Below are 56,080 nucleotides of genomic sequence, written 5' to 3'. Positions count from 1 at the left end.
CGACCCAGTTCGGCCGGGATGTCCGCGTCGAGCACCAGCCGCCCGGGTGTCATCACCCGGTCCGGGTGAAAGCCACGGAACATCCACGCCCAACGATATGGACAGACACCACCATCGATGGGGAGGATGCCGGAATGGGATCTGACGACACCGGCGACCGGCCCACGAGGTCCACTCGCCGCACCTTCCTGTCCGCCTCGGCCGCCGCCACCGCGGCGACCGCCGCCACCGTGGCGGTGCCCGCGCTCGCCACGCCGGCCAACGCCGACGCCCCGCCGTCCGGCCCGGGCCGCCCGCTGCGCACGCAGCGGCCCGACCGTGAGCTGCGCGAACTGCTCCGCCAGGTTGATCAGAGGCGGATCGAGGCGATCGTCCGCCGGCTGGCGGCGTTCGGCACCCGGCACACCCTCTCCAGCCAGGACGACCCACAGCGGGGCATCGGCGCCGCCCGCGACTGGATCTTCGCCCGCCTCCAGGAGTACGCGGCGACCTCCGGCGGCCGGATGACCGTGGAACTCCAGTCGTACATCCAGCAGCCGGCGTCGCGGATCCCCACCGCGACCCGGATCACCAACGTGGTCGCCACCCTGCGCGGGACGACCTCGCCGAACCGCACCTACGTGGTGACCGGCCACTACGACTCCCGGGTCTCCGACGTGATGGACGCGGTCAGCGACTCGCCCGGCGCCGACGACGACGCCTCCGGAGTGGCCGTGGTCATGGAGCTGGCCCGGTTGATGGCCACCCGGCCCACCGCGGCCACCATCGTCTTCGCCGCGGTCGCCGCCGAGGAGCAGGGGCTGTACGGCTCGGCGTACCTGGCCCAGCAGCTCAAGGCGGCCGGCGCGGACGTCCAGGGCATGTTCAGCGACGACATCGTGGGCAGCAGCACGGCCGACGACGGCACCCGAGACCCGTACGCGGTGCGGCTCTTCGCCGAGGGCGTACCGACCGCCGAGACCCCGGCGGAGGCGAGCACGCGGCAGTCCGTCGGCGGCGAAAACGACTCGCCGTCCCGGCAGCTCGCCCGGTTCGTCGGGGACGTGGCGGAGAACGACTCCACCGGGATGCGGGTACGGGTCATCTACCGGCGGGACCGCTACCTGCGCGGCAGCGACCACATCTCGTTCCTGCGGGAGGGCTGGCCGGCGGCGCGGTTCACCGAGCCGAACGAGGACTTCGCCCACCAGCACCAGGACGTCCGGGTGCAGGACGGACAGCAGTACGGTGACCTGCCGGAGTTCTGCGACTTCGGGTACATCGCCCGGGTGGCCCGGGTCAACGGCGCCGCGCTGTGGTCGCTGGCCCAGGCGCCCGGCACGCCCAAGGGCGCCATCATCGTGACCACCGACCTGACCAACAACACCACGCTGCGCTGGCAGCGCGGAACCGAGCCGGACCTGGCCGGCTACGAGGTGCTGTGGCGGGAAACCACGGCCGCCGAGTGGCAGCGGGTCATCCCGGTCGGTGATGTCACCGAGGTCAGCATCGACCTGTCCAAGGACAACGTCTTCTTCGGCATCCGCGCCGTGGGCCGTGACGGCCTGCGCAGCCCGGTCGCATTCCCCCGGCCGGGCAGCTGAGCGGCGGGCGGCCGGGGCGGTCCCGTTCGACCGCCCCGGCCGCGGGCACGGCGTCCGTTCAGGTCGCCGCCGGTGCGGTGATCGCCCAGCGCTCGTGGTCGCGCCACGCGCCGTCGATGAACAGGTAGTCCGGGGAAAAGCCCTCCAACCGGAAACCCAGCTTACGGGCCACCCGGCGGGACGGTTCGTTGCCGGGTTGGATGTTCGCCTCCAGCCGGTGCAGCCCGAGCACGCTGAACGCATGACCGATGACCAGGGCGAGGCCCGCCGAGGCGTGCCCGGTGCCGCTGTACGGCTGGAACGCCGCGTACCCGAGGTAGCCGCCGCGCAGCGCGCCCAGCACGATCCCGCTGATGTTCACGTAGCCGGCGATCTCGCCGCTGGCCCGGTCACAGATCAGGTAGCCGGAGCTGGCCCGGCGGCGGATCCGGCGCAGGTACTGGTCGTACTCCTCCGGGCTGTCCGGCGCGGCCAACCACGGATGGTGCAGCTCACGGCTGCGGCGCGTGGCGGCGAGAAACTCGTCCCGGTCGGCAGGCCGGGGTCGGCGGATCGCGGCGGGACCGCCGGTACGCAGGTATCTCACGGCGGACCACTCTGACCGACCCACCCGGGCGCTGTCCAACCGCCGGTCAGCGCAGCGTGGTTTCGGTGCTCTCCCGGGGGAGCACCGTGTGCGGCGCGGTGACCATGGCGACGGCCGCGTCCGGCTGGTCGATCCGGGCGGTGACCCGGGCCACGGCCTCCCGGGCGAGAAAGCCGGTGTCGACGGAGACGGTGCTCAGCGTGGGCCGGGAGTAGCGGCCCTCCTCGATGTCGCCGATGCCGATCACCGCGACGTCGCCGGGGACACGCAGCCCGGCGTCGAAGGCGGCGCGCATCGCGCCGATCGCGAGGGGGTCGGAATAGCAGAAGATGGCGTCCGGTCGGCCGGGCTGGGCCAGCAGCGCGCGGGCTGCGCGGTAGCCGTCGGCACGGCGGTGGCGCCCTGCGGGCAGCAGGTGACCGGGCACGGGGGCCAGGCCGGCCGCCCGCAACGCCCGGTGGTAGCCGGCCGTGCGCGGCCGTGGCACGGCGGCGGACTCCGTCGGGTACGCGCCGATCGCGGCGATCCGCCGGCGGCCGGCGCGCAGCAGGTGCGCGGTCGCGTCCTCCGCGGCCTGGGCGACGTCGACGCTCACCTGGTCGCAGCGCCCGTCCCGGGCCTCGCCGCCGACCAGCACGAAGGGACGCCCGGTGGCCGGCAACACCTCGACCAGCCCGGCCGGCGCGACGGGTGCGCTGACCAGCACGCCGTCCACCGGCATCGTGCGGGCAGCGCCCAGCGACGGCGCCAGGCGCTCGTCGTCGGGCCCCACCTGCTCGATGACCACCCGGTAGCCCCGGCTCCCGGCCGCGCGGACGACCTCGCGCGCCAGATCATCCGCGTAGGGCACGTCGCTGTCCGGCAGGACCAGGGCGAGCACGCCGGTGCGCCCGGTGCGCAGGGTCCGGGCGAACACGTTCGGTCGGTAGCCCAGCTGGGCGACGGCGGCCTCGACCCGGCGGCGCACGTCGGGGCTCACATGGGGATAGCCGTTGACCACGTTGGAGACGGTCTTGACCGACACATGGGCGAGCCGGGCCACGTCCTTGAGCGTGGAAGCCACGACCCACCCTCCCCCGATGAATGTCACACCACCAAAGCCGTTTCACTGGTGTACTTCCGACCCTCGCAGGCGATTTCACACCTGTCAAGGCGCTACGGTGGTGTAAAGGGAAGGGGGGTGGCCGGTGGACGACGACGCCGGGGTGCCGGCCGCCGTGCGGCTCGTTCGGGACTTCGTGAACACCTTCGAGCCGCAGATCGACGACGAGACGTTGACCAGCCCCGACCGGCTCCGCGACTGGTTCGCCGGACGGGACCTGGTGGCGCGGGACGCGCACCTCGGGCCTGCGGACCTCGACGTGGCCGTGACGGTCCGGGAGGGCCTGCGCGCCGTACTGCTCGGCCACGCCGGTCACCACGCCGACCCCACGGCGCTCGACCGGCTCAACCAGGCCCTGGCCGGGGCGCCCGTCGCGCTGCTCTTCACCGACGACGGCCAGCGCCTGGTCGCCGCCGGCGGCGCTCCGCTGCACCAGGCGCTGGCCGGGCTGGTCGACGCGATCCGGGTGTGCGGCGAGGACGGCACCTGGCCGAGGCTCAAGGTCTGCGCCCGCGACACCTGCCGCTGGGCCTATTACGACGCCTCCCGCAACCAGGCCCGCCGCTGGTGCTCGATGGCCGGTTGCGGCAACTACGTCAAGATGAAGCGGGCGTACGCCGTCCGCACCGGCCGCACGCCCCACGGTGGACCGACGGCCTAGGGACCGCCCGGCGGACCCTGGACGCGCTACCGGGGCGCCAACTCCTGCTCGATCGTCACCCACTCCAGCCACGGGCTGTATCCGAACCGGCGAGGCTCACTCTCTCCGCCGCCTTTGCTCTGCTTCAACCCGCGCAACGGTTTCTGGCCGTGATGTTGCGTCCGTTGAACCAGAGCAAAGGAGGGTGCGAGCTGACCAACTGGCTCCTCCGGTGATGAGGAGGATCACAGATCAGCCCCGGCCGGTGTCTCATCACGCCGACCGATCCGTCACAGCGGGCCGGGATGTGTCTGCTCCAGCGGCAGCGGGACCTGGAGGAAGGTGGTGCCGCGCAGGTCCAGCCAGGCCCGGTCCGGCCCCCGGACCAGCCGTAGCATCACCGACTCACAGGACGGGCAGCGCGCGACCAGGCCCGGGGCGTGCGAGAAGACGTGCAGGCTGGCGATCGAGCCGGTCATCCCGCAGTTTTCGCAGCGGCCAATCGCGGTGCTCAGGTCGACGGCGAACAGCTCGCGCAGTGGACCGTCGAGCATGTTGCCGTCCAGATACGACATCTCAGTCATCGGGTCTCCTCGACGTTGCGTGGGCGGGCGGGGGCGGGCGGGGGCGGTCAGCCGGTGGGGCCGAAGCGTTCGGTCTTCACCCGCCGCGACGGGTGGCCGAGCCCCACCAGCAGGTCGGCCACGGTCTCCACGAACCCGGTCGGGCCGCAGACGTAGGTGAGCGGTTCCAGGTCCGGCGGCCAGCCGTGGGTGTTGACGTCGGCCAGCCCGATCCGGTGCGGCTCACCACGCCACCCCTCCGGCGCCTCGCGGGTGTACACGTACGCCACGTCCAGCCCGAAGTCGTCGCGGACCCGGCGGCGCAGCTCGTCACCGTAGATCACGTCGCTGGGCGTACGCACCGAGTAGAGCAGCCGGAACGGCACCTTGCTGCCGGCCTCCCGGCGAGCCCGGATCATCGCCATCAGCGGCACGATGCCGGAGCCACCGCCGAGCAGCTGCACCGGCGCCGTCTCCTCGGCCCGCCAGATGAACCAGCCGCCGAGCGGCCCACGGACCTCCACCGGGTCGCCCGGGCCGTAGACGTCGATCAGGTACGGCGACACCTCGCCGTCCGGCACCCGCTGCACCGTCACCTCGATGCGCGGGCCGCCCGGACCGTTCACCACGGGCCCGGCCACCGAGTACGACCGGGCCGCCTGGTAACCGTCCGGCGCGGTCAACCGCAGGTCGACATGCTGCCCGGGCAGGTGCCCCGGCCAGTCCGGCACCTCCAGCACCAGGGTGTGCGCGCTAGGCGTCTCCACCCGGCGCTCCACCAGCCGGCCGACCTGCCACCGGATGGGGGCCCGCGCCGGGGTGCCCGTCGCGACCGCGCGCTCAGTCACCCTGGTACCGCTGCTCGCGCCACGGGTCGCCGTAGTCGTGGTACCCGGCGGTTTCCCAGAACCCCGGCTCGTCCATCGTCTTGAGCCGGATGCCGCGCACCCACTTGGCGGACTTCCAGAAGTACAGGTGCGGCACCAGCAGCCGTGCCGGCCCGCCGTGCTCGGGGGGCAGCGGCGCGCCGTCGAAGGTGTGCGCCACCCAGGCCCGGCCGCCGCGCAGGTCGTCCAGCGGAAGGTTGGTGGTGTACCCGCCGTACGAGTGCGCGAGCGCGAAGTGCGCCCCGGTGTCCACACCGTCGAGCAGGGTGTCCAACGAGACGCCCTTCCAGGTCGTGCCGAGCTTGGACCAGTGGGTGACGCAGTGGATGTCCACCATCGGCGTCTCCTGCGGCAGCGCCATCAGCTCCTGCCACGACCATCGGTACTCGGTGCCGTTCTCGGCGGCGATGACGAACTCCCAGGTGTCCAGCGACACCCGGGGCGTCGGGCCGGCCGAAAGCACCGGGAAGTCCTCTGTCAGGTACTGCCCGGGTGGCAGGGCCGGTTCCTGTGTTCGGGGTCGACCCTGAAAGCCCGGTGACACGATTCCCATTGCACAGTCGTACCACCTGCGCCGGCCGGGGCGGGAGCTTTCCCGCGTACCTCCTCGTCGCCCCGGCGTGGCGCGGTCACCGCCGTTCCGCGACCACCTCGCGCTCCTCGGGCTGACCGCCCCGGGTGGCGCGCAGGCTGGTCAGCGTGACCACCACCAGCACCCCGATGATCACCCCCAGCGAGGCCAGGGTGGGGATCTGCGGCACGCTGTCCCAGATCCCGTGCGCCCAGTGCAGGCCCAGCTTGAGACCGATGAACGCCAGGATGATGGCCAGGCCGTAGCTGAGGTGCACCAGCCGGCTCAGCGCCGCATGCAGGACGAAGTAGAGCGCACGCAGACCGAGCAGGGCGAACGCGTTGGTGGCGAAGACCAGGTACGGATCCTCGGTGATGCCGTAGACCGCCGGCACCGAGTCGACCGCGAAGACCACGTCGGTGGCCAGCACCGCGACCACCACCAGGGCGAACGGGGTGAGCGCCCGCTTCGCGCCCTGCCGGACGGTCATCCGGGTGCCGTGGTATTCGTGGACCACCGGCATGAACCTGCGCAGCAGCTTCACCGAGCGCATCTTGTTGATGTCGACTTCCTGCTGGTGCCCGGAGAGGGCGTCACGGAGCAGCTTCACCGCCGTGGCGATGAGGATGATCGCGAAGAGCAGGAAGGCGAAGTCGAGAGTCTGCAACGCCGCCGCGCCGAGGGCGATGAAGACCGCCCGCAGCACCAGCGCGCCGGCGATGCCGTAGAGCAGCACCCGCTGGGCGAGCACCGCCGGCACCGCGAACGCGGCCAGCAGCAGCATGAAGACGAAGAGGTTGTCGACCGAGAGGGACTTCTCCACCAGGTAGCCGGTGAGGTACTGCACGCCCAACTCGGAGCCGTAACGGGCCCAGACCCAGCCGCCGAACGCCAGCGGCAGGGCGATGTAGAACGCCGACCAGCCGATCGCCTCCCGCATCGACACCTCGTGCGGGCGGCGGGTGACCAGGAAGTCCAGCACCAGCAGCAGCAGCACGCCGGCGATGGTGGCCGCCCACAGCGTGGGCGTGCCCACCGACGACAACTCACCGGCAGCGGACAGGTACGACACTTCGGTCATGAGGTCTCCTCGAACACCGTGTCATGTTCGAGGTCTCCTTCACCCACCAAAGATGGGCAACCACCCGAGGCGCGCCGGGCGCGCCGTACTGACCGGAATGGTTCGTGGGAAGTACTCCCCTCGCACGACAAGGTTAGGTCAGGCTCAATCTCGACGCCAAGCGGGACGTGGATGGTTGCCCTGACCAACCACTGGATGCGGCGCCAGCCGGACTGGGGGACTCCCCGCCGAGTTGCGTGCGGTCAGCTCCGACGCAACGTCGCCCCCGGGGCCATCGCCGGCTCGACGAGCCCCCGGTAGTCGCGCGGCAACTGCGTGACCACGTCGTCGAACTCCCCGCCCGTGATCGCCTCGCGCAGGGTGGTGAAAACCGCCCGGACGGCGTCGCGGGCGGCGGGCTCCTCCACATCGGCGCGCAGCGCTACACGGGCGACGAACTCGGCCGCCCCGAACCGGTCCGCCTGCTCGGTGCGCGGGCTCGGCTTGAGCACCAGTTGCAGCGGTCTGGGCAGCTGGGCGGCCAGATCCAGCACCTCGCCGCCGGTCAGCCGCTCGGCGAACGTCTCCAGCACGGCCCGGGTCAGCTCGACCGACCGCTCGGACGGCGCCCGGGTTCGCTGGGAAACCTGGTCGATGAAGGTGTCGTAGTTCATCGCGTACCCCCTCGGCTGGCGTCGGCGCCTGCGGGTACCCGCGGCGGCCGGGCGGAAACGGCAAGCCGATTCGGCCGCCCACCCGGGCGTGACCCAACGGCGAGCGGGTAACCGCCGCCCGTCGTGACCACATCGATGTCCCGAGGGAGCCCCTGCCATGGCGAGCTACGCCGACGTCCTGCAGTACCTGTCGAGCCTGGACTACCCGGCCGAGAAGGACGACGTGGTCCGCGAGGCCGAGCGGGAGGGTGCCCCGCCGGACGTGCTGAAGGCGTTGCGCGCCCTGCCCCCGGTGGACTACGCCAACGGCACCGAGGTGGCCCGGTCGGCCGACATCGAGGCGGCCCCCGAGGTGAGCCCTTCGCAGCGGGCCGCGCAGGCCCGCGACAAGCACAACCGTGTCTCGCAGCACCTGCGCGGCATCTGACCCGACAGTGGTGGCGGCCCGAGTCCTGACGCGGCGCGGATGACCCGCGCGCGTCCGCTGTCCCGGGCCCCGGACGGGCACATCCCGGCCGCGGTGCAGCTCGCCCTGGTCGGGGCGGTGGGCATCGTCGCCGGCGGCGTCATCGCCGCGACATGGTCGCCGCCGCTCGCCCCGCTGGTCGGCTGGGACGCGGCCGCGCTGAGCTGGCTGGGGCTGGTCTGGCGCAAGCTCTGGCCGCTGGACGCCGCGCAGACGTCGCGGCTCGCCTCGTACGAGGACCCCAACCGGGCCGTCCGTGACCTGGTGCTGCTGATCGCCTGCCTGGCCAGCCTGCTGGCGGTGGGGCTGGTGCTGGCCAGCGCCCACTCCGCGCCGCCCGGGCTGCGCCGCGAAGTGTCCGGCGGGCTGGGCGTGCTCAGTGTGGTGCTCTCCTGGCTGGTGGTGCACACGGTGTTCGGCGCCCGGTACGCCCGGATCTACTACACCGGCCCGGACGGCGGGGTGAACTTCAATCAGCCCGAGCCGCCCCGCTACTCCGACTTCGCCTACGTGGCGTTCACCATCGGGACGACGTTCCAGGTTTCCGACACGAACCTCACCAGCAACGAGATGCGTCGCACGGTGCTGCGGCACTCGATGGTGTCGTACCTGTTCGGCGCGTTCATCATCGCCGTCACGGTGAACCTGCTGGCCGGCCTGGCCCGCTGAGACACCCGACCTGAGCCCCGGAGTGGCCACGGGGCGGTGAGCTGGTCGACGCCGGGACAGGCGGGCGCCCCGGGGCCACGAACCGCGACCGGGGGCGCCACGCAAACCTGCCCAGGCGGTGAAACGCACCCGAACCGGGTGCGGTCACCAGGCGGTGGATGGTCGCCCGAACCGAGCGGCCAGCACTGCCGGGTACAACCATACGACAGAACATCCTCCGTACGGTCAGATTTTGCCGAACTGTGGGCCAGGGCACGTCATGGTCAACCGGTCAGCTCTGCGTACCGGTGCTCCAGGTCGACCCGGGCCAGCGCCCCCACCAGCCAGGCCAGCCGCTCCGACTCCCCACTGCCGGCCAACCCGGCCAGGTCGTCCGCGGACCGGCCCAGCCCGAGCCGGCGGGCCGCGGCCAACGCCCGCCGGTCGGCCACCGGGGCGACCTCCCGCCACAGCGCCTGCGCCTCGCGCAGGAACAGGTCGACCACCTGGTCATCCACCCCGGGCAGCTCGGCGAGGAGCTCGCGCTCCCTGGCCGGGTCGTGGTGCGCCAACGCGCGCAACCGGCGCAGGTCACCCCGGTACCGCTCGACGACGGTGCGGGCCAGGTCGCCCAGGACGTCGGCCAACGCGCCCACGTCGCCGCGCTGGCCGCTGTCGCGCAGCACCCGTACCCGGTCCTGGTGCAGCGAGCGGGCCAACCGGGCGGCGCTGTCCCACCCCTCGTCGCGCAGTGCCCGCGCGCCGTCCAACGCCCGACGGAAGTCACCACGTCGGGCCAGCAGCACCGCGAGGTAGAGCACCTGGAACAGGCTCGCCGGGTTGTTCGTGACCCGGAAGCCGTACTGCTCGGCGAAGCCCCGTCCGCTGCCGGCGAGCCGGCGGGCCAGGCGCTTCCGGTCCTCCACCGGAGTGATCAATGTGGTCGCCATGCCGGCGACTACCCACGCCGACGTCGGTCACACGCCGACGTGGGGTCGCGCCGAGCGAGGTGTGGTCTCAGCCGTGCAGGCCGCCGGTGCGGTCGCGGGCCTTGAGCCGGGAGGTGGGCAGGGCGGGCGCCGGCAGCGGCGGCGCGGGATCGTCGGCGACGACGCCGAAGCGTCGCCCGGCCATCCAGTCCTCCCGAGCCTGGGCGACCTCCTCGTGCGAGCGGCCGACGAAGTTCCACCACATCACCAGCGGCTCGTCGAACGGCGTCCCGCCCAGCAGCAGCAACCGGGCTCCGGCCCCGCCACGCACGGTCAACTCGCGGCGATTCGAGCCCAGGTAGAGCAGCGCGCCGGGTTCGAACCCGACACCGGCCGCCTCGGCCGAACCGGACATCGCCAGCAGCGCGTACTCGAAATCGGGCCGCAGCGGCAGCGTGGTCGGCCCCGTGCCGGTCAGCTCCAGCTGCACACCGACCAGCGGGGTGTGCACCACCGCCGGGGACCGCTCCCCGGCGAACTCACCGACCAGCAGGGTGACGTCCAGATCGCCGTCGCGCCAGCGCGGCAGGTCGGCGTGGTGCGCGAAGTCCGCCGCTCCGGCCCGCGCCGGGTCTGGCAGCGCCACCCAGAGCTGCACGCCGTGCATCACCGGCGGATGGGTGGCCGGCGACCGCTCGGAGTGGGCGATGCCGTGCCCGGAGGTCATCACGTTCAGCTGGCCGGGCCGGATCGGCTGGACGTTGCCCAGGCTGTCCCGGTGCAGGATCTCGCCCTCCAACAGCCAGGTCACCGTCTGCAGGCCGCTGTGCGGGTGCGGCGGCACCTCCATGCCAGGCCGCTGCTCCACGTCGTCCGGGCCGAAATGGTCCACGAAGCACCACGCGCCGACCATCCGGCGAGGGCGCTGCGGCAGCAGCCGACGGACGGTGGTGTATCGGCCCAGCGGCACGTCGTGACCCGGCAGCAGCACGCTGCCGGGATCGACGTCGGCCACGCCGGGCGGTCGGGTCTCCGCCAGCATTGATTCAGTACGCTCCACCGCCCGACTGTACGCTCGCGCCCACCCGTGGCCGCAGCGCTTCCCGCACCGGGGGCGGCAGGGTTCACCGGGTGCTGGCGCCCACCGTCACACTGCTGGCTCCCGCCACCAGGTCGAGATAGAACCGGTCCGCCGAGCGGTCCCACCCCGGCGTGTCCAGCAGCGCGCCGGCGGACACCCCGGCCCAGCGCTGGTCGCGCAGCACCACCGAGGCGACACCGGTTCCCACGCGGACCCGTACCGGCGGCTCGCCGGGCACCCGGACGTCGAGTTGGCTGGTCCCGCCGGTCAACCGGACCGTCATGGTGCCGCTGACCGGTGGCAGGACGAGTTCGGTACGGGCCGACCCGCCGGCGAGCTCCAGCCCCAGCAGCCGGGCCCGGGTCAGGTCCAGCACCTGGCTGCTCACGCCACCGGTCAGCTGGAGACGCCAGCTGACCCGTTCGTTGAGCAACACCCGCACGGCCCGCACCCCGGACGCACCGGTGGCCACCACGCCGAGCCGGACGGTCTCGCCCAGCACCGCCGGCCGGGCCGTCACCTCCGAGCCGGCCGGACTGCTGATCCGGTAGAGGTCGTCACCCAGGTCAACCACCCGCAGCTCGAACGAGGACAACCCGTCCGCGAGCACAAAGGTGGCCCGCTGCCGCCCCGCCAACGGCGCGGTCATCGTCTGCCCGGCCGCCGCCGCGCCCTCGCCACCCGGTCCGCCGGCCGCGTCGGGGTCGGCGGCGCCCGCCGGAGGGCCGGCGTCCGCACCAGCATCATCGGGTCGGTCGGCATCGGGTCGGACGCTGCCGGGGCGGGCATGGTCCGGGAGCGTGCCATCCGGCCGGGTGCCGTCGGGGCGAGTGCCGTCGGGTGCGCTGGAGTAGGACATGCCGAGGCGGTGCGGATCGGCAATGATCACGGCCACCGCTGCGGCGCCGAGGATCAGCACAACGGCCGCGGCGGCCAGCAGCATCCGACTCCCGATGGGCCAGCCACGATGCGGGGTGGCGTCACCTGTCGGCTCCGGCTCCGGCTCCGGCTCCGGCTCCGGCTCCGGCTCCGGCTCCGGCTCCGGCTCCGGCTCCGGCTCCGGCTGGAGATCATGTGTGCCGTGCCCCACTGCGGCCATGTCCTCGTCCCTCCGCCGGTCCCCGCCGGTGAGTACGTACCCGCCCACCGTTCGGATCACTCAGCGCTGACCGCACCGCTGCGGCGCCAACCCAAGATTTGGTCGTGGGTATGCCGCTGGCCGGCACCCCCGGGGTGGGGTGCCGGCCAGCGGTCGGTGTCACGCAGGTGCTGCGGTGGGTCAGCTGTTCCAGTGCTGGGCGACCAGGTCGGTGGCCTGCTGTTCCCACTGGGCGTAGGCGTCGGGGTAGGCCGAGACCTGCACGGTCTGCGCGGCGTCGGTCAACGCCATGTCCTGCCACCCGTCGACCTGCTTGAGGCCCTTGAGGAACGCGGTGGTGGAGTATTCGGGGTCGGTGATCTGCTCCGGCGTGCCCCAACCCGAGCTGGGGCGCTGCTGGAACAGGCCCAGCGAGTCGTGGTCGTTGCGGTCGCCGAGGTGACCCAGGTTCTCCAGCTTCGACTCCTGCAGGCTGGTGGCGATCGAGATCACCGCGGCCCGCTCGGGCAGCCCGGCCTTCTTCGTCGCGGCGATGATCGCCTTGACATTGCCGCTCTGCTCGTCGTTCAGGTCGATGCGCGACTGCGCACCCTGCGCCTTCTGCACGGCGACTGCGACCGGCTTGCCCTCGACCGGGGTGGCGGCGGTGGCGGCGATCGGACCGGCGAAGACACCACCGGCGAACGCGAGACCAGCAACCGACAGCACGCTCTTACGAATGATCATGTTCATCAGGGGTCAGCTCCTTCAAGGGGGTAGACACCCACCGCCACACGGGGGGGGAAACGGCATGCGGGTGCGAGCACCTCGTCCGGCGCTTTCAACACAAGGGGGAAAGTCTTCACGGTCGGCGGCCTACAAGCCGGGGGGCTCGTGGCACCAGGACTGTGTGTAACGACCGCCGGGCCGAGCCCATTCCAGGACTGGCCCATCCGACAGGCACCCCGTTCGAGGGTGCTGGTGCGGTCGGTCAGGGACTCTGCAACGACCACGGCCTCGCGGGCATTCCAACCCCGGCCGCGCTGCCAACCCGCGGGGACGGGACCTGGCGGACCGGTGGTGCTGCCAACCCGCGGGGGCGGGTGGCGGACCGGTGGTGCTGCGATCGTCAGGGTATGTAACGACTCCCGGCCCGCCACGATTCCACCCCACGGATGCAGCCGGTCACAGCCCACAAACCCCTGATACCGGACACCCGGCACGAGATCACCGGGCGTTCCGGCGTCGGATGCGCCGGTTCGGGGGGTTGATCGACTCGGTATCGGCGATATCGGGGCATCCGAGGGCCGTGGACACCGCGACATCCGCGACCCGAGTTCGATTACCCTGGCCAAGGGTGATCCGGAGGCAAGGTGGTCGATGAGCGGTATACCTCAGAGGCATATGTATGACTCACAGGTATAACGCTCACCCCACCGACCGCCGCGGCAAGGGTCGGCATGAGCCACGTCCACCGCAAGCATCGGCCGGCGACCGCCAGCGGATGGCGCTCAGGCGCAGGGATCACCGCGAGACGACGACCCCGACCGGACAGGACACACCGCGCCTCGCGCAGGAATCAGGACGGACAACGATCGCCGCCGAAATCGGGACTTGCCGGAACCCCGCTCAGGAACCGGAAGAACCGGCGACCACCCGCCGGGGATGGGACTCACCGCACGTCGCGAGGATCGGAACCGATGGCGATCCCCGCCGGGATCGCGCTTGCCCTACCCCGCGCGGAGATCTGGACCGGACCGAACAATCCGCCGCGGGGGGCTTGCCAGGCCCAGGCATCCACGCACAGATCGGAACGGACCGAACAACCCGCCGGGGATCGGGCTTGCCCGACCCAGCGCAGGAATCACGACGGACCGCGACCACCGACGGGATGGGGCCCGCCGTGCCCGGCGCAGGGATCAAGCCTGACCGCCCGGAGCCGGGCACGGCGGGCCCCACCCCGCACGAACCCGGCACACCCAAACCAACCCCAGCCACGACGGGCAAGCCAAGCCCCACCCCACACGGACCCGGCACGCCGGTCAAACGCCGGGAGCACGGTTGGTTCGGCATGCCGGGCTCGTGCGGGTGGGAGTGCCATGGCGGGCCACCGCCGGGCAATCCCGACGCGAACCCAACCGCCCCGAGTCCGGTCAGTCAGCGAGGCGGGAGCGGACCTTGGCGGCGCAGGAGCCCAACACCGACCGGGCATCCAGCCCCAGGCTCTCGATCGCCACCAGCGCCGTGAAGGCGACGTCGGCCAACTCCGCGGCTACGTCCTCCCTGGTGTGCGTGACGCCCTTGCGCGGGTTCTGCCCGAGCAGACCGATCCAGGCCGCCGACGCCTCCCCCGCCTCCTCGGTCAGCTTGAGGATGCGACAGGTCAGTTCCGTCTGCCCGGTGCCGTTCGCCGCGTCCAACCAGCCGCGCGACGCCCGGGCCGCCTCCCAGATCGACTCGTCCACGACGACCAGTCAACCCGACCCGCCCAACGGGCCGCGCAGCCGGGCCGGGTCGGGTCGGCGAGCCAGGTGCGGCCGGGCCGACGACCAAGGTGAGGCAGCCAAGCGCGCGGCGCCGGCGGGCGCCGGAGGCGCCGGCGCATGGACGGGCGGATGAGCGGTGAACCGGACGGGGGCGGTGGGCCGTACGCCGGGGCGGCCGGTGGGTCACGCCGGCGCGCGCTGGCGGCAACGACGCCGCCGATACGGAAGGAACGTGGGCAGCCGGGAGATCGGCTACCTGTTCGGCCAGTACAAGCGGATCACCAACCGCTACGAGTCCGGCGTGCTCACCGGCAAGGGGCTGGCGTACGGGGGTGCGCAGGCGCGCCGGGAGGCGACCGGGTACGGGGCGGTGTTCTTCGCCGAGGAGATGTTGCGGCAGAGCGGCGACAGCCTGGAGGGCAAGCGGGTGGTCGTCTCCGGCTCGGGCAACGTGGCGATCTACGCGGTAGAGAAGGTGCACCAGCTCGGTGGGACGGTGGTGGCCTGCTCGGACTCCGACGGGTACCTGCTCGACGAAAAGGGCATCGACCTGGAGTTGCTGCGGGAGCTGAAGGAGGAGCGCCGCGGCCGGCTTGACGACTACCTGCGGCATGTGCCGCACGCGGTGGCCGTGGCCGACCGTACCGTCTGGGAGGTGCCCTGCGATCTGGCCCTGCCGTGCGCGATGCAGAACGAGATCGGCGGCGCGGAACTGGTGGCCGGAGCACCGCCGAGGAGTACGGGCTGCCCGGCGACTACGTGGCCGGGGCGAACATCAACGGATTCCGTCGGGTGGCCGAGGCGATGGTGGCGCACGGCCTGGTCTGAGCGGACGGACAGTCGAGCCTGACCGGCCGGTCAGCGCAGCCATTGACTCCGGTCGACGGCAGTCCTAGGTTCAGGGCGCTACCGGCCGGTAGGCAACCGTCCCGCCTGGTCGCCCGCGGGCGACATCCGTCCGATGGGGAGCATCGATGCTGTCCTCACCCGTTCGCACCCTCCGCCGCCTGCTCGCCGCCACCGCGACCCTGACCCTGGCGGTCGGGCTGGCCGGCGCCGCGCCGGCCAGCGCCACCGCCGACCGCGACCCGGGGGGCGGCCAGCCGCTGCCCGGGTACACCATCGAGAACCCGCCGCTGGCGCCGCTGGTCGTTGCCGGCAAGCCGACGACGGTACGGCAGGGCGTGCACCGGCACGCCGGGTACATCATCGAGGTCCCCGCCCGGTGGAACGGTGACCTGGTGCTGTGGGCGCACGGCTACCGCGGCCAGGGCACGGTGCTCTCGCCGGAGCCGCCCGGCTTCGGGCTGCGCCAGCGGCTGCTGGAGCAGGGGTACGCCTGGGCATCGTCCTCGTACGACCGCAACGGCTTCGACATCCGCTCCGGCGTGCTGGGCACCAAGGATCTCGCCGACCACTTCGGACGGACGGTCCGCCGGCCGCACCACACCTACCTCGCCGGCGTGTCGATGGGCGGGTACGTCATCGGCCGTTCGCTGGAGCAGTACCCCGGCTACTACGACGGCGCACTGCCCATGTGCGGGGTGCTCGGCGACCAGACGCTGCTCGACTTCTACCTGGACTACAACCTGGTCGCGCAGGCTCTCGCCGAGGTGCCGGCCTATCCCACGCCGGCCGACTACCTGACCAACGCCGTACCCCGCATCCAGGTGGCGCTCGGCCTGGCCGGGCTCACTCCCACCGGGCCGGACACCACCACCGACCGGGGCAAGCAACTGCGGGCGGTCACGGTGAACCGTTCGGGCGGGCCACGCCCCGGCGCGGACGCCGCGTTCGCGGTCTGGAAAGACTTCCTCTTCTCGATCACCGTGACCAGCGGCGGCGACTCCCCCGCCCAGCGACCCGGTCAGCTCTCCACCAACCTGCTCACCCGCTACACCCCGAACAGCCCGGTCAACGTCAACGCCACCGTGCGGCGGGTCGCCCCGGAGAACGTCTGGCAGCGCCTCCTGCCGACGCTGACCGAGGTGCCACGGATCGCCGGCCGCCCCACCGCGCCGGTGCTCAGCCTGCACGACCTCGGTGACCTGTTCGTGCCGTTCAGCATGGAGCAGGCGTACGCCACCGACGTGGCACGGCACGGCCGCAGCCGGCTGCTGGTGCAGCGGGCCATCCGGGCCACGCAGCACTGCGAGTTCACCCCGGCCGAGGCCGGCGCCGCCTGGGACGACCTGGTGTCCTGGGTACGCACCGGCGCCCGCCCCGCCGGCGACACGGTGACCGACCCGGCGGTGGTGGCCCGTCCCGACTACGGCTGCCGGTTCAGCGACCGGGCCGCGTACGCCGCCGGGGTCGGCACCCGGCGCCTCTACCCCGCCTGCTGAGGTACCCGGACACGACGACGCCGGCCGGCCCCTGTTCGGGAGCCGGCCGGCGTCGTGTGTGCGGGTGTCACCAGAGCTGCTGGACGATGTCCGCCGCCTGCTCCTCCCACTGCGCGTACGCGTACGGGAAGGCGGAGACCTGGACGGTCTGCGCCGCGGTGGTCAGCGGCAGGTCCTGCCAGCCGCCCACGTTCTTCAGCGCGCTGAAGAACGCCGTGGCGGAGTACTCCGGGTCGGTGATCTGCTCGGGCGTACCCCAACCGGACGACGGGCGCTGCTGGAACAGGCCCTGCGAGTCGTGGTCGTTGTACGCGCCGAGGTGGCCGAGGTTGTACAGCTTCGACTCCTGCAACGAGGTGGCGATGCCGATCACCGCGCCCCGGTCGCCGACGCCGGTCTTCTTGGCCGCGTCGACGATGGCCCGGGCGTTGGCCAGCTGCGCGTCATCGAGCGGGATGCGCGACTGGGCGCCTTCGATGCCGTGCGGAATGAGCTCCTCGCGGCTCGGCTTGCCGGCCGGCGGCTTGCCGGTGGCGGAGCCGGTGGTCAGCCCGGACTCGACGGGCTGGTCCTCCTGGCGGGCCGCGGTGGCGGCCTTCCCGGTGGCGAGGTCGATGGCGGCGACGGCGCCCTGGTGCGGCCCGGAGGTGACCGGGGCGGCGGCCACTGTCGGTGCGAGTGCCAGGCCACCGAGGGCGGCCACACCCACAACGCTCAGCGCGGTCTTGCGGTACGAGTCCTTAGCGATGGCGGGGAGCCATCGAGTGAAGTCGACCTTCACGATGGTTGCCCTTTCGATCGTGCGGAGCGCTCCGGGGTGAACACTCCTCGGGAGATGACCGCGGAAAGGGTTTGGGCTCCGGCGGTACGGGGGACACAACCAGGTTCACCTGTCGGGCATTCCGGAAATGCCCTGGCCTCGGCGAGCTGCGGTCCCGGTCACCCGCGGAATCGGACAGGGCACCCGTTCAATCGGCAATGGCGACAGAGAGCGACCTTCGCTGCTGTGCGCCAAACCCACCCAGCAGCCTTTGCTCTGCTTCAACAGACGCAACAGTCACGGACCGTGCTGACGGGTCGAGACGCTCCAGAGCCGCCACAAATCGTGTTCGCGCAGCTCAGGTGACGTGTTGCGTGCGTTGAAGCAGAGCAAAGGGCCCGACACACGTGGCGTGCACGGCGGCGGGTGAGGGGGCGCAGGGGTCATCGCCCACGGTGCGTGATGGCCGACATTTCACGCACGGCGATTTCAAGGCGCGACACATTCGGACAGCTGACGCCCCGGCCCCGCCCGGCCAGCCGACCGTGCTCAGTGGCCTCGGGCCAGCCACTCCTTCAGGTGCGGCGCCTCCGCGCCGATCGTGGTGCTGTCGCCGTGCCCCGTGCGCACGACCGTCTCCGGCGGCAGGGTGAGCAACCGGGTGCGGATCGACCGGACGATGGTGTCGAAGTCGCTGTACGAGCGGCCGGTGGCACCCGGGCCCCCGGCGAAGAGCGTGTCGCCGGTGAACACCACGCCCAGCTCCGGCGCGTGGAAGCTGCACGCGCCGGGGCTGTGCCCGGGGGTGTGCAGCACCCGCAACGTGGTGCCGGCCACGTCGATGCTCTGCCCGTCGTGCAGCTCGCCGTTGGGCGGCAGCTTGGGGTGGACCATGTCCCAGAGCACCCGGTCGGCGGTGTGCAGCAGCACCGGCGCGCCGGTGGCCTGGGCCAGCTCGGGCGCCACGCGGACGTGGTCGTCGTGCGCGTGGGTGGCCAGGATCGCCCGGACCCGCCGGTCACCCACCACGGCGAGGATCGCTGCCACGTCGTGCGGCGCGTCGAGGACGACGCACTCGCTGTCGTCGCCCAGCACCCACACGTTGTTGTCCACGTCGAACGTCTGCCCGTCGAGGGAGAACGTGCCGGCGGTGACCGTGTGCTCGACCCGGGCGCTCACGGGAACACCACCACCGAACGGAGCACGTCGCCGTGGTGCATCCGGTCGAACGCGTTCTCGACCTGGTCCAGCGCGATCTCCTCGGTGACGAACGCGTCCAGGTCGAGCCGGCCCTGGAGGTACAGCTCGGTGAGCATCGGGAAGTCCCGGCTGGGCAGGCAGTCCCCGTACCAACTGGACTTGAGGGCGCCGCCGCGACCGAAGACGTCCAGCAACGGCAGCTCGATCTTCATCTGTGGGGTCGGCACGCCCACCAGCACCACGGTGCCGGCCAGGTCCCGGGCGTAGAACGCCTGCTTCCACGTCTCCGGTCGACCCACCGCGTCGATCACCACGTCGGCGCCGAAACCGCCGGTGGCGGCGCGGATCGCCTCGACCGGGTCGGTTTCGGAGGCGTTCACGGTGTGCGTGGCGCCGAACTTACGCGCCCAGTCCAGCTTTCGGGAGTCGGTGTCGACGGCGACGATCGTCGTGGCGCCGGCGAGGGCCGCCCCGGCGACCGCCGCGTCGCCGACGCCACCGCAGCCGATCACCGCGACGGAGTCGCCGCGGGTGACGTTGCCGGTGTTCATCGCCGCGCCCAGCCCGGCCATCACCCCGCAGCCGAGCAGGCCCACCGCGGCCGGTCGGGCGGCCGGGTCCACCTTGGTGCACTGTCCGGCGTGCACCAAGGTCTTCTCGGCGAACGCGCCGATGCCCAGAGCCGGTGCGAGTTCGGTGCCGTCGGTGAGGGTCATCCGCTGGGCGGCGTTGTGGGTGTTGAAGCAGTACCAGGGCCGGCCACGGCGACAGGCCCGACAGGCCCCGCAGACCGCCCGCCAGTTGAGCACCACGAAGTCGCCCGGAGCGACGTCGGTGACGCCCTCCCCCACCTGCTCGACGATGCCCGCCGCCTCGTGGCCGAGCAGGAACGGGTAGTCGTCGTTGATGCCACCCTCGCGGTAGTGCAGGTCGGTGTGGCAGACCCCGCAGGACTGGATCCGGACGATCGCCTCACCGGGACCGGGATCGGGCACCACGATGGTGGTGACCTCGACCGGCGCGCCCTTACTGCGGGAGATGACTCCCCGGACTTCCTGGCTCACTTCGCCTCCTGCTGGTGATCTGCGGCGGGGTCGGGTGCCGGGCTGGCGGGTGACCGGGCCCCGGCGGTGAACCCCTCGCGAACCTACCGCGATCACCACGGCCGGCCCAGTCGGCCCAACGGGTTATCGCGGGCCGCGGTGGGTACGCGGGCCGCATTCGGACCACGGCCACCGGGAGTGATCATGAAACTGGCGCATCTGCCGCTGCGGATCAGCATCGGCGCGTTCATCCTCAACTCTGGTCTGAGCAAGCGAACTCTGGAGGGCGATGCCGTACAGGGCGTGCACGGGATGGCGGTCGGGGCCATTCCGCAGCTCGGCCAGTTGGAGCCGGCGCGCTTCGCCAAGCTGCTGTCGTACTCGGAGATAGCCCTGGGGGCCGCGCTGCTCGCCCCGTTCGTGCCGGCCACCCTGGTCGGACTCGGCCTGACCGCGTTCGGCGCGGGCCTGGTGCAGCTGTACCTGAAGACGCCGGGGATGCGCGAGGCGGGCAGCGTGCGCCCGACCCAGCAGGGCACCCCGCTGGCCAAGGACGTCTGGCTGGTCGGCGCCGGGCTGACCCTGGTGCTGGAGGGACTGACCCACGGCCGCCGGCACCACTGATCCGGCCGACGGGAGGGTCGGCCCGCCGCGGCAGGCGTGAGCGGGCCGCGCCGGGGTAGCAGGGCCGCCATGACCGACGTGACCGTGGTGGTGGCCACCCGCAACCGACGTGAGCGGCTGCTCGACATGCTGGGCCGGCACAGCGCCCCGGTGATCCTGGTGGACAACGGCTCCGACGACGGCACCCCGGCCGCGGTGGCCCGGGCCTTTCCCCCGGTACGGGTGGTGCGGCTCGACAGGAACGCGGGCGCCGGCGCGGCCCGCAACATCGGCGTCGAGCTGGCCGACACGCCGTTCGTGGCCTTCTCCGACGACGACTCGTACTGGGCGCCGGGTGCGCTGGAACGGGCCGCCGCGATCCTGCGCGGGCACCCCGGCACCGGCCTGCTCACCGGGCAGGTACGGGTCGGGCGGGAGCAGCGGCTCGACCCGGTGTCCGCCGCGATGGCCCGCGCACCGCTGGGCACCTCGCCGGGCGCGCCGGGGCCGGCGGTGCTGGGCTTCCTGGCCTGCGCGGTGGTGCTGCGCCGCCGGGCGTTCCAGCAGGCAGGCGGCTTTACCGAGCGGCTGGGCACGTACGGCGAGGAGGCGCTGCTGGCGATGGACCTGGCCGCGGTCGGCTGGCAGCTGGCGTACGCCGAGGACGTGGTGGCCCACCATCTGCCGCTGCCGGCGGGGCGGGACGCGCTGGCCCGGCAGCGGATGGAGACGCGCAACAGGCTGCTCACCGCGCTGCTGCGCCGTCCGGTCGGGGTGGTGCTGCGCACGGCGGCCGCCGTGGCCCGGGACGCCGCCGGCCGGGGCGGGCTGCTCGACGCCGGCCGTGAGCTGGGGTGGGCGCTGCGCGGCCGGCGCCGGTTGCCGGCCGAGGTGGAGGCGGCCCTGCGCACCCTGGCCCGGTGTGAGGCGGGCGAGCCGGTCGCGCCGTCGCCGGCCCGGGTGGCTCCGGCCAGCTGATTTCCCCTGCGGCGATCATTCTCGGGACGGGTGCCGGGCTCGCTATCGTGTGGGCGACCCGAGGAGCTGTGTTGACCCGTTCCCCATCCATGCGGCCGTTCTACCGGCCGATGAGGCCCCGTCTCCGGGATGAGCCGCACCGCTCGGCCACCCCGCTGGAGCTCTTCTTCGACCTCTGCTTCGTGGTGGCCGTGGCACAGGCTGCCGGCAGCCTGCACCACGACGTCTCCGAGGGTCACCTCGCTCACGCGGTGACCAGTTACCTGATGGTGTTCTTCGCGATCTGGTGGTCGTGGATGAACTTCACCTGGTTCGCCTCGGCCTACGACACCGACGACGACGTCTACCGGATCACCACGCTGGTGCAGATCAGCGGAGCATTGATCCTGGCGGCCGGGGTGCCGCGCGCCTTCACCGACGGCGACTTCACCGTCATCACCCTCGGGTACGTGGTGATGCGGCTGGCCGCCGTCGTGCAGTGGAGCCGAGCGGCAGTCGGCGACCCGGCGCACCGGGCTGCGGCACGCCGCTACGCGATCGGCGTGACCGTGGTGCAGGTCGGCTGGTTGCTGCGGCTGGCTCTGCCCGCCGAGTGGGGCATCGCGTCGTTCGTGCTGCTGGCGCTGGCCGACCTGCTCGTCCCGGCGGTGGCCGAGCGGCCTGGGATGACCCCGTGGCACCCCCGGCACATCGCCGAGCGGTACGGCCTGTTCACCCTCATCGTGCTCGGTGAGGTCGTGCTGTCCGTCTCGATGGCGATCCAGACCGAGCTGGACGCCGGCGAGCACAACCTCTGGTCGCTCACTGCGGCGGGCGCGATCATCGTGTTCGCGCTCTGGTGGCTCTACTTCGACCGGCCGATCGAGGCGCCCGACCGGCTGCCCTACTCGCTGGTCTGGGGCTACGGCCACTATCTGATCTTCGCCGCGGTCGCCGCGGTCGGCGCGGGCCTGGTCGTGGCGGTGGACCACGAGCGGCACATCGGGCACATCTCCGGAGTCACCGCCGGGTACGCGGTCGCCGTCCCGATCGCCGTCTACCTGCTCACCGTCTGGGTGCTGCACGTCCGCCGGCAGCAGCACGGCGCGGTGGTCGTCGCCTTTCCGGTCGTCGCGCTGCTGGCGCTGCTCGCGCCGCTGGGCCCGGTCCCGGTCCACGTGCTCGCGCTGCTGCTCTTCGCCGTGGTGGCGCTGACGGTGGTGATGCGCCGGCGCGACGTCCTGCCGACCTCGGCGCCGGCCGGCGCCGACGCGGCCTGATTCGGCACCCCCCGGTCCGGACCCGCCCGGCCCGCCGTCGGGCGCGACAGCCCGGGAGTGGGCAGAATTGAGGCATGCCTCGCCGCCGATGGTTGCTGGCCGACCAGCTCGGGCCACACTTCCTCGACGACCCCGACCAGCCGGTGCTGCTGGTGGAGATCCGGGAGCTGTTCCGCCGGCGGCCGACGCACCGGCAGAAGGCGCACCTGATCCTCTCCGCGCTGCGGCACCGCGCGGCCGAGCTGGGCGACCGGGCGCTGCTGCTGCGTACCGAGACGTTCCGCGAGGCGCTGGCGCAGGTCGCCGAGCCGGTGGAGGTGTGCCATCCGCACTCCCGGGTGGCGTTGCGCTTCGCCCGATCGGTGCCGGGGCTGACGGTGCTGCCGCCGCGTGGCTTCATCACCAGCCAGGCAGACTTCGCCGGCTGGGCGGACCGCACCCGGCGCGGCCCGCTGCGGATGACCGATTTCTACCGGCACGCCCGCCGCCGGCACGACGTGCTGACCGGCCCGGGCGGCGGCACCGGGTCGACGCGGCGGCCCCGCACCGAGGGCCGCACGGCGCCAGCGGCACCGCCGCCACCGCCGCCGATCGTCGAGGACGACATCGACGCGGAAATCCGCCGCGAGCTGGACCGGTGGGCGGCCGACGGGGTGCGGTTCGTCGGCCGGGACGGCCCCCGGCGCTTCCCGGCCACCCACGGCGAGGCGCGGGCCCGGCTGGAGCACTTCCTGACCCACCGGCTGCCCGGGTACGGCCGGTACGCCGACGTGATGAGCGCCGACGACCCGCTGTTCGCGCACTCCGTGCTCTCGTCCTCGTTCAACCTCGGGTTGCTCGACCCGGAGTCGGCCGTCCGCGCTGCCGAGCAGGCGTGGCGGGCTGGCAGGGCTCCGCGTACGGCGGTGGAGCCGTTCATCCGGGGGTTGCTCGGCTGGCGGGAGTTCCTCTGGCAGCTGTACTGGTATCTCGAGCCGCGGTTCCGGGGCGCGGACTGGCTGGCCACGACCGAGCCGGTGCCGGACTGGTTCGCCGAGCTGGACGCGGACGCGGTGGAGGCCCGTTGCCTGGCCGACGTGCTCGCCACCGTCCGGGACGGGGCCTGGACGCACCACGCGCCCCGGCTGCTCGTGCTGGGCAACTACGCGTTGCAACGCGGCTGGCGCCCGGCCGAGGTGGCGGACTGGTTCCAGCGCTGCTTCGTCGACGGCGCCGACTGGGTGATGAACGCGACGGTGATCGGCATGAGCCAGTACGCCGACCTGGCCCGGGTGGACACCCGCCCGTACGCGGTGGACGGCACCGACATCGACGAGATCAGCGACTACTGCGCGGGCTGCCGCTACGTGCCCGAGCGGGCGCTCGGTGACCTGGCCTGCCCGTACACCGGGGGTTTCGAGAGCTTCCTGCACCGTAACCGGGCGCGGTTGGTGGCCGACCCACGGCTCGCCGCCGAGCTGGCCCGCCGTGACGAGCCGGAGCACCGCGAGGCGGTGCTGGCCCAGGAGGAGAAGCGGGGCAGCACGCCGCCCTGACCGTCAGCCGTGGCCGACGTCGGCGGACGGCACCGCACCGGCGGCCGGCGCCGGGCGGACGACGCCCCGGTTCAGGCCGGTGACCAGCAGCCGGTTGTACGAGGCCGGCATGATCCGGGCCAGCAGGTCGGGCAGCTTCGCCGACCAGCCGATCAGCACCCTGCCCCGGCGTCGCTCGACACCCCGCAGGATCACCTCGGCGGCCCGTTCCGGCGCGATGGTGAGCAGCTTCTCGAACTGCGCCCGGCCGGCCGCGTACTCCTGGAGCGAGACGCCGCTGCCGACCCGGGCGTTCTCGGTGATCCGGGTGCGGATCCCGCCGGGGTGCACCGAGGTCACCCCGATGCCGTCGTCGACCAGCTCGTGGCGCAGCGCCTCGGTGAAGCCGCGCACCGCGAACTTGCTCGCCGAGTAGGCGGCCTGCCCGGCCGGCGCGATCAGCCCGAACAGGCTGGAGACGTTGACCAGGTGCGCGCCGGGCTCCGCCTTGAGGGTGGGCAGCAGCGCGTGGGTCAGCTGCGCCACGGCCCGGAAGTTGATGTCGATGACCCAGCCGAACTCGTCGAACGTCACCTGGTCGAACCGGCCACCGAGGCCGACACCGGCGTTGTTCACCAGCAGCCGGACCCGCGGGTGCCGCTGCCCGATCTCGACGGCCACCCGGGCGGTGGCCGCCGCGTCGGCGAGGTCCACCAGGTGGGTGTGCACCTGGCGGTCCGGGTGTTCGGCCCGGATGGCGGCGGCGACCTCGTCCAGCCGCCCGGAGTCGCGGTCCAGCAGGACCAGGTCGCTGCCCCGGCGAGCGAGCGCGTGCGCCAGCGCGGCACCGATGCCGCTGGCTGCGCCGGTGACCACGGCCGTCGCGCCGGCGAAGTCGAACCTCTGCACGATCGGGCTCCTCTCCTGGCGGCCCCGGCGAGCGGGCCGGGGTGGGTCGGGATGCGCCCGGACCGTCCGGACGCGACACTCAGGCGACCGGCGTGCCGGTCGGTGGCGTGGCCGGCACGGTGGGCACGCCCGGCGCGGCCACGGCGCGTGCGCGGGAGAACCGCACGCCCTCGTCGGTGAGCCGGCCGTGCCGCATCAGCAGCACGTCGCGGGCGTAGTTCTGGTACAGCCGCCACGGCGCGGCCGTACCCTGCTTGGGCAGCGCGTCGACGCTGCGCAGCACGTACCCGGAGCGCAGGTCGATGAGCGGCACCCGCTCGTCGTCGGGCGGCGGGAGCGGGGTGACGATGTGCTGGCCGGTGCGGTCCAGGTGGCGCAGCAGCCGGCAGACGTAGCCGGCGACCAGGTCGGCCTTGAGCGTCCACGAGGCGTTGGTGTAGCCGACGGTGAGGGCGAAGTTCGGCACGCCGGAGAGCATCATGCCCTTGTAGGCGACGGTGCTGGCCAGGTCGACCTCGGCGCCGTCCACGCTGAGCGTCAGGCCGCCGAGGGCGAGCAGGTTGAGCCCGGTGGCGGTGACCACGATGTCGGCGGGCAACTCGTCGCCGGAGGCCAGCCGGACGCCGTGCGGCGTGAAGGTGTCGATGGTGTCGGTGACCACCGACGCCCTGCCCTCCTGCACGGCGGTGAACAGGTCGCCGTCGGGCACCACGCAGAGCCGCTGGTCCCACGGGTCGTAGCGGGGCGAGAAGTGCCGGTCGATGTCGTAGCCGACCGGCAGCCGGCCCTTCGCGGCCCGGCGCAGCAGCCGCTTCACCAGCCCGGGCGCGCGCCGGCTGAGCTGAAAATTGACGGTGGACAGCAGCACGTTCTTCCAGCGCACCACGGGATACGCGGCCTTCGCCGGCAGCCAGCGCCGCAGCGCGTCGGCCAGGACGTCGCGCGACGGCAGCGCCATGACGTACGTGGGTGAGCGCTGGAGCATGGTCACGTGGGCGGCCCGCTCGGCCATCGCCGGCACCAGGGTGACCGCCGTGGCGCCGCTGCCGATCACCACCACCCGCTTGCCGGTGTGGTCGAGGTCGGCCGGCCAGTGCTGCGGGTGCACCAGCCGCCCGGCGTACGCGTCGACGCCGGGCAGCTCCGGGGTGTATCCCTCGTCGTAGCGGTAGTAGCCGGCGCAGGCGAAGAGGAACGAGCAGGTCAGCACGATGGTCTCGGCGGTGTCGGTGCGCTGTGCGTGCACCGTCCAGCGGGCGGTGTCGCTGTCCCACTCGGCGCGCACCACCCGGTGCCCGAAGCGGATGTGCCGCTGCACGTCGTACTCCCGGGCGGTCTCCCGGACGTACGCACGGATGGCCGCGCCGTCGGCGATGGCCTTCGGGTCGGTCCACGGCTTGAACGAGTAGCCGAGGGTGAACATGTCCGAGTCGGACCGGACGCCCGGGTAGCGGAACAGGTCCCAGGTGCCGCCGATGGCGTCGCGTGCCTCGAGCACCGCGTACGTCTTGTCCGGGCAGTCGCGGCGCAGGTGGCAGGCGGCGCCGATGCCGGACAGGCCGGCTCCGACGATGAGCACGTCGACGTGGTCGGAGGTCATGGCGTTCCTCCATCCGGGGCGGTGGACGGACACTATCCACCGCCGTCGACAGCAGTCAACACCCTGTCGAGTGCCGTCGACAGGGTGTCGAGTTCGGGTAGCATCACCGGCCATGACGACCGCCCGTACCGGCGCCGGGCGAGCGAGCCCGCGCGGTCGCCGCGCCGCCCGTACCGCCGGCGACGACCGGGAGACGGCGATCCTGGCCACCGCCGAGCGGCTGCTGGAGCAGAGGGCGTTCGGCGACATCTCGATCGACGACCTGGCCCGGGGGGCGGGGATCTCCCGGCCCACGTTCTACTTCTACTTCCCGTCCAAGGACGCCGTGCTGCTGACCCTGCTGGACCGGGTCACCGAGGAGGCCGACGCGGCCGCCGGAGACGTCCTGGTCCGGCTCGCCGAGGACCCGCGGGCCCGGTGGCGCGAGCTGATCCAGCGGTTCCACGAGACGTTCGGCGCGCACCGCGCACTGGTGCTCGCCTGCGCGCAGGTCCGCGGCACCAACGCCGAGGTACGCCGGCTCTGGGCGGCGGTGCTGGAGCGGTGGGTGCAGGCCATCGAGGCGGCCATCGAGGCGGAGCGGCGACGCGGCGCGGCCCCGGACGGTCTGCCCGCCCGGGACCTCGCCATCGCGCTCAACTCGATGAACGAACGCGTCTGGTACGCCACCTTCGCCTGCGACGGGCCGGCGGTCGCCGAACGCGACGTCGTGGACGTGCTGCTCGACCTCTGGCTGGCCGGCATCTACCGCGACACCACTCCCCCGCCGTCGACCTGAGTCAATCGGCCACCTTGGTGAACGTCATGACCCAGTTGGTCTCCCAGGTACGTTCGCCGTCGACGGAGAACGCCTGCTCCCAGCGGGCGGAGGTCGCGGTGATCTCCGACCAGATGAACCGACACCGCACCGGACGCCCCTCGTGCTGGTCGTCGGCGTAGAGGCGGCCGACTCCGTCGACGAAGCGGCCCACCATCGGCGGCTGCTCCAACTCGCCGCGACCGCTGTTCATCCAGTAGATCGACCACTGCTCGCTCACCGGGTCGAAGAGCCTGACCGTGGCGCCGGCGAACCCCTTGGTCGGAAAGGTGATCTCGTCGAAGTGGCCGCCGCCGCCGAAGAAGCCGTTCGCGACCGACACCCCCGGAAACTCCTCCCACTCGTCGGAGCCGACCAGCCGCTTGCGCAGCCGACGGTTGACGACGTTCCAGGTACCCACAAAGAAGTCGAAGTCGCCCATCAGCGGCCCACCGGCCCTTCCGCTCGTGTGTCGTGCAGGTAACCGGTCAGATCGGGGCTCTCCGGCGCCAGCATGTGCCGGACCCAGGCGGCCCGCTCGTGCTCCAGCACCGCCAACTCCCAGACGCAGCCAACTCCCGGGCGGCGCAAATCGACGAAGTGTGCCGGATCATCGTCCGGGCAGTCCAGTGCGGGCTGCCCGGCCGCCGCGATGCGCACCTCCACCACGTTGTCCCAGACCCAGGTGTACGCCAGCAGGTACGCGCCGGTGTCCGCGCCCCGGTGCAGCACCACCCACCCGGCGGCCGGTGTGCCGTCGTCCGGGGCGTCGGACAGCAGCGCGGGCAGCAGGTCGTACGCGGCCTTCTCCACCTCCGGCTCGATCGGCCGTTCCGGCTGGTCGATGTGGTACCGCTTGAGCTGCCGACCGCCCACAGTGACCGGTCCCGGCGTTCGTAGATCCTTGTCGCGAAAAGCCATGCCGGGACGGTAGAACGACTCCCCTGACAGCTAGTGTCAGTGGAGTGCGGGCCAGTCGACTTCTCTCCCTCCTGCTGCTGCTCCAGTCGCACGGCCGGCTCACCGCCGCGCAGCTCGCCGACCGGCTGGCCGTCTCGCCGCGGACGATCTACCGGGACGTGGAGTCGCTGCACGCCGCCGGCATCCCGCTGTACGGGGAGGCCGGGCACGCCGGCGGCTACCAACTCGTCGACGGCTGGCGGACCCGGTTGACCGGGCTGACCGCCGAGGAGGCCGACCGGCTCTTCCTGGCCGGGCTGCCGGGGCCGGCCGACGAGCTGGGCTACGGCGACGTGGTGGCCGCGCTGCAACTCAAGCTGCACGCCGCGCTGCCGGCCCCTCTGCGCGACCGGGCCACCCAGCTCCAGCAACGCTTCCACCTGGACACGCCCGGCTGGTACGCCGACGGTGACGCCTCCCCGGAGCTGGCCCGCACGGCCGAGGCGGTCTGGCGGCAGCACCGCATCGAGGTGCGTTACCGCAGCTGGCGCGGCGAGGTGACCCGGGTGCTGGAGCCGTACGGGCTGGTGCTCAAGGGCGGCCGGTGGTATGTGGTGGCCGACCGGCCCGGCCGGGGCGCCCCGGCGACCTACCGGATCAACCAGATCCTCTCGCTGACCCCGCTGGCCGAGGCGTTCGACCGGCCGGCCGACTTCGACCTGCCGGCCTGGTGGCGCGCGCACGTGGCGCAGTTCCGGGCCCGACTGCACCAGGACGAGGCCACCGTGCGGCTCTCACCGGGCGGCCGGGAGCGGCTGCGGGAGATCGGCAGCGATCCGGTGGTGGACGCGGTGGACGCGAGCGCCGGGCCACCGGACGTCCAGGGCTGGGTGACCGCGGTGCTGCCGATCGAGTCGCTCACCCACGCCCACGGTGACCTGCTGCGCCTCGGAGCCGACGTGGAGGTGCTGACCCCGGTCGCGCTGCGCGAGCAACTGGCCGCCACGGCGGCCGGGCTGGCCGCCCTCTACGCCCCCGCCGGCCTGCCGGCCCGGTAGCGACACACGCCACCGGTCACGTTCTCCACAATGGAAGATCCACGGGGCATCGACTGTCGGCGCGGTGTGCCACCCTGGGACGGTCACCAGCGGTCACCGGAGGTGAGGGTCACGTTACGGCTACGCGCACTGGTCGCCGTCCCCGGCACCGGACCGGTGACCCTCGACGTTCCGGCCGGCACGACCGCCGCCCTGGTGGCGCCGCCCCGGGTCGGCACGGCCGTGGCCCGGGTGCTGGCCGGGCTCGCCGCCCCGGTCACCGGGCGGATCATGGTCGGCGACCGGGACGTCACCGCCCTGCCACCGCCGCGCCGGCAGATCGGCTACGTGCCCGCCGGCGGCGCGCTGCTGCCACAGCTCACCGTGCGCCGCAACATCGAGTACGGCCAACGCAGGCGCGAACGGGTGCACGAGGTGGCCGACGACTGGACGGCCACCGTGGTGGACCGCCTGGAGCTGGCCCCGACGCTGGCCCTGCTGCCGCACCTGCTCTCCGACGCCCAGCGGTTCCGGGTGGCCCTGGCCCGGGCCGCGGTCTGCCTGCCCGAGGTGCTCGTCGTCGACCTGCCCGCCGATCCGACCGGCGGCAGCCGCCTCGGTGACCTGCTGCCCCGACTGTCCCCACCGGACGCGCCGGGGGTGGCCGTGCTGGTGTGCACCGCCGATCCGGCCACCCTGGCCGAGATGCCGTACCGGCACGAGCTGGTCACCGAACCCGAGGGGATGGTCCGGTGACGCCGGCCGGTCGGGCGACCCGGCGTACCCTGCTGCGCGCCGCCGCGGCCGGCGCTGCGGCGACCGCGGCCGGCTGCACCGGCGGCAGCCGGTCCGTGCAGGTGGCGGTGGTCTGGAGCGCGAGCGAGCTGGACCGGTTCCGGCGGGTCGTCGCCGGCTACCCCGTCCCGGTGCACGTGGTCAGCGCCGGCAACGACATCGACGCGTTCCTGCGCGCCCGGCACCTCGCCGGCACCAGCCCCGACGTGGCGATCCTGCCACGCCCGGGCCTGGTCACCGAGTACGCCCAGCGAGGCTGGCTGAGCCCGGTGCGCCCGTCGAGCGAGTACGCGGTGCCCACCGGGCTGAGCGACCTGCTGATGACCCGCGGGCGGCGCTACGGCGTCTGGGTGAAGGCAGCCCACAAGTCGCTGATCTGGTACCTGCCGTCGGTTCTGCCCCGGCCGCCGGGCACCTGGGACGAACTGGTCACGCTGACCCGTGACCTCGGCGCGCTCGCCCGTCGCGGGTCCGGCCCGGCGCCGCTGGCGATCGGAGCGGCGGACGGCTGGGTGCTCACCGACTGGTTCGAGAACGTCCTCGCCGACCTGGCACCCGACGCGTACGACACCCTCGCCGGGCCGGACGCCGACTGGCAGGGCCGACCGGTGCGCGACACCCTGGACCGGCTCGCCGAGCTGTGGAGCATCGACGGCGCCTTCCCCGGCGGCGGCCGCCGCGCCCTGCTCACCCAGTACGAGGAGTCGGTGATCCAGGTGGTGCGCTCCCGGCGGGCGGTGATGGTCTTCGAGGCCGACTTCACCGACGAGGTGGTCGGTACGTTCCGGCGCGGCCCGGAGGAGCCGAAGACCTTCCGGTTCCCGAGCGCGCGGCCGGGCGCCGGCGGCCCCCTGATCGTCGGCGGAGATGCGGCGGTGGCCTTCGCCGACGCCCGGAGCGGTGTCGAGCTGGTCGAGTGGCTCACCCGGGCCGGCTCGTTCCAGCCCTGGTTGGACGCCGGCGGCTACCTGTCGCCGAACACCGCGATCGCGCTGGACAGCTACGCCGACCCGGTCCGCCGCGAGCTCGCCGGCGAGATGCGCGCCCCCGGCACCCTGCGCTTCGACCTCTCCGACCAGCTGCCCGGGCCGTTCACCGGCTCCGACGGGTTGGGCATCTGGCGGATCATGCAGGACTTCTTCGCGGACGTCACCGACGGCGTACCCGCCGCCGAGGCGGTCCGCCGGGCCACCGGGCATCTCGCCGCGGCGGCGCGCAGCGCGGGAGGCGGCCGGTGAGCCGGGTCCGGGTGCTCGGCGAGCTGGCCGTGCTCGACGACGTGGGGCCACCCCGGCGCGGCCGGGCGTACCCGGCGGCCGGCGCGACCTCCGCACTGCTGCTGCCGGCGATCGTGCTGCTCGGCGGGCTGGTGCTGTGGCCGGTGCTGCGAACCGTGCACGCCAGCGTCACCACCGACGGTCACTGGGTCGGCGCCAAGCACTTCCGCACCGCGCTCGCCGCACCGGACACCGGCGCGGTGGTCGGCCGCACGGTCCTGTGGGCGGTGCTGGTGCCGGCGGTGGTGACGGCGCTGGGCTACCTGCTCGCCGCCGCGTCGCGCCGCTCCCAGGAGGGTGGGCTGGTCCGCCTGATCCTGCTGGTGCCGGTGGCGTTGCCGCTGGTCGTCACCGGGGTGACCTTCCGGCTGATGTACGACCCCGACCCGAGCCGGGGCCTGGCCACGCTGGTCGCGGCGCGGCTGACCGGCCGGTCCGCCGAGGCCGCCCCGCAACTGCTCGGGCCGGGGCTGGTCACGGTGGCGCTGATGTCGGCGTTCGTCTGGGCCTGGGTGGGCCTGGCCGTGCTGGTCTTCCGGGCCGCGCTGGACGCGGTGCCGCCGAACCTGGCCGACGCGGTACGCGCCTACGGCGGCGGTCGCCGGCACGTGCTGTGGGACGCGCAGTGGCGACCGCTGCTGCTGCGTACCGTGGCGGTGGTCTTCGCACTGGTCGCGGTGGGCACCAGCCGCACCTTCGACCTGATCCTGGTGATGACCCCCGGCTCGGTCCGCGACGACGCCGCCGTGCTGGCACTGCGGGTCTGGCAGACGTCGGGTGGCACCACCACCGGCGAGGGCGCCGCACTCGGTGTGGTGTGGCTGGCGGCGGTCGTCGGCGGGATCCTGGTGGCGGCGCTGTTCGTCCGGCAGGCGTGGCCGCCGCCACGGGCCGAGACGCCGCCGGACCCGGACCGGGTGGCGCCGCCCCGACGGGTGTTCCGGCTGCTCGCGGCGGGCGCCGCGGTGGCCTGGCTGGTGCCGTTGGTGGTGCTGATCGGCACCTCCCTGCACGGGCGGGTGGACGCCGCGGCACGCGGCTGGTGGTCGGCGCCGCCGGGGGCCGGCTCCTACCTCCATGTGGTCACCGGCACCGAGCTGTGGCGGACGTTGGCCTTCACGCTGCTGCTGGCCACCGTGGTGACCGCCACGGTGCTGGTGGTCGCGCTGCTGGCCGCGTACCCACTGGCCTGGTTGACCGGGCCGGCCGCGCAGGCCACCGGGCTGCTGCTGCTGGCGGCCAGTGTCGTGCCGGTCCAGGTCATCGCCGGGCCGGTCAACGAGGTGCTGGGCCTGGTGCTCTCCTCCGGCACCGCGCGCGGCCTGGCCCTGGTGCACGTGGCGCTGGGCGTGCCGTTCGCGGTGCTGGTGCTACGCAACGCGTTCGCCGACCTGCCCGCCGAGCAGGTGCGCGGCGCCCGGCTGGGTGGGCGTCGCTGGTGGGACACGCTGCGCCGGCTGGCCCGACACAACCTGCCCGCCGTGGTGGCGGTCTCCGTGCTGGAGTTCGTCCAGGTCTGGAACGACCTGGTGGTGGGCCTGCTGTTCAGCGGGCCGGAGGCGACACCGCTGGGGCTGTTCCTGGCCGGGCAGTCCCGTGGCTTCGTCAGCAACAGCGGGCTGCTGGCCGCCAGCTCGGTGCTCGCCTCGGTGCTGCCGGTGCTGCTGGTGGTGCTCGCCCGGCGGCAGCTCGTCGCCGGGCTGGTCTCCGGGGGCGTCCGGTGACCGGCCCCACCGGCACCGGCCGGGGGCCACGGTGGCCGGTGCTGATCGCGGTCGGCACGCTGGTCAGCGGGGTGCTCGGCAACCTGGCCAGCAACATGCTCTCCGAGCTGGCGGCCAGCGTGCTCGGGCCGGCCAGCATCGCGCTGGTGGTCAGCGGCGCGGTCGGTTTCGTGGTGTTCGAGATGCGCCGACGCCGTGCCGGTCGGGAGGTGGGCCCGGAGCCCACCGAGGTCGTCGCCGCACCGGCCGCCGGTGCGCCGACGCTGCCCTATCCGGCCGGCTTCACCGGCCGCGACGAGCACGTCGACGCGGTGCTCGCGCTGCTCGGCCGGGAGCACGCGGTGGCCGTGCTGGGCCGGCGGGCGGTGGGCACCTCCGCCTGCGCCGTACAGGCGGCGAACCTGTGCCGGGAGGACTTCCCGGACGGGCAGTACTACCTCGACCTGCGCCGCGGCGGCCGGCCCCGGTCCGCCCGGCAGGTGCTCACCGCGCTGGCCGGGGTGCTGGGCACCGCTCCGCCGATCTCGGGCCGGCCGGACGCCCTCGCGGTCGCCGCCGACGCGCTGCGGGGCCAGCTCGACGGCCGCAAGATCCTGCTGGTGCTGGACAACGTCGACCAACCCGAACAGGTCCGGCCGCTGCTGCCCCCCACCGCGCGGACCTGCCGGCTGCTGCTCGCCGGCGGCCCGTCGCTGAATGGGCTGGAGGGCGTGGTCACGCACTGGATCGCCGAGCCGGGCCCGGCCGAGGCGGTCGAGCTGTTCGCCGCCGCGGGCGGGGCCGCGCCGGCCGCCCGGGTCCGCCGCGCCGACCCGCGCACCGACCCGGCGGTCGGCGAGATCGTCGAGCTGTGCGGGCGGCAGCCGCGCACCGTCCGGGCGCTCGGCTACCGCACCGCCCAGCACGGCTGGCGGCACGCCGACGTGCTGGACGCGCTGCGCCGCGCGGTGCAGACGCCGCCGCATCAGCGGGTCACCGTCTCGCCGGCGGCCCGCCTGGTCACCGAACGGGACACCGCGTACCGGGCGTTGACCCGGGAGGCCCGCCGGCTGTACCGGCTGATGTCGCTGGCGCCCGCCCCGGTGGACCGGCCCGCCATCGCCGCGCTGGCCGGTCGGCACCCCGAGCGGGTGACCGCGTTGCTGGACCAGCTGGCCGCCGCGGCGTTCGTCGTCGGCGCGCCCGGCGACCGGTACGAGATCCGCCCGCTGCTCGCCGGCAACGCACGGCTGCACCTGCGGGACGCCGATCCGGCCCGGGCGCGGGTCGCCGCGCAGGCCCGGTTGACCCGGCACCTGGCCCGCCGGGCCGAGCGGCACGCGGCCAACCTGGCCGTGCTGGGCTCCCCACCGGACCGGGAGTGGTCACTGCCGCTGGACGACGACCCGTACGGCTGGTTCGACCTGCACCAGGAGCTGCTGCTGGCGGTGGTCCGGGTGCCGGCCGGCGCGGCCGAGACGCTGCCCCGCCGGGTGCGCCGGTGGTGGTTCCGGCTGGCCGTGGCGCTGTGCGGATGGCTGGCGCACGTCGAGCGGCTGGACGAGTGGGAGCAGGTCTGCCGCACCGTGCTGGCCACCCCGACCGCCGACGACCGACCGGAGATCGCCGGGTGGGCGCACAACGAGCTGGGCGTGCTGCGCCGGCGCCGGCACGACCCGCAGGGGGCCGCCGCGGCGCTCACCCTCGCGGTGGCCGAGCGTGGCCGGCGGGGCACCGCCCAGGCGCGGATGAACCTCGGTCTGGCCCTGCTCGACCTGGGTCAGCTCGACGACGCGGTGGAGCACCTGGAGCTGTCCCGCCGGCACCGCTCGGGGGCGGACCGAGCCGGGCACGCCCTAACCGACCTGGGTCTCGGCGCGGCGCAGCTGGCCCGGGGCGAGCAGGACATCGCCCACCACCACCTGGTGCGGGCGGCGAACACGTTCCGGTCGGTGGGCGACGCCCGCGGCTACGCGGCGGCGCTGACCAACCTCGTGCTGGTGCACGCCGCCCTCGGCGAGCACCTGGACGCCGCGCAGGCGTGGCGGGCCGCGCTGCGCGAGTACGAGTCGGTCAGCGACCCGACGAGCCGCGCGGCAGCGCTGCTCAACGCCGGGGCGACGCTGCTGACCGCCGCGCCCGGACAGGCGCGGGCGGCGTACGAGCTGCTGGCCGAGGGCCGGCGGCTGCGCGAGGAGAGCCGGCCCACGGCGGGGCTGGCGCGCACCCTGCTGTACCTGGGTGACGCCGCCGCGGCGCTGGGCGACCCGGCCGAGGCGCGGCGACACTGGGCGGACGCGGCAGCGGTGGCCGAGGAGGTCGGCGACGCCGACGGGCAGGCCGCCGCCGACAGCCGGCTGGGGGACGACAGCGACCTGCCGGCGGCCGGTCCGTGATCCGCGCCCAGCCCAGTACGGCGGCGGGAACCCGCGTGATGTCGGTCGCTCAGGTTGGCCGGTTGAAGGGGTCTGGGAGAGTGTGTGATCGTGGATGCGCTCTCGGTGCGGGGACTTGGCCGCAACTTCGGCAACCTGGTCGTGCTCGACGACGTGAGCTTCACGCTCCACGCGGGTAGGATCGCGGTGGTGCTGGGCCCCAACGGCAGCGGCAAGACCACCCTGCTGCGCTGCGTGGTCGGCGCCGACCGGCCGGACGCGGGCGAGGTGCTGGTGCAGGGGCGCCGGGCCGACGAGACCGATCCTCAGGTGCGGGCGCTGGTGGCGGCCGCCCTGGACGACATCGACTTCTTCCCCGACCTGTCCGTGGTCGAGCACCTGGAGCTGGTCGCGTACGCGCACGGCGGCACCGCCGAGCCGGTCGAGGAGGTCCTCGCCGAACTGGGCCTGGAACCGGCCCGCGACCAGCTGCCGGTGACCCTGTCCAGCGGGCAGCGCCGCCGGCTGGCGCTGGCGTCCTGCTTCGTCCGCCCGCGCCGGGTGCTGATCCTGGACGAGCCGGAGCAGCGGCTGGACGTACGCGGCCGGCAGTGGCTGGCCGACCGGCTGCGCCGGGAACGGGACGCGGGCACCGCCGTGCTGCTGGCCTCGCACGACCCGGAGCTGATCGACGCGGTGGTCGACGAGCGCATCGAGATCGGCCGGTGACCGCCGCCCCGCCGGCAACCGTCGCCGACGCGCCAGCCGGCGTGCCCACCGCCCGGCAGGTGCGCACGCACCTGCGCCAGGCCCGCCGCCGGCATCACGACCACTCGCTGAGTGACGTGCTGGGCGACGCGTACGTCGTGGTCCTGTTCGTGGGCATGTACGGCTGGTTCGCGATCAGCGCCAGCCGCGACATGCTGGACTCCCCCACCGTCGGTCGGGCCGATCCGGGTGTGCGCTGGTGGCTGGCGGTCGCCGCGCTGCTGGCCGGTGCCGGGCTCGCCTGGCGCGGCCTGCGCGCGCTCGGTCCGCTGCTGGTCACCCCGGCGACGCAGAGCTGGGTGACCAGCGCCCCGGTCGACCGGAGGGCCTGGCTGGCGCCCCGCCTCGCCCTCCTGCTGATGGGAGCGACGGCCGGCACCGCGCTGGTCGGAGTGGGCGTGGCGGCGCTCGGCGGCGTCACCGACCTGACCGCCCTGGGTTGGGCGGCGGCGGCCGGCGCGGGGTGGGGAGCGGCCGCGCTGGCGCTGAGCGTCGTCGCGCAGGGCAACCGGGCGGGCCGGCGGTGGCCGGCCCTGGCGGGGGTGCTGCCGCTGCTGGCGGCCGCCATCATCACGGGGCTCGTGGTGCTCGTCGGTCGTCTCGGCGACGGGCTGCCCCGGCCGGCGGCGACGCCGACCGCCGCGCTGGTGGCCGTCGGGGTGCCCCTCGCGGTCGCCGCCGCCGTCCTCGCGGTCCGCGCGCTGCCCCGGGTGGACCGCGCCACCCTGACCACCGGCGCCCAGTTCGCCAACGCCGCCGCCACGGCCACGATCCTGCTCGACCCGAGCATGCTCGCCGGCCTGGTGGAGAGCCGGCGCTGGCGGCAGATCGGCCGCGTCCGCAGCCGCCGGTTCCTGCCCGGCCCCGGCTGGTGGGCGATGCTCCAGGCCGACGTGCGCCGGTTGCGCCGCCACCCCAGCGCCCTGCTGATCTGGGTGGCGATGATCCTGGTCCAGTACGCCGCCGCGCTCGCCCTGCCCGGCCTGGCCGGTGCGGCGCAGGTGGTGTTCGGTTACCTCGCCACCGACCGGCTGACCGGCGGCCTGCGGTCGATCAGCCGCTCGCCCGGGTTGCGTCGGGCGCTCGGCGGCAGTGACGCCGCGTTGCGCGGGATCCACGTGGTCGTACCGGCCGTCGGCGCGGGCCTGTGGTGGCTGCTCACCCTGCCGACCGTCGACGGTGGGCCGTCCTGGCTGGGGCCGGCGCTGGCGCTCGGGGTGGTGGCCGCCGCGTGGCGGAGCGGCACCCGACCACCGATCAACTATGGCGGCGCGACGGTGAACACGCCGTTCGGGATGATCCCGGTCGACCTGCTGCGTCAGGGCGCGCGTGGTCCGGCGCTGCTCGCCGTACTGGTCCTGGTCCGCCTGTTCCTGGGCTGACCGGACGGACCCACCCGGTCAGCCCAGGGGCGTTCAGCCGTCCAGCCGCCGGACCATGTTCATGACGGTCTCCACCTGGGCGCCGCCCTTGATCGGGTAGTTGGTCGCGCCGAGGTAGCCCCACCAGTCCCAGCAGCCGTTCGGATTGGCGCCGGCGGTGCTCGCCTGCGGGTAGAGGACGATCAGGTTGTTGGTGTCGGCGTACTGGTTCAGGTTGGCCCGGTCGACGAAGGCGGTGCCCACCGAGCCGTACCCCTGCAGGCAGCCGTGCAGGGCCACCAGCAACCGGCACGACTGGCCGGCCGCGCAGGACGACGGCACGTAGGCGAAGCCGTTGGCGTCCATGCTCAGCCCGTTGGCCCAGCCGTTGACCGCGAAGGTGTTCTGGCTGAACCGGATGAGCGTGCCGCCGAGCGGGCCGGTGTTCGGCGCGGTCACGCCACCGAGCAGTTTGCGGAGCAGGGCGTTCTGCGGATCGGCGCCGCAGTCGTTGAGGAACGGCGACGCGGTCGCGGTGCAGCCCCGCGTCCCGTACGGGGTGACCCAGGAGTGGCCGGCCGCGGAGCCGCTGTCGTACTGCACGCTGGCCCCGAAGTGCTGGTAGTAGCGGACCAGGTCGTCGGTGACGGACTTCTTGACGGTGGTGTCGTTGCCGCCGTGGAAGACGTACACCGGGTCGCCGGACAGGTTGCCGACCGGGTCGACCCAGCCGTAGGACGCCCAGGTCCGGGTGTACGCCTGGAGGGCGGCCACGTTGGTCGGGTACAGGTTGTCGCCGCAGCCGTAGAGCGCCTGGGCGACGTTGTTCTGGGCGCAGTAGTACGGCCCGGCGGCGAAGACGGCCGCGCCGCGGATCCGCGACGAGTAGGCGACGTGCAGTTGGGTGGCGAGGTAGCCACCGGAGGAGACGCCCGCGACGTACACGCCGGAGACGTTGTAGGCGCGCAGCGATCCGGAGACCGGGGGCTTGGTGGACGGGGTGGCGGCCTGGGCGGGCGCCGCGGTGGTCAGGATGAGCAGGAGGACGGCGGCGAGGGCGGTGGCTGCTTTCAGCGGTGTCGGCATGGACGCTCTCCTTGCGAGCGCCGGCGGGGCGTCGGCGTGCGCCGACGCTATCGTGACGCACACCACACACGGTATGAGCGCAACCGACACGCCCGGCGGCGCGGGTGTGTACCCCGCAGATATCGAGATCACCTGATCGGTTCACGTGATCATGACGCTGCGCGGCGGAGCTGGCGGAGCGCGGTGGCGATCGTCGCGACGCCCTGCTCGATGTCCGATGCGGTGTTCGCGGCGTAGCCGAGCACCAGACCTGGACGGTGCGGCCGCTGGCAGTGCCAGGACAGCGGCTGCACCTTCACCCCGCGAGCCAACGTCGCCGCGGCCAGCTCGGTGTCGGCCAGCTCGGTGTCGAGTGTGATCGTCAGGTGCAGCCCGGCGGCCGCGCCGTGCACGGTCGCGCCGGGCAGGTGCCGGGTCAGCGCGGCGATCATCGCGTCCCGGCGACGGATGTGTCGGCGGCGCAGCAGCCGCAGTTGTCGCTCCAGCGCGCCGGAGGTCATCAGCTCCGCCAGCACCAGTTGCGGCAGCACCGCGTTGCCCAGGTCGGCGTTGCGCTTGGCGGCCACCACCGCCTCCCGGTGGCGGGCCGGCACGAGCAGCCAGCCGACCCGCAGCGCCGGGGCGAGCAGTTTGGACACGCTGCCGGCGTAGCAGACCTGCTCGGGCAGCAGGCCGCGCAGCGCCGGCACCGGGGGCCGGTCGTAGCGGTGCTCGGCGTCGTAGTCGTCCTCGATGATCAGACCGCCGGCGCGGGCCCAGTCGAGGAGCTGACGCCGACGGTCGCCGTCGAGCACCACGCCGGTCGGGAACTGGTGCGCGGGGGTGAGCATCACCGCGGGTGCTCCGCTGGCGGCCAGCTCGTCGACGCGCAGCCCGGCGTCGTCCACCGCGACCGGCGGGGTGTGGACCCCCCAGTTGTTGAGGTGCTGCCGTACGCCCAACGAGCCGGGGTCCTCGACCGCGATCCGGTCGATGCCGGCCGGACCGAGCGCCTGGGCGAGCAGCCCCAGGGCCTGGGACACGCCCGCCACGATGATCACCTCGGCGGGGTCGACGGCGATGCCCCGGCTGCGGGCCAGCCAGGCGGCCACGGCCCGTCGCAGCGCGGGCGTGCCACACGGGTCGCCGTAGCCCAGGTCGGCCGCGGCGAGGTGGCGCAGCACGGTCCGTTCGGCGCGCAGCCAGTCCGCGCGCGGAAAGGCGGCCAGGTCGGGTACGCCGGGCGTCAGGTCGATCGTCGCGCTCGCCGCGCGTACCGCGTCGAAGATGTCGCTGCCCGGAGCGGGGGGAGAGAGCGCGGCCGGCATGGGCTCGGCGGCCGGCGCGGCCGCCGGCGTGGCGGGCGCGGGCGGGGCGGCGACGACCACCGTCCCGGCGCGGCCCCGACCGGTGACATGCCCTTCCTCGGTCAGCCGCTGGTACGCCTCGGTGACCACGCCCCGGGAGACACCGAGGTCGGCGGCGAGCACCCGGGTGGCCGGCAGCCGCCCGCCGACCGGCACCCGCCCGTCGGCGATGGCCTGGCGCAGCCGGCCCGCCAGCCAGTCGGCCCGCCCTCCCGGCGGAGCGTCGGTGATGGTCAGGTGCAGGAAGTCCGAGCCGGCCGTTATGGACCTCTCGGCTGCTCTCGGTTTGGCCCTGCTCACCGGACCATCTTGGCAGCAGAGTGGAGATCAGGCAGCACCGCCAAGGCCATCGGAGGACGACCGTGACAATCCCGTTCCTGATCACCACGCTGATCGTGGTGATCACTCCGGGCACCGGGGTGTTCTTCACGGTCTCCGCCGGGCTGTCCCGGGGCGCCCGCGCCGGCGTGCTGGCCGCGTTCGCCTGCACCCTGGGGGTGGTGCCGCACCTGCTGGCGGCGTTGACCGGGCTGGCCGCGCTGCTGCAGGCGAGCGCGGCGGCGTTCGAGGTGGTCAGGTACCTCGGCGTCGCGTACCTGCTCTATCTGGGCTGGTCGACCGCGCGGGACCGCAGCGCCTTCGCGGCGACCACCGCCGCCGCGCCACCCCGCTCGGCGGCCCGGGTGATCGTCTCCGGGGTGCTGGTCAACCTGCTCAACCCGAAGCCGACGCTGTTCTTCGTCGCGTTCCTGCCGCAGTTCGTGGACACCACCGCCCCGGGCTCGACCCGGTCGATGCTCGCCTGCGGCGCGGTGTTCATGCTGCTCACCTTCCTGGTGTTCAGCGGCTACGGCATCTTCGCGGCCCGGCTCCGCGAGCGGGTGCTGACCCGGCCGCGGGTCACCGACTGGCTGCGCCGGTCCGTCGCCGGCACGTTCGTCGCGCTCGGCGTGACGCTCGCCCTCACCGAACGATAGGAAGTCCCGTGCAGTTCGAGCATTCCGCGCAGCTCCGTGCCGCGTACCCCGATCTCGTCGCCGGCGTGGTGCGGGCCACCGGGATCACCGCCACGGCCGACGTGACAGAGCGGACCGCCTGCCATCTCGCCATCGCCCGTGAGCGGTTGACCGGCGGCGCCGAGAGCGGGTTCCCGGAGATCCAGGCGTGGCGGCGGGCGTACGCGGCCATGGGGCTGCGCCCCACCCGGTACCGGTGCGCGGCGGAAGCGCTGCTGCGCCGGTTGCGGCTCGACGGCGACCTGCCCCGGCTGCATCCCCTGGTCGACCTCTGCAACGCCGTCTCGGCCGCGTACGCGATCCCGGTCGCGGTGCTCGACCTGGACCGGGTCGACGGCGACCTGCTGGTACGGCCGGCCCGGGGCGACGAGGAGTACCTGACCTTCGCCGGCGACACCGAGCACCCCGACCCGGGTGAGGTGACCTTCGTGGACGCCGCCGGCCGTGCCCACGCCCGGCGCTGGACGAACCGGCAGAGCGGCTGGTCGGCCGTGCGGGAGGGTACCTCGTCCGTGCTGATCGTCGCCGAGGCGCTGCACCCCGGCGCCGAGGCGGACGTGACCCGACTGGTCGCGGCGCTGATGGCGGAGCTGGCCGACGGGTGGTCCGCGGCGACGCGCGCCGCCGTGCTCACCGCCGCCGCACCTCGGTTCGATGGGACGGCCGCCGGTGGCATGACCGGTCAGGCGCTGTCGCCGGGGACGAGGTGGCGGTAGCCGGGAATCGTCTCGGCGAACCAGCCGGCGACGCTGGCCAGGCCCCGCTCGTTGAGCTGCGCGTCGTGGATCGGGTACGCCCGTTCGGCGCCCACCTCTCGGGCGAACCGGATCGCCTCGTCGAGGCGCAGCCAGGACCCCTGCGCCGGGACCAGCAGTGTGTGCACCGGCTCGTCCGGCACGTGCAACGCGTCGCCCGGGTGGTAGAGCTCGTCGCCGATCAGGTAGCCGAGGTTGGCACAGTCGGGCTGACCCTCGTGGATGGCGGCGTGCCGGCCGCCGTGGGCGCTGACCGTGATGCCCGCCGCGGTGAAGCGCTGACCGGCGTGCACCCGGGTCACCGGCAGCGGGGCGAGGTCGGGCAGCCGGGCGCCCTCCGGGGCGTACACCGGGACGCCCAGGCCGGCCAGCCGGAGCACGTCCACGTGGTCGGTGTGCTCGTGGGTGACCAGGACGGCGTCCGCGCCGACCAGGGCGCGCGGTTCGCTCCACGTGCCGGGGTCGACGACCAGCACGCCGCCGTCGTGCTCGACGCGGACGCAGGAGTGGGTGAACCGGGTGATCCGCATCCGGCGACGGTACTTCGCCGGCCGGCCGGTCGTGGTCCCCGTGCCAAGCGAGGGCGGTTCCGGGATGGGCGGGGCCAGCGACCGGCATGATCGGAGGCATGCAGCGCTCGACGCAACGGGGGCACCGGAGCGTGCCGCACACCGCCGACGTACGGATCGAGGCGTGGGCGCCGGACCGGGAGGGGTGCCTGGCCGAGGCGGTCGCCGCGCTGGTCGAGACGTTCGCCGACACCGCCGGCGCCCGGCCGCAGGCGGACACCGAGTTCCAGCTGCCGCCCGGCGACGACGGCGAGATGCTGGTCGGCCTGCTGGATGAGGTGATCTTCCGGCTGGACACCGAAGGCACCCTGCCGCTGGACTGCGACGTACGGTCGACCAAGGACGGGGGCCTGCGGGCGCGCTGGCGGTCGACCAGCACCGACGCGGTGGAGCTGGTCGGCGCGGTGCCGAAGGCGGTGTCGCTGCACGCCCTGCGCGTCGGCCCGGACGACGCCGGTTGGTCGTGCGCGGTGACCCTGGACGTCTGAGCGCCGGCGGCCCTGCGGTGCACGCCCCGGACGGGCTGCGCCGGCCGGGTGCGGTCAGCCCTTGACCACGCCGAGCGGCGTGAGCCGGGCGACGAGCCGGCACAGCCCGGCGCCCCGGGCCGCCTCCACCACTGCCGACACGTCCTTGTACGCGTCCGGCATCTCCTCGGCCAACCCCTTCCAGGACGCGCCGCGCACGGCCACGCCCCGCGCCGCCAGGTCGCGCCGCACGTCCCGGCCCCGGACGGCGCGGGTGGCCTCGCCCCGGCTGCGGGTACGGCCGGCGCCGTGACAGGTGGACGCGAAGGCCGGATTGCCGGCGACGCCGGTGAGCACGTACGACGAGGTGCCCATGGAGCCGGGAATCAGCACCGGCTGCCCCGCGTCGAGCAGGTCGGAGGGAAGGTCCGGGTGACCGGGCGGCAGCGCCCGGGTGGCGCCCTTGCGGTGCACGCAGAGCCGCCGGGTGCCGCCGTCCCGCTCGTGTTCCTCGATCTTGGCGAGGTTGTGCGACACGTCGTAGACCAGGTCGAGATCGGTCCCGGCGACCCGGGTGAAGACCCGGCGGGCCGACTCGGTGAGCAGCTGCCGGTTGGCCCGGGCGTAGTTCGCCGCGGCGGCCATCGCGGCCAGGTAGGCCCGACCCTCCGGCGAATCGACCGGTGCGCAGGCCAGCTGCCGGTCCGGCACCTCGATGCCGTGCCGGGGCATCACCCGCTCCATGACGCGCACGTAGTCGGTGCAGATCTGGTGACCCAGCCCCCGGGAGCCACAGTGGATCATGACGCAGACCTGACCCTGGCGCAGCCCGAACGCGGCGGCGACCGGCTCGTCGTACACCTCCTCGACGGCCTGCACCTCCAGGAAGTGGTTGCCGGAGCCAAGGCTGCCGACCTGGCCCTGGCCTCGCTGCACGGCACGCTCACTGACCTGCGCCGGATCGGCGTCGGTCACCGCGCCGCCGTCCTCGCAGCGGGCCAGGTCCCGGGGCACCCCGTGCCCCTGCTCGACGGCGTACCGGGAGCCGCCGCGCAGAACCGCGTCCAGCTCGGCGCGGTCCGCGAGCTGCCAGACCGCGCCCCGGCCCATGCCGCGCGGGATGGCCGGGTCCAGACCGTCCATCAGCGCGTCGATGACCCGGGGAAGCTCCGCCCGGTCCAGCTCGGCGGTGAGCAGTCGGACCCCGCAGGAGATGTCGAAGCCCACCCCGCCGGGCGAGACCACACCGCCGGCGGCGACGTCGGTGGCCGCGACGCCACCGATCGGGAACCCGTAACCCCAGTGCACGTCGGGCATGGCGTAGGACGCCTCGACGATGCCGGGCAGCGTGGCCACGTTCGCCACCTGGTCCAGCGACCGGTCGGCACCGACCTCGGGCAGCAGCTCCGGCACGGCGAACACGACCCCGGGCACCCGCATCGGCGCCTCCCGGTCGATCCGGAACCGGTACGGCGACTCCTGGACCAGCTCCATACCCGGCGGCTACCCACCGCACCCGCTGCTACACCCGATTGGCGTCGGTCGGGTCCGGGTAGTGCGGGAGCATGCCCCAGCGATACGAGAACTATCCGAGGATCGCGGTCGTCACCGGCGCGGACTCCGGCATCGGCAAGGCCTGCGCGGTCGCCCTGGCCGAGGCCGGCTTCGAGATCGGCATCACCTGGTACGGCGACCCCGACGGCGCGGAGCGGACCGCCACCGAGGTCCGCGCCACCGGGCGGCGCTGCGAGGTCGCCGCGGTGGACCTGACCCGGCTGCCGGAGGCGGCGGCGGTGGTGGACGAACTGGCCGACCGGCTGGGCGACATCGGGGTGCTGGTCAACAACGCGGGCACCGGTGCCTCGGCTCCGTTCGTCGACACCGGGTGGGAGCAGTGGCGGGAGGTGCTCGCCGTCGACCTGGACGCGCCGTTCCTGTGCGCGCAGCGGGCCGCGCGGCGGATGCGGGCCACCGGCGCCGGCGGACGGATCATCAACATCACCAGCGTGCACGAGCACGCACCCCGGGTCGGGTCGGCCGCGTACTGCGCCGCAAAGGGTGGGCTGGGGCTGCTGACCCGGGTGATGGCACAGGAGCTGGCCGCGGACGGGATCACGGTCAACGCGGTCGCCCCCGGCGAGATCGCCACGCCGATGACCGGTCAGGAGGACGTCGACCCGTTCACCCAGGAGCGGCCCGGCGTACCGGTGGGGCGGCCGGGCGACGCCCGGGAGGTCGCCGCCGTGGTCGCGCTGCTCGCCTCCCCCGCCGCCAGCTACGTCACCGGGGCCTCCTGGCCGGTCGACGGCGGCATGCTGCTGATGGGCCCGCAGGCCGCCGCGTTGACCACTGACGACTGGCGGAACGTCTGATCCCCCAGCGACAGACACCGTCGGTCGTGAACGGGACAGCGAGCGGCAAACCGGGCACGTATCCTTCCCCATTCCGATGATCAGCGGCGGCGGTGCGGCCGGCCGGCGACGGAGGGGGACCGGATGCCCAGGTGGGCTGGTCGGGGCGGCCGGCAACGGCGCGCCTTCGTCGTCGGTGGGGCCCTGCTCGGGATCGCCGCCCTCATGCTGCTGGCCGCCTGGCGCAGCACGGGCTTCCTCAGCGACCTGCTGCTCAACCTCGGTGCCAGCGTGGTGCTCGCGGCCATCTCGTACGTCATCTTCGACCCGCTGTTCGAGGAGGCCCGCAAGGCGCGGGTGCAGGAGCACCTGAGCTTCGACCAGCAGGCGTTCGTGGCGCGGCTGCACCGCGCCGGCCGCCGGGTGCGGATCCTCGACACCTGGACGATCCTGCTCGAGCAGCGGCACCGCGAGGAGACGCTGGGGGCGGTCCGCGCGGCGCTGGCCAACGGTTCCCAGGTGCAGTTGCTCCTGCTCGACCCGGACTGCACCGCCGCACAGCAGCGCTCCGAGGAGCTGGAACGTCAGCGGGTGAACGTGCCGCGGCAGATCCGCACCAACCTGCGCCACCTGGCCGCCTTCTCCGACACCCTCGAGCCCCGGCTGCGGCACCGGTTGCAGGTCCGGCTCTACGACGCCTCCCCGTCGATCCAGCTCTACCAGTGGGACGGTAGGGCGCTGATCTCGTTCTTCCCGATCGGAAAGCTGTCGTTCAACGTGCCCCAGCTCGAGGTGGACATGGACAGCCCGTGGGGCGGGTTCGTGCACGCCCGGTTCGAGGAGCTGTGGGAGCACGAGCAGGCGACCTTGGACCTGGAACGGTACTGGTCGGTCACGGTCACGCTGCGCCACGACGACTCCGACGTGGTCGAGGTGCAGGTGCCCTACGTGACGGTGGACGGGCAGTACTACGTCGACTGCCACGCGTTCCGGCTGGCCCGGCCGCTGACCGTGCGGGCCGTGCTCCCGCCACGGGCGCCCGGGGCGGCGCCGGGAGCGTTCGCCCTGGCCGAGCCGGCCGATGGAGACCGTACGTCGGCTGCCACCGTGGTCCGGCACTTCGACCAGAAGTACGGGCCCGGCAACGGGGAGCGGGCGATCCGCCGGCTGGCGCCACAGCAGCCGGGCGGCCCGCGTACCCCGCTCCGCGGCGGGCAGTGACGCGCACGGAGGATGACCCCACCCTGCCCGGTCGGGGTGGCGCGCGGGACAATGGTGGTCGCCGTGCCCGATCGTCAGGAGGACCGTCCGCGTGTCGCCCAGTCCCGCTTCCCCGCCCGGGCCGACGCAGCCGCGCGCCGACTGTGGGCGCTGCTTCGGGCTGTGCTGCGTGGTGCCCGCCTTCGCCGCGTCGGCGGACTTCGCCGTCGACAAGCCGGCTGGTCAACCCTGCGCCAACCTGCGTCCCGACCACCGCTGCGGCATTCACACCGAGCTGCGGGAGCGGGGGTTTCCCGGCTGCACGGTGTTCGACTGCTTCGGCGCCGGCCAGCAGGTCGCCCAGGTGACCTTTGGTGGGCGGGACTGGCGGGACGCGCCGGAGACGCTGCCGGAGATGGCCGCGGCGTTCACCGTGCTGCGTCCGCTGCACGAGCTGCTCTGGTACCTCACCGAGGCGTTGGCGCTGCGCCCGCCGGCCGAGCTGCGCGTCGAGCTGGACCGCGTCCGCGCCGAGACGGCGGCGTTCACCGGGGGCGACCCGGCACAGCTGCGCGCGGTGGACGTGGCCGCGCACCGCGACCGGGTCAACCCGCTGCTCTCGCGGGCCGGCGACGCGGCCCGATCCCGGGGCGGCACCGCCGGTCCCGACCGCCGGGGCGCCCAGCTGCTGGGGGCGGACCTGCGCGGGGTGGACCTGCGCCGGGCCAACCTGCGCGGGGCGCTGCTGATCGGCGCCGACCTGCGCGGTGTCGACCTGGGCCTGGCCGACGTCACGGGCGCGGACCTGCGTGGCGCCGATCTGCGCGGCGCGGACCTGCGGGCCACCCTCTTCCTGCACCAGGCCCAGCTGGACGCCGCGCGTGGTGACGCGCGCACCGGCCTGCCGGCGACGCTCACCCGGCCGGCGCACTGGACGGCGCTGGCGCTCACCCCGGTCCGGCGGCCGGCCCGCGCCACTGTCCCCGCCCGCCGGGGTCGGCGCCGCTGACGCGACCCGCGCGGCGCTGCCGCGTCGGTCGGCTCGGCGATGGCACGCGGCGTCAGTCGGCGGACAGCTCCTGGAGGCCGGCGTGGACCGGGCACCGCGGACAGCGGGCGCGGTCACAGAGCCGGCAGAGGTGGGCCAGGCTGCGGGCGTCGGTCACCTCGTCGTGCAGCAGGGTCCGGGCGATGTCGTCGAGCTGGCTGCGTTGCTCGGCGGTCAGCGGGGCGAGCAGAGCGGTCAGTGCCTCCGCCCGGGCGCGCAGGATCCGGGCGGCGGCGCTCGCGCCCTCCGGCGTCAGGTGCAGCGCTCGGCTGCGCGCGTCGGCGCCGGCCCGCCGCTCCACCCAGCCCTGCTCCCGCAGCCGCCGGACCAGGTGCGCGGCACCGGGCTGAGTGAGCCCCAGCACCTGACCCAGCCACTCGGCCGTCACTCCCGGCTGGTCCTTGAGGACGACGAGCGCCTCGGCGAGCGCGCCGCTGGCCCCGATCGATGCGTTGACCGACGCGCGCATCCGGGAGCCGGCGAGCAACGCGAGGGCACCGAGCAGGTTGGCGGAGCTCTCCCCGGGTAGATTCATAAGTCATGAATCTACCCCGGCGCGCGGCACTGCTCATCGTGTTGATGACCGTGGCGCAGCTACCGGTCGCCATGCGCCAGCTGCTCGTCGTGCTGCTCGGTCACCAGAACACCGGCAGTTTCGCCACGGCCGGGGCGGCCAGCGCCGGCTGCGGGATCGGGCTGGCGCTCACCGCACCGCTGGTCGGCCGGCTGCTGGGCCGGCTCGGCGACCCGCCGGTGCTGCTCGCCACCGGCCTCGTCCACCTGCTCGCCCTGCTCGGGCTGGCGGTGGTCACCAGTCCGGTGGCGTTCGTCGCGTTGGCCACCGCGGCCGGGCTCAGCACCCCACCGGCGATGGGCAGCGGGCGCGCCCAGCTCGCCCGGATGGTTCCCTCCCCCGCGTTGAGCCGCGCGTACGCCGTCAACGCGGTCGGGCAGGAGCTGCTCTACGTGGGCGGCCCGCTCGCGGTGACGCTGAGCCTGCTGGTCAGCGGTCCGGCCGGGGCGCTGGTGACCTTCGCTGCGATCGGCACTGCCGGGCTGGTGGGCACCGCCGTCGTGATACCTCGCCGCGAGGCCGAGCGCCGACCCGCCGGGAGCCGGTCCGCGGCCCCCGGTCGGGCCATCCGCCGCACGGTCCTGGCCACCCACGTCGGCTACATGGTCGGCATCGGCGCCATGTGGGTGCTGGTCCCCGCCTTCGCCAGCGCGGTCGGGCATCCAGAGCAGGCCGGGTTGCTGGTCGCCGTGTGGTCGGTGGGCAGCCTGGCCGGTGGCGTGCTGCTGGCCCGCCTGGGCCGGCCCGGCAGCCCCGCCGGGGCGTACCTGGCACTGGTCGGCACGTTGGCCGCCACCTCGCTCGCGCTGCTGCTGCCCCGGTCCGTGCCGCAGATGGCCGTGGCGCTGGCGGTCTTCGGGCTCGCGCTGGCGCCGTTCCTGGCGGTCACCGACGAGATCCTGGCCCTGTCCACCCCGGCGCCCCGGCTCGCCGAGACGTACGGCTGGTTGCAGACCGTCGGGCAGCTGGGTATCGCCGTCGGCTCGTCGACCAGCGGCGCGGTCAACGACCACCTTGGCAACACCCCGGCGTTCCTGGTGGTCTCCGGCGCGCTGGCGCTGGCGCTGGTCGTCGCGCTCACCCGTCGCCGCACCCTGCGCCTGCCGTCCGCCCCGCCAAACGGGAGCGCGGCAACCCAACCACCGGTCGCCACGGCCGGGCGAGGTTTCGTCGGCGACGACGCCGGGTAGCCACCGCCGACGCGGAACGGCACCGACGGGGGGCACGGCGTGGGTTTCCGAAAGCGCGACGGTGAGCTGCCGGGCGACCCGCAGCACAGCGAGGACGAGGCCGGCCAGGCGCGGTTGGTGCAGGTCGAGGCGGACACCGAGGTCCCGCCGCCGGACGGCACCGACGTACGGCCGGACATCGTGACCGAGGACGACAACTCGGGTGTCGCCGGTGGCTCCTCCGGCAGCAGCGGCGGCGGGTCCACCATGCCCGGGCATCCCGACGCGACCCGCTGACGCGGGCTCAGCGCGGGTTCAGCGGCTGGCCAGCGCGGCCGCCCGCGCCTCGGTCATGCCCTTGTTGGCCAGCCCGTCGGCCCGCTCGTTCTCCGGGTGCCCGTTGTGCCCCTTGACCCACAACCAGGTGACCTGGTGCCGCTCGCAGGCCGCCTCCAGCCGCTGCCACAGGTCGGCGTTCTTCACCGGCTGCTTCGCGGCGGTGAGCCAGCCGTTGCGCTTCCAGGACGCCAGCCAGCTGGTGATGCCGTTGCGCACGTACGTGCTGTCGGTGTGCAGCTCCACGACGACCGGCCGGGTGAGACTCTCCAGCGCCTGGATGGCCGCCATCAGCTCCATGCGGTTGTTGGTGGTCGGGGTGGCCTCACCGCCGCACAGCTCCCGCTCGTGGTCGCCGTAGCGCAGCAGGGCTCCCCAACCGCCCGGCCCGGGGTTGCCGCTGCACGCCCCGTCGGTCCAGATCTGCACACCTCTGCCGGCCGCCGCGTCCACCATGCCCGGCAACCTACCGGGCGTCGACGCCGCGCCCCGCGCTCGGGGGCCGCCACGCCGGGCCGGCGCCGGCCGAAAATCCCGTGCGCCACCCGGGCACGGTCTGCCGGAGACGATCGCCATGATGGTCAGCGGGGCGGCGCGCCGGGCTCCGACCCGGCGACGTCCGGCTCGGCATCGCCCGTTCCGCCGGAGGGTGGGACGCCCACCACGGCCGCCGGGATGGCCGGGGCGGGTCGGGTCGGGCGCAGCCGGTCGCGGATCCGGTCCGCCGCGTCGCCGGCGGTGGCCGCGATCATCGGCAGCAGCCGGGTGGAGTTCATCACCGCGATCTCCTCGGCCGGGGTGGTGACGCCGTCGAGGAAGCGCAGCACCCGTTCGGCCGGGTTGCGGTCGAAGAGCCGGTCGAAGAAGTCCGGGCCGCCGACACCGCCCCGGTCCAGCGCGCGCAGGGCGACCGCGTCCATCCAGCGGTGCCGGCGGGGGTACGCCGGCGCGGGCACCGGCGGCCGGTCGGCGGCGAGGGCACGGGCCGCCTGGTCGGCCTGGCGGTACATGGCGGAGAAGGTGAAGCCGGTGGAGGGGCGGGTCGCGCCGCCGGCCGTGCCGAGGCGGACCACCCTGGGCGAGGGCCGGGCCGGGAACGGCGCGTCGGTCATCGGGATCACCCCGTTCTCCACCTCGCGCACCCGCAGCCCGGCCGGATCGAGCCCGAGCAGGTCGCGGTAGCCGGCCAGCGCCGCGTCGTACCCGGAGTCGGTGAGCAGGGCCGGCGAGAACTCGGTGTACTCGACCAGGGCGTAGCGGTCACTCACCGGGAGCACGTACCCGAACGAGACGCCCCGGGTCGGCTGCGGGGTGCGGAAGTCCATCAGCACCGCTCGCGCCGGGTCGAACACCGGCCGGTCGGCTTCGAGCCACCAGCCCCGGAAGTGCTGCAACCAGGTCGTCCGTCCGGGTCGGGCCGGTGGGCGGGGCCGGGAGTCGAGCACCCAGCCGGCTCGTACGGTGGGTCCGCCGCCGGTACGCACCAGCACGCAGGTGCCGTCGTCGACCACCGACTCCGCGGGCGCGACGATCCGGGTGGCGCCGAGGCGGCGCTCGGCCTCGGCAGCCCGGTCGTAGACCGGGCCGGAGCGGAGCATGGCGTACCGCAGCGGGGCCAGGTCCATCACCCGACGCCGCGCCGGGGTGGCCACCTCGACCTGCTGCCAGCTCGCGCTGAGCAGCGGGTCCAGGTCGCTGTCCGGGCGGCCCCAGAACGCCCAGGTGCGGTCCTGGCCACGCCGGCGCACCGGGTCGACGACCGCGATCCGCAGGTCGCGTACGCCGTGCCGGTCCAGCGCGGCGAGCAGCAGCGACGCGGCGCCGCCGCCGCCGAGCAGCGCGAGCTCGACGTCCAGCGGCGCGCGTCCGGTCACGGCCCCACGCTGCCACACGTCCCCACCCCACCACGCGCCGCCACCGACGCGGCGCGTCGTCAACCCGTCGGGGCGGTCTCGGGTACGGCCGGGGGCGGGTCGGCGTAGGCGCGGGCCACCGCCGCGCGGGTGAAGACCCGCCAGGTGGCGGCGGAGACGCCGATCGCCACCACCAGGCCGACCCAGTACGGCGCGGTGATGCCGAACCGGGCGGCGAGCAGGCCGCCGAGCAGGGCACCAACGCAGTTGCCACCCGCCGCCACGAAGAGCGTGGTGCTGGCCACCCGGCCCTGCAACGCGGGCGGGGTGAGCCGTTGGCGCAGCGAGTTCGCCACGATGTTCCACAGTGCGCTGTGCACGCCGAAGGCGAAGAGCGCGAACCCGACCACGACCGTGCTGCGGGAGGCGGCCAGCGCCAGGTGCAGCCCCGCCTCGATCAGCAGGCCGACCCGTATCGTCCAGGTCGCGCCGGACCAGGCGATGAGCCGATCGCCGAGGAGCGCACCGAGCACCCCGCCGCAGGCCATGCAGGTGAACAACAGCCCGTAGCCGACGGACCCGAGCCGCAGTCGCTCGTCGGCGAGCAGCACCAGCACCGCCAGCGCGGCGGTCAGGGTCACGTTGAGCAGGCCGATCAGCACGGCCATCGTCCGGAGCAGCCGATGGTGGGCCAGCCAGCGCAGCCCTTCGACGATCTCCCCCCGCATGGAGCGGGGCCGGCGTGCGCTCACGTCGGTGGCGGCGGCCCGGAAGTCGCCTCCGACGAGCGCCACCAGCACCGCGCTGAGGGCGTACGTGACGGCGTTGACCAGGAACGGGCTGCTCGCCGCGAGCGCGAACAGGAAACCGCCCAGCGGCCCGGCGAGCATGCCGTGCATGAGGGTGGTGCCGCCACCGAGCCAGCCGTTGGCACGCGCCAGGCGGTGCCGGGGCACCACGGTCGGCAGCATGGCCTGGCTGGCGGCACGGAACACGATCTCACCGGTGTTGACCACGAACAGCACCGCGTACAGCAGCAGCACGCCGGCTGTCCCGGTCATGATCGCCGCGGCCAGCACGGCCAGCGCGAGCACTCGCACCAGGTCGATGACGATCATCAGACGACGCCGGTCCATCCGGTCCACCAGCACCCCGCCGGGCAGGGCGAAGAGCAACCAGGGCAGCCAGGCCACGGCGGATGCCGCGGCCACGACGAGCGGGTCGTTCGTCCGCGAGGCGACGAAGAGCGGCGCGGCGACGGTGGCCAGGCCGCTGCCCAGCGCGGAGAGGGTGCTGGCCGCCCACAGCCGGGCGAACCGCGTGCCCAGTCCGGCGTCCCTGTCCCGCTTCACGGGCACGGAACCTACCAGCGGCTCTCCGGGCTCCACCCCGAATTTGTCCGTGGGCAGAAGTCGCGCTGTCATTTGACATGCAACCATCTGGTTGCCTATATTGGCGGGCAACCGGATGGTTGCCTATGGGAGGGTCGATGGACGAGGCGTTCCGAGCGCTGGCCGATCCCAGCCGCCGCCGACTGCTCGACCGGCTCAACGAGCGCAACGGCCAGACCCTGCGGGAGCTCTGTGACGGTCTGGCGACGACCCGACAGGCGGTCAGCAAGCACCTGTCGGTGCTGGAGGCGGCCGAACTCGTCACGACCGTGCGGCGCGGCCGGGAAAAGCTGCACTACCTCAACGCCGCCCCGATCACCGCCATCGCCGACCGGTGGCTCAGCCGCTACGACCATCAGCGGGCGACGGCACTCGCCGACCTGCGCACAGCATTGGAGCACCAGCCCATGGAGAGCCCCACGTTCGTCTACACCACGTACATCACCACCACGCCGCAGCGACTCTGGGCCGCGCTCATCGAGCCGGCCTTCACCCGCCGCTACTGGGGCGGGGTCGCGCTGGTGTCGGACTGGCAGGTCGGCTCACCGGTGCTGTGGCAGGACGCGCCCGACGGCGAGCCCCGCGATCTCGGCCAGCGGGTGCTGGTCGCCGAGCCGCACCGACGCCTCTCCTACAGCTGGCACGGCTTCCAGCCCGAGCACGCCGAGCACTTCGGCTGGTCCGCCGAGGAGCTGGCCGCCCGGCTCGACGAGCGGCGGTCGACCGTGACCTTCGAGATCGAGCCGCACGGCCCGTCGGCTGTCCGGCTGACCGTCATCCACGACGGCTTCTCCCCCGACAGCGAGATGCACCGGGCGATCAGCGGCCAGCTCGACGGCAGCGGAGGCTGGCCGGAGCTGCTGGCCAGCCTCAAGACGCTGGTGGAAACCGGAGAGCCGATGCCCGAGCCGGCCCCGGCGGAACGGGCCGGCTGAGCCGCCCGTCGGGCAGTGCATTACCGCCGTCGCCGGCAATACCTCGCCATCGACCCACCCGTGACAGCCCGGCCGCACGGACATCGATCGGATCAGCGGTGCCGGTCGGGCCGTGCGGGCCTTTCCGCAGCTCTCCCCGCCTTCGGGAGGACACGTGACGGCAACGAGGATTTCTCATTTTCACCGGATCGTGGTCCCAACGCACCTAGTGTTGGGCACACCGGTGCTAGTCACGGAGTTGGCCACCCGAACGACGTCCCACGCAGTCAGCGGACGAAAAGTGAGGGAAGACGCGTATGAAGGTCTCAACAGCACTCTGTTCGGCGGCGCTCGGCGTGGGCCTCGGCACGCTCCTGCTGCCGGGCGCCGCACTGGCCGACACCACCGTGTCACCAGCCACCACCCCGGTCGGTGGGACCGTCGTGCTCACCGCGACGACCTGCAACCCGAAGTCGGGTGACGCCATCTTCCGCGTCACCGGACCCAACCGCGACCAGAACGTCCGGTCCACCACGGCGGCGGCCGGCGGCGGTCTCAGCGCCGAACTCTTCACCGCCGGATTCACCCTGGGCACGTACACCGTGGCCGCCACCTGCGGCGACGGCAGCTCCGCCGGCAGCGCCACGTTCACCGTCACACCGATCGGCGGCGCCCCCGCCGGCTCCGGCGGCGGCAACCGCGACAACGGTGCCCTCGCCGCCGGCGGCACGCTGCTCGGCACCGCCGCCGTGGGCGCGGTGATCCTGTTCCGCCGGCGCCGTCCGGTGTCCGCCGTCGCCTGACCGGCGACCCGCTCCATCCCTGAGGACGGGTGCCCGCACCGGTGTCACCGGCGCGGGCACCCCGACCATCTTGTACGGAGGTCGGCACGTGTGGAGACGGCGGACCCTACCGGCCGTGGTCGCCCTGCTCGGCGTGAGCGGGTTGGGGTTGATCACCGTCGGCGTCACCGCCGACCCGGCGCGGCCACCACGGCCGCCAGCCAACACGCCGACACGCACCCACCCCGCACCGGACCTGGCGCCGCTGCCCCGCGCCGCGCCCGTCCGGGTGCAGATCCCGGCCATCGGCGTACGCGCCGAGGTCGTCCCGGTCGGCGCGGACGCCGCCGGGGTGCTGGAGGTGCCGCCGCTGGACCGGCCGACCCTCGCCGGCTGGTTCCGGCACGGGGTCAGTCCCGGTGAGACCGGCAACGCCGTCGTGGTCGGACACGTCGACTCCCCGGCCGGCCCGGCGGTCTTCTTCGACCTCGGGCGGCTCCGCGCCGGCCAGGAGATCCGGATCACCCGCGCCGACGCGCGGGTCACGACGTTCACTGTGGACGGTGTGCGGTCGTACCCCAAGGACCACTTCCCCACCACCCTGGTCTACGGCCCGTCGGACATCGCCGGGCTCCGCCTGATCACCTGCGGCGGCCGGTTCGACGCCGGGACCGGCAACTACGTGGACAACATCGTCGTCTTCGCCACCCGCACGGCCTGAGCCGGGCCGCCCGGCTGTCGGGAGCCGGACCCTGCTCGGCAGAATGCGGTTGCACCATCCCCTCCAGGCGCCGTGGGGCGGTGCGCCGGCGACGGGGAGGCACACGTGGATCAGCAGTCCGTACGGGACCGGGCCGGCCGAGGCGTACGCGCGCTGACCCGTCGACTGCTCGGTCGGGCCGAGGATGAGTCGCCCGCCCCGCGCCGGTCCAACCCGGACGCCGTCGTCGACTGCGCCGTCTACGTCAACGGCCGGCGCGAGCCCGGCCGCCCGCACTACGCCGACGCGTACGCCCACGCCCGGCGCGGCCGCAACGCCTTCGTCTGGCTGGGACTGCACGACCCCGGGCCGGCGGTGCTCGCCGCGGTGGGCCGGACCTTCGGGCTCGACGAGCTGACCGTCGAGCACGCGCTCGCCGACGGGCACCGGCCCACCGTGCAACGCCACGGGCCGGTCACTCTGCTGGTGCTGCGCACCGCCGGGTACGTGGAGCACGACGAGCTGACCGACACCTCCGAGGTGATCGACACCGGGGATGTGATGGTGCTGCTGGGCGACCGGTTCGCCATCACCGTGCGGCACGGCGCCGCCGGGGCGCTGCGCAGCGTCCGCGCCGACATCGAGCGCCGACCGGCGCTGCTGGCCGCGGGACCGTGGGCGGTGGCGTACGCGGTCTGCGCCCGGATGGTCGACTCCTACCTGGAGGTGGCCGGGCACGTGGAGCGGGACCTGGAACGGGTCGAGGAGTCGGTGTTCGCCCGTGACCGCTCCGCCGACATCCAGCACATCTACCAGCTCAAGCGGGAGGTGGTGGAGTTCAAGCGGGCGGTGCTGCCGTTGCAGGCGCCCATGCGTACGCTGCTCGATCCGGGCTCCGACGGACCGCCGCGCGCCCTGCACCGCTGGTTCGTCGACGTGGACGGTC

At 73.8% G+C, this 56,080-nt stretch carries 58 protein-coding genes (2 of these 58 only partly in view); 30 read left to right on the top strand and 28 right to left on the bottom strand.

Translation table 11 applies throughout. From position 1 onward, the window contains the following. Window positions 1-83, bottom strand: partial view of a hypothetical protein gene (locus KBX63_RS10135; protein WP_210910752.1) — the 5' portion only. 70 nt of this gene lie to the left of the window's left edge; 83 of the gene's 153 nt are visible here — the first part of the coding sequence; the start codon lies at window positions 81-83; its stop codon lies off the left edge, out of view. Between the two features lie 51 nt (window positions 84-134). Here KBX63_RS10135 and KBX63_RS10130 point away from each other — a divergent pair, with 51 nt between their 5' ends. Beyond that, window positions 135-1,583, top strand: a complete 1,449-nt coding sequence (locus tag KBX63_RS10130; RefSeq protein ID WP_210910751.1) for a M20/M25/M40 family metallo-hydrolase — start codon at window positions 135-137, stop codon at window positions 1,581-1,583. 58 nt (window positions 1,584-1,641) lie between these two features. Here the strand turns inward: KBX63_RS10130 and KBX63_RS10125 are convergent, their stop codons facing one another. Beyond that, the gene (locus KBX63_RS10125; RefSeq protein ID WP_307871678.1) at window positions 1,642-2,169 is read right to left on the bottom strand and encodes a GNAT family protein; all 528 of its coding nucleotides are present in this window, start codon (window positions 2,167-2,169) and stop codon (window positions 1,642-1,644) included. Between the two features lie 46 nt (window positions 2,170-2,215). Next, window positions 2,216-3,232 (bottom strand): LacI family DNA-binding transcriptional regulator, encoded by a 1,017-nt coding sequence (locus KBX63_RS10120; protein ID WP_210910749.1) that lies wholly within the window; start codon window positions 3,230-3,232, stop codon window positions 2,216-2,218. Window positions 3,233-3,356: 124 nt separating this feature from the next. Between KBX63_RS10120 and KBX63_RS36380 the strand changes: the two genes are divergently transcribed. Continuing rightward, on the top strand, window positions 3,357-3,932 hold the full coding sequence (locus KBX63_RS36380) for an ABATE domain-containing protein (protein WP_210910748.1): 576 nt from the start codon (window positions 3,357-3,359) through the stop codon (window positions 3,930-3,932). 269 nt (window positions 3,933-4,201) lie between these two features. Here KBX63_RS36380 and KBX63_RS10110 read toward each other — a convergent pair whose 3' ends face one another. The 5 genes from KBX63_RS10110 to KBX63_RS10090 all read right to left on the bottom strand — a co-directional run bounded on the left by KBX63_RS10110 (window position 4,202) and on the right by KBX63_RS10090 (window position 7,666). Next, window positions 4,202-4,495 carry a DUF6510 family protein gene (locus tag KBX63_RS10110; RefSeq protein WP_210910747.1) on the bottom strand — a complete coding sequence of 98 codons (294 nt, stop codon included), beginning with the start codon at window positions 4,493-4,495 and terminating at the stop codon, window positions 4,202-4,204. A 47-nt stretch (window positions 4,496-4,542) separates the two neighbouring features. Next, window positions 4,543-5,322: a ferredoxin reductase gene (locus tag KBX63_RS10105; RefSeq protein WP_307871677.1), complete on the bottom strand. Its 780-nt coding sequence runs from the start codon at window positions 5,320-5,322 to the stop codon at window positions 4,543-4,545. Further along, complete coding sequence (locus tag KBX63_RS10100; RefSeq protein WP_210910746.1) at window positions 5,315-5,914, bottom strand: sulfite oxidase-like oxidoreductase; 600 nt, start codon at window positions 5,912-5,914, stop codon at window positions 5,315-5,317. Before KBX63_RS10100 ends, KBX63_RS10105 begins: the two co-directional genes overlap by 8 nt. A 76-nt stretch (window positions 5,915-5,990) precedes the next feature. Further along, entirely contained in the window at window positions 5,991-7,013 is a 1,023-nt protein-coding gene (locus KBX63_RS10095) for a TerC/Alx family metal homeostasis membrane protein (protein WP_210910745.1), read from the bottom strand. A 242-nt stretch (window positions 7,014-7,255) separates the two neighbouring features. After that, window positions 7,256-7,666: a DUF2267 domain-containing protein gene (locus KBX63_RS10090; RefSeq protein WP_210910744.1), complete on the bottom strand. Its 411-nt coding sequence runs from the start codon at window positions 7,664-7,666 to the stop codon at window positions 7,256-7,258. 157 nt (window positions 7,667-7,823) lie between these two features. Here KBX63_RS10090 and KBX63_RS10085 point away from each other — a divergent pair, with 157 nt between their 5' ends. Both KBX63_RS10085 and KBX63_RS10080 read left to right on the top strand, forming a co-directional pair. Beyond that, window positions 7,824-8,093 (top strand): DUF2795 domain-containing protein, encoded by a 270-nt coding sequence (locus tag KBX63_RS10085; RefSeq protein ID WP_210910743.1) that lies wholly within the window; start codon window positions 7,824-7,826, stop codon window positions 8,091-8,093. A gap of 39 nt (window positions 8,094-8,132) precedes the next feature. Then, a complete protein-coding gene (locus KBX63_RS10080) occupies window positions 8,133-8,801 on the top strand; it encodes a DUF1345 domain-containing protein (protein WP_210910742.1) in 669 nt (222 codons plus the stop codon). Window positions 8,802-9,064: 263 nt separating this feature from the next. Here the strand turns inward: KBX63_RS10080 and KBX63_RS10075 are convergent, their stop codons facing one another. From KBX63_RS10075 to KBX63_RS10055, 5 genes are all read right to left on the bottom strand, one after another. Continuing rightward, a complete protein-coding gene (locus KBX63_RS10075; RefSeq protein ID WP_210910741.1) occupies window positions 9,065-9,730 on the bottom strand; it encodes a hypothetical protein in 666 nt (221 codons plus the stop codon). A gap of 67 nt (window positions 9,731-9,797) precedes the next feature. Continuing rightward, entirely contained in the window at window positions 9,798-10,769 is a 972-nt protein-coding gene (locus KBX63_RS10070) for a pirin family protein (RefSeq protein WP_210910740.1), read from the bottom strand. A 64-nt stretch (window positions 10,770-10,833) separates the two neighbouring features. After that, a complete protein-coding gene (locus tag KBX63_RS10065; protein ID WP_210910739.1) occupies window positions 10,834-11,937 on the bottom strand; it encodes a hypothetical protein in 1,104 nt (367 codons plus the stop codon). 132 nt (window positions 11,938-12,069) lie between these two features. Continuing rightward, window positions 12,070-12,621, bottom strand: coding sequence for a hypothetical protein (locus KBX63_RS10060; RefSeq protein WP_210910738.1), 552 nt, complete (start codon window positions 12,619-12,621; stop codon window positions 12,070-12,072). Between the two features lie 1,400 nt (window positions 12,622-14,021). Further along, entirely contained in the window at window positions 14,022-14,333 is a 312-nt protein-coding gene (locus KBX63_RS10055; RefSeq protein ID WP_210910737.1) for a MazG-like family protein, read from the bottom strand. 253 nt (window positions 14,334-14,586) lie between these two features. On the opposite strand from KBX63_RS10055, the gene KBX63_RS10050 reads away from it, so the two are divergent. Together KBX63_RS10050 and KBX63_RS10045 are read left to right on the top strand one after the other, a co-directional pair. Continuing rightward, complete coding sequence (locus KBX63_RS10050) at window positions 14,587-15,204, top strand: hypothetical protein (RefSeq protein WP_307871676.1); 618 nt, start codon at window positions 14,587-14,589, stop codon at window positions 15,202-15,204. Between the two features lie 124 nt (window positions 15,205-15,328). Next, window positions 15,329-16,699 (top strand): hypothetical protein, encoded by a 1,371-nt coding sequence (locus KBX63_RS10045; RefSeq protein ID WP_210910736.1) that lies wholly within the window; start codon window positions 15,329-15,331, stop codon window positions 16,697-16,699. A gap of 67 nt (window positions 16,700-16,766) precedes the next feature. Here the strand turns inward: KBX63_RS10045 and KBX63_RS10040 are convergent, their stop codons facing one another. The 3 genes from KBX63_RS10040 to KBX63_RS10030 form a co-directional block, all read right to left on the bottom strand. Further along, complete coding sequence (locus KBX63_RS10040; RefSeq protein WP_210910735.1) at window positions 16,767-17,480, bottom strand: hypothetical protein; 714 nt, start codon at window positions 17,478-17,480, stop codon at window positions 16,767-16,769. A 528-nt stretch (window positions 17,481-18,008) separates the two neighbouring features. Further along, a complete protein-coding gene (locus KBX63_RS10035; protein ID WP_210910734.1) occupies window positions 18,009-18,638 on the bottom strand; it encodes an MBL fold metallo-hydrolase in 630 nt (209 codons plus the stop codon). Beyond that, window positions 18,635-19,723, bottom strand: a complete 1,089-nt coding sequence (locus KBX63_RS10030) for an S-(hydroxymethyl)mycothiol dehydrogenase (protein WP_210910733.1) — start codon at window positions 19,721-19,723, stop codon at window positions 18,635-18,637. The genes KBX63_RS10035 and KBX63_RS10030 overlap by 4 nt, the downstream gene beginning before the upstream one ends. Window positions 19,724-19,906: 183 nt before the next feature. On the opposite strand from KBX63_RS10030, the gene KBX63_RS10025 reads away from it, so the two are divergent. The 4 genes from KBX63_RS10025 (at window position 19,907) to KBX63_RS10010 (ending at window position 24,077) form a co-directional block, all read left to right on the top strand. Further along, window positions 19,907-20,326, top strand: coding sequence for a hypothetical protein (locus KBX63_RS10025; protein WP_210910732.1), 420 nt, complete (start codon window positions 19,907-19,909; stop codon window positions 20,324-20,326). A 69-nt stretch (window positions 20,327-20,395) separates the two neighbouring features. Next, window positions 20,396-21,283: a glycosyltransferase family 2 protein gene (locus KBX63_RS10020; protein WP_210910731.1), complete on the top strand. Its 888-nt coding sequence runs from the start codon at window positions 20,396-20,398 to the stop codon at window positions 21,281-21,283. A gap of 71 nt (window positions 21,284-21,354) precedes the next feature. Next, complete coding sequence (locus KBX63_RS10015) at window positions 21,355-22,542, top strand: low temperature requirement protein A (RefSeq protein WP_210910730.1); 1,188 nt, start codon at window positions 21,355-21,357, stop codon at window positions 22,540-22,542. Window positions 22,543-22,616: 74 nt separating this feature from the next. Continuing rightward, a complete protein-coding gene (locus KBX63_RS10010) occupies window positions 22,617-24,077 on the top strand; it encodes a cryptochrome/photolyase family protein (RefSeq protein WP_210910729.1) in 1,461 nt (486 codons plus the stop codon). A gap of 3 nt (window positions 24,078-24,080) precedes the next feature. On the opposite strand, the gene KBX63_RS10005 is transcribed toward KBX63_RS10010, so the two are convergent. Next, a complete protein-coding gene (locus KBX63_RS10005) occupies window positions 24,081-24,965 on the bottom strand; it encodes an SDR family oxidoreductase (protein WP_210910728.1) in 885 nt (294 codons plus the stop codon). A 79-nt stretch (window positions 24,966-25,044) separates the two neighbouring features. Continuing rightward, complete coding sequence (locus KBX63_RS10000; protein WP_247662046.1) at window positions 25,045-26,565, bottom strand: NAD(P)/FAD-dependent oxidoreductase; 1,521 nt, start codon at window positions 26,563-26,565, stop codon at window positions 25,045-25,047. Window positions 26,566-26,677: 112 nt separating this feature from the next. Between KBX63_RS10000 and KBX63_RS09995 the strand changes: the two genes are divergently transcribed. Beyond that, window positions 26,678-27,343 carry a TetR/AcrR family transcriptional regulator gene (locus tag KBX63_RS09995; protein WP_210910727.1) on the top strand — a complete coding sequence of 222 codons (666 nt, stop codon included), beginning with the start codon at window positions 26,678-26,680 and terminating at the stop codon, window positions 27,341-27,343. A 1-nt stretch (window position 27,344) separates the two neighbouring features. On the opposite strand, the gene KBX63_RS09990 is transcribed toward KBX63_RS09995, so the two are convergent. Both KBX63_RS09990 and KBX63_RS09985 read right to left on the bottom strand, forming a co-directional pair. Further along, window positions 27,345-27,803, bottom strand: a complete 459-nt coding sequence (locus KBX63_RS09990) for a hypothetical protein (RefSeq protein WP_210910726.1) — start codon at window positions 27,801-27,803, stop codon at window positions 27,345-27,347. Beyond that, a complete protein-coding gene (locus KBX63_RS09985) occupies window positions 27,803-28,282 on the bottom strand; it encodes a hypothetical protein (RefSeq protein ID WP_210910725.1) in 480 nt (159 codons plus the stop codon). Before KBX63_RS09985 ends, KBX63_RS09990 begins: the two co-directional genes overlap by 1 nt. 44 nt (window positions 28,283-28,326) lie before the next feature. Between KBX63_RS09985 and KBX63_RS09980 the strand changes: the two genes are divergently transcribed. From KBX63_RS09980 to KBX63_RS09950, 7 genes are all read left to right on the top strand, one after another. Continuing rightward, window positions 28,327-29,319 (top strand): YafY family protein, encoded by a 993-nt coding sequence (locus KBX63_RS09980; protein WP_210910724.1) that lies wholly within the window; start codon window positions 28,327-28,329, stop codon window positions 29,317-29,319. A 102-nt stretch (window positions 29,320-29,421) separates the two neighbouring features. Further along, complete coding sequence (locus KBX63_RS09975; RefSeq protein WP_210910723.1) at window positions 29,422-30,054, top strand: ATP-binding cassette domain-containing protein; 633 nt, start codon at window positions 29,422-29,424, stop codon at window positions 30,052-30,054. Next, window positions 30,051-31,331 carry an ABC transporter substrate-binding protein gene (locus tag KBX63_RS09970; protein WP_210910722.1) on the top strand — a complete coding sequence of 427 codons (1,281 nt, stop codon included), beginning with the start codon at window positions 30,051-30,053 and terminating at the stop codon, window positions 31,329-31,331. The genes KBX63_RS09975 and KBX63_RS09970 overlap by 4 nt, the downstream gene beginning before the upstream one ends. Then, window positions 31,328-33,094, top strand: a complete 1,767-nt coding sequence (locus KBX63_RS09965) for an ABC transporter permease subunit (RefSeq protein WP_210910721.1) — start codon at window positions 31,328-31,330, stop codon at window positions 33,092-33,094. Before KBX63_RS09970 ends, KBX63_RS09965 begins: the two co-directional genes overlap by 4 nt. Continuing rightward, the gene (locus KBX63_RS09960; protein ID WP_210910720.1) at window positions 33,091-35,469 is read left to right on the top strand and encodes a tetratricopeptide repeat protein; all 2,379 of its coding nucleotides are present in this window, start codon (window positions 33,091-33,093) and stop codon (window positions 35,467-35,469) included. Before KBX63_RS09965 ends, KBX63_RS09960 begins: the two co-directional genes overlap by 4 nt. Before the next feature lie 84 nt (window positions 35,470-35,553). Then, window positions 35,554-36,177, top strand: coding sequence for an ABC transporter ATP-binding protein (locus tag KBX63_RS09955; protein WP_210910719.1), 624 nt, complete (start codon window positions 35,554-35,556; stop codon window positions 36,175-36,177). After that, complete coding sequence (locus KBX63_RS09950; RefSeq protein WP_210910718.1) at window positions 36,174-37,598, top strand: DUF6297 family protein; 1,425 nt, start codon at window positions 36,174-36,176, stop codon at window positions 37,596-37,598. Before KBX63_RS09955 ends, KBX63_RS09950 begins: the two co-directional genes overlap by 4 nt. A 33-nt stretch (window positions 37,599-37,631) precedes the next feature. Here the strand turns inward: KBX63_RS09950 and KBX63_RS09945 are convergent, their stop codons facing one another. Together KBX63_RS09945 and KBX63_RS09940 are read right to left on the bottom strand one after the other, a co-directional pair. After that, a complete protein-coding gene (locus KBX63_RS09945; protein ID WP_210910717.1) occupies window positions 37,632-38,663 on the bottom strand; it encodes a PHB depolymerase family esterase in 1,032 nt (343 codons plus the stop codon). A gap of 149 nt (window positions 38,664-38,812) precedes the next feature. Then, a complete protein-coding gene (locus tag KBX63_RS09940) occupies window positions 38,813-40,309 on the bottom strand; it encodes a PLP-dependent aminotransferase family protein (protein WP_210910716.1) in 1,497 nt (498 codons plus the stop codon). Window positions 40,310-40,371: 62 nt separating this feature from the next. Here KBX63_RS09940 and KBX63_RS09935 point away from each other — a divergent pair, with 62 nt between their 5' ends. After that, a complete protein-coding gene (locus KBX63_RS09935; RefSeq protein WP_210910715.1) occupies window positions 40,372-40,986 on the top strand; it encodes a LysE family translocator in 615 nt (204 codons plus the stop codon). Window positions 40,987-40,994: 8 nt separating this feature from the next. Then, window positions 40,995-41,741, top strand: coding sequence for a B3/4 domain-containing protein (locus tag KBX63_RS09930; RefSeq protein ID WP_210910714.1), 747 nt, complete (start codon window positions 40,995-40,997; stop codon window positions 41,739-41,741). Here the strand turns inward: KBX63_RS09930 and KBX63_RS09925 are convergent. Continuing rightward, entirely contained in the window at window positions 41,708-42,310 is a 603-nt protein-coding gene (locus KBX63_RS09925) for an MBL fold metallo-hydrolase (protein ID WP_210910713.1), read from the bottom strand. The genes KBX63_RS09930 and KBX63_RS09925 overlap by 34 nt on opposite strands. A gap of 98 nt (window positions 42,311-42,408) precedes the next feature. Here KBX63_RS09925 and KBX63_RS09920 point away from each other — a divergent pair, with 98 nt between their 5' ends. Further along, entirely contained in the window at window positions 42,409-42,837 is a 429-nt protein-coding gene (locus KBX63_RS09920) for an archease (RefSeq protein ID WP_210910712.1), read from the top strand. Between the two features lie 54 nt (window positions 42,838-42,891). On the opposite strand, the gene KBX63_RS09915 is transcribed toward KBX63_RS09920, so the two are convergent. Next, window positions 42,892-44,310, bottom strand: a complete 1,419-nt coding sequence (locus KBX63_RS09915) for an RtcB family protein (RefSeq protein ID WP_210910711.1) — start codon at window positions 44,308-44,310, stop codon at window positions 42,892-42,894. A gap of 71 nt (window positions 44,311-44,381) precedes the next feature. Here KBX63_RS09915 and KBX63_RS09910 point away from each other — a divergent pair, with 71 nt between their 5' ends. From KBX63_RS09910 to KBX63_RS09900, 3 genes are all read left to right on the top strand, one after another. Then, the gene (locus KBX63_RS09910) at window positions 44,382-45,188 is read left to right on the top strand and encodes an SDR family oxidoreductase (RefSeq protein ID WP_210910710.1); all 807 of its coding nucleotides are present in this window, start codon (window positions 44,382-44,384) and stop codon (window positions 45,186-45,188) included. 123 nt (window positions 45,189-45,311) lie between these two features. Then, a complete protein-coding gene (locus KBX63_RS09905; protein ID WP_210910709.1) occupies window positions 45,312-46,388 on the top strand; it encodes a DUF5919 domain-containing protein in 1,077 nt (358 codons plus the stop codon). A 91-nt stretch (window positions 46,389-46,479) separates the two neighbouring features. Then, a complete protein-coding gene (locus KBX63_RS09900) occupies window positions 46,480-47,376 on the top strand; it encodes a pentapeptide repeat-containing protein (RefSeq protein WP_210910708.1) in 897 nt (298 codons plus the stop codon). Between the two features lie 52 nt (window positions 47,377-47,428). Here the strand turns inward: KBX63_RS09900 and KBX63_RS09895 are convergent, their stop codons facing one another. Continuing rightward, window positions 47,429-47,950 carry a MarR family winged helix-turn-helix transcriptional regulator gene (locus KBX63_RS09895; RefSeq protein WP_210910707.1) on the bottom strand — a complete coding sequence of 174 codons (522 nt, stop codon included), beginning with the start codon at window positions 47,948-47,950 and terminating at the stop codon, window positions 47,429-47,431. Between the two features lie 5 nt (window positions 47,951-47,955). On the opposite strand from KBX63_RS09895, the gene KBX63_RS09890 reads away from it, so the two are divergent. After that, the gene (locus KBX63_RS09890) at window positions 47,956-49,179 is read left to right on the top strand and encodes an MFS transporter (protein ID WP_210910706.1); all 1,224 of its coding nucleotides are present in this window, start codon (window positions 47,956-47,958) and stop codon (window positions 49,177-49,179) included. A 39-nt stretch (window positions 49,180-49,218) separates the two neighbouring features. Further along, window positions 49,219-49,455, top strand: coding sequence for a preprotein translocase YidC (locus tag KBX63_RS09885; RefSeq protein WP_210910705.1), 237 nt, complete (start codon window positions 49,219-49,221; stop codon window positions 49,453-49,455). A gap of 18 nt (window positions 49,456-49,473) precedes the next feature. Here the strand turns inward: KBX63_RS09885 and rnhA are convergent, their stop codons facing one another. From rnhA to KBX63_RS09870, 3 genes are all read right to left on the bottom strand, one after another. Continuing rightward, window positions 49,474-49,950: a ribonuclease HI gene (gene rnhA / locus KBX63_RS09880; protein WP_210910704.1), complete on the bottom strand. Its 477-nt coding sequence runs from the start codon at window positions 49,948-49,950 to the stop codon at window positions 49,474-49,476. Between the two features lie 125 nt (window positions 49,951-50,075). Next, window positions 50,076-51,386, bottom strand: a complete 1,311-nt coding sequence (locus KBX63_RS09875) for a lycopene cyclase family protein (RefSeq protein ID WP_307871675.1) — start codon at window positions 51,384-51,386, stop codon at window positions 50,076-50,078. Window positions 51,387-51,427: 41 nt separating this feature from the next. Then, a complete protein-coding gene (locus KBX63_RS09870; RefSeq protein WP_307871674.1) occupies window positions 51,428-52,699 on the bottom strand; it encodes an MFS transporter in 1,272 nt (423 codons plus the stop codon). A 137-nt stretch (window positions 52,700-52,836) separates the two neighbouring features. Here KBX63_RS09870 and KBX63_RS09865 point away from each other — a divergent pair, with 137 nt between their 5' ends. From KBX63_RS09865 to KBX63_RS09850, 4 genes are all read left to right on the top strand, one after another. Next, window positions 52,837-53,673, top strand: a complete 837-nt coding sequence (locus KBX63_RS09865; protein ID WP_210910702.1) for a metalloregulator ArsR/SmtB family transcription factor — start codon at window positions 52,837-52,839, stop codon at window positions 53,671-53,673. Window positions 53,674-53,969: 296 nt separating this feature from the next. Beyond that, window positions 53,970-54,455, top strand: a complete 486-nt coding sequence (locus tag KBX63_RS09860) for a hypothetical protein (protein WP_210910701.1) — start codon at window positions 53,970-53,972, stop codon at window positions 54,453-54,455. A 115-nt stretch (window positions 54,456-54,570) separates the two neighbouring features. Then, entirely contained in the window at window positions 54,571-55,155 is a 585-nt protein-coding gene (locus KBX63_RS09855) for a class F sortase (RefSeq protein ID WP_307871673.1), read from the top strand. A gap of 105 nt (window positions 55,156-55,260) precedes the next feature. Then, window positions 55,261-56,080 carry the 5' portion of a magnesium and cobalt transport protein CorA gene (locus tag KBX63_RS09850; protein ID WP_210910699.1) on the top strand. Its footprint extends 287 nt past the window's final position, so 820 of the gene's 1,107 nt are visible here — the first part of the coding sequence; its start codon is at window positions 55,261-55,263; the stop codon falls past the right edge of the window.

The sequence above is a fragment of the Micromonospora sp. U21 genome, from assembly GCF_018070045.1.
In the GTDB taxonomy this organism is placed as follows: Bacteria; Actinomycetota; Actinomycetes; order Mycobacteriales; family Micromonosporaceae; genus Micromonospora.
The sequence above is the reverse complement of the archived record's forward strand: the minus strand, read 5'-3'. Positions and strand labels throughout refer to the sequence as shown.

Excerpts from the sequence above, each read along its gene's own strand:
- KBX63_RS10025 (WP_210910732.1), top strand. The coding sequence starts at position 19,907 with ATGAAACTGGCGCATCTGCCGCTGCGGATCAGCATCGGCGCGTTCATC.
- KBX63_RS09990 (WP_210910726.1), bottom strand. The coding sequence starts at position 27,803 with ATGGGCGACTTCGACTTCTTTGTGGGTACCTGGAACGTCGTCAACCGT.
- KBX63_RS10075 (WP_210910741.1), bottom strand. The coding sequence starts at position 9,730 with ATGGCGACCACATTGATCACTCCGGTGGAGGACCGGAAGCGCCTGGCC.
- KBX63_RS09915 (WP_210910711.1), bottom strand. The coding sequence starts at position 44,310 with ATGGAGCTGGTCCAGGAGTCGCCGTACCGGTTCCGGATCGACCGGGAG.
- KBX63_RS10090 (WP_210910744.1), bottom strand. The coding sequence starts at position 7,666 with ATGAACTACGACACCTTCATCGACCAGGTTTCCCAGCGAACCCGGGCG.
- KBX63_RS09905 (WP_210910709.1), top strand. The coding sequence starts at position 45,312 with ATGCCCAGGTGGGCTGGTCGGGGCGGCCGGCAACGGCGCGCCTTCGTC.
- KBX63_RS09895 (WP_210910707.1), bottom strand. The coding sequence starts at position 47,950 with ATGAATCTACCCGGGGAGAGCTCCGCCAACCTGCTCGGTGCCCTCGCG.
- KBX63_RS10130 (WP_210910751.1), top strand. The coding sequence starts at position 135 with ATGGGATCTGACGACACCGGCGACCGGCCCACGAGGTCCACTCGCCGC.
- KBX63_RS10020 (WP_210910731.1), top strand. The coding sequence starts at position 20,396 with ATGACCGACGTGACCGTGGTGGTGGCCACCCGCAACCGACGTGAGCGG.
- KBX63_RS10095 (WP_210910745.1), bottom strand. The coding sequence starts at position 7,013 with ATGACCGAAGTGTCGTACCTGTCCGCTGCCGGTGAGTTGTCGTCGGTG.
- KBX63_RS10010 (WP_210910729.1), top strand. The coding sequence starts at position 22,617 with ATGCCTCGCCGCCGATGGTTGCTGGCCGACCAGCTCGGGCCACACTTC.
- rnhA (WP_210910704.1), bottom strand. The coding sequence starts at position 49,950 with ATGGTGGACGCGGCGGCCGGCAGAGGTGTGCAGATCTGGACCGACGGG.
- KBX63_RS10045 (WP_210910736.1), top strand. The coding sequence starts at position 15,329 with ATGCTGTCCTCACCCGTTCGCACCCTCCGCCGCCTGCTCGCCGCCACC.
- KBX63_RS09925 (WP_210910713.1), bottom strand. The coding sequence starts at position 42,310 with ATGCGGATCACCCGGTTCACCCACTCCTGCGTCCGCGTCGAGCACGAC.
- KBX63_RS10110 (WP_210910747.1), bottom strand. The coding sequence starts at position 4,495 with ATGACTGAGATGTCGTATCTGGACGGCAACATGCTCGACGGTCCACTG.
- KBX63_RS09995 (WP_210910727.1), top strand. The coding sequence starts at position 26,678 with ATGACGACCGCCCGTACCGGCGCCGGGCGAGCGAGCCCGCGCGGTCGC.
- KBX63_RS09920 (WP_210910712.1), top strand. The coding sequence starts at position 42,409 with ATGCAGCGCTCGACGCAACGGGGGCACCGGAGCGTGCCGCACACCGCC.
- KBX63_RS10080 (WP_210910742.1), top strand. The coding sequence starts at position 8,133 with ATGACCCGCGCGCGTCCGCTGTCCCGGGCCCCGGACGGGCACATCCCG.
- KBX63_RS09945 (WP_210910717.1), bottom strand. The coding sequence starts at position 38,663 with ATGCCGACACCGCTGAAAGCAGCCACCGCCCTCGCCGCCGTCCTCCTG.
- KBX63_RS10000 (WP_247662046.1), bottom strand. The coding sequence starts at position 26,565 with ATGACCTCCGACCACGTCGACGTGCTCATCGTCGGAGCCGGCCTGTCC.
- KBX63_RS09910 (WP_210910710.1), top strand. The coding sequence starts at position 44,382 with ATGCCCCAGCGATACGAGAACTATCCGAGGATCGCGGTCGTCACCGGC.
- KBX63_RS09985 (WP_210910725.1), bottom strand. The coding sequence starts at position 28,282 with ATGGCTTTTCGCGACAAGGATCTACGAACGCCGGGACCGGTCACTGTG.
- KBX63_RS09865 (WP_210910702.1), top strand. The coding sequence starts at position 52,837 with ATGGACGAGGCGTTCCGAGCGCTGGCCGATCCCAGCCGCCGCCGACTG.
- KBX63_RS09890 (WP_210910706.1), top strand. The coding sequence starts at position 47,956 with ATGAATCTACCCCGGCGCGCGGCACTGCTCATCGTGTTGATGACCGTG.
- KBX63_RS09860 (WP_210910701.1), top strand. The coding sequence starts at position 53,970 with ATGAAGGTCTCAACAGCACTCTGTTCGGCGGCGCTCGGCGTGGGCCTC.
- KBX63_RS10100 (WP_210910746.1), bottom strand. The coding sequence starts at position 5,914 with ATGGGAATCGTGTCACCGGGCTTTCAGGGTCGACCCCGAACACAGGAA.
- KBX63_RS10060 (WP_210910738.1), bottom strand. The coding sequence starts at position 12,621 with ATGAACATGATCATTCGTAAGAGCGTGCTGTCGGTTGCTGGTCTCGCG.
- KBX63_RS10085 (WP_210910743.1), top strand. The coding sequence starts at position 7,824 with ATGGCGAGCTACGCCGACGTCCTGCAGTACCTGTCGAGCCTGGACTAC.